Genomic DNA, 56,538 nt, shown 5'->3' with positions numbered 1-56,538 from the left:
GCGACTACGCCTCCGTCGTCGACAACGAGGGCGGCGGCCGCCTCGTGGCCCGGCAGCTCGCGGCCCTCGGACACCGTCGCATCGCCGGCGTCTTCGGCGCCGCCAACACCACCACGGGCCGCGAACGGGAACTCGGCTTCCGCCTGGCCCTCGCCGACGAGGGCATCGGCCTGCCCGAGGACCGGGTCGTCCGGGGCCCGTTCGAGTACGACACCGGATACCGGGCCCTGCCCCGGCTGCTGGAGGCGGCCGAGCGGCCCACCGCCGTGTTCTGCGGCAACGACGTGGTCGCGGTCGGTGTCCTCAACGCCGCCCGCGCCGCCGGCCTGCGCGTTCCCGAGGACCTCACCGTCGTCGGCTTCGACGACCTGCCCATGGCCTCCTGGGAGGTGCTCCGCCTCACCACGGTCCGCCACGACCTGCCGGAGCTGGCCCGTCAGGCGGCGCGCCTGCTGGTGCGCCGCATCGCCGGCGAGGCGGACGCGGCCGGCGAACGCCTGGTCCTGCCGACCGAGTTCGTGCCGCGGGGGACGCACGGGCCGCCGGCGTGAGCCCTCAGCGCCGTACGGTGTCGGCCGGGGCGGGCGTCCCGGCCGCGGCGGGGAGCCCCGCCGGCGGCCGGGTACCGGACCGCCGCTGCCGGACCACCCCGACCCCGACGAGCACGGCGGCGAGTCCGAGCGACAGCCACAGTTCGAGCCGGTGCCCGGGCAGGACCGCCATGAGGACCAGGACGCCCGCGATGAAGGCGATCGTCGCCAGGGTCAGGTAGGGGAACCCCCACATCCGCACCTCGGACGGCCGGGGCTGCCCGCGCCGGGTCGCGTACTGGGTGAGCGCGATGACCAGGTACATCATCAGGGCGATCGCCCCGCTGGACGCGATGAGGTAGGTGAACACCTTCGGCAACAGGTAGTTGGCGATCACGGCGGCGACTCCGATGACCGTGGAGGCGAGGACCGCCGTCCGTGGCACGCCCGACGCGGACGTGACGGCGAAGGCCGCCGGGGCGTCGCCGCGCCGGGCCAGTGAGAAGGCCATGCGGGAGGCGGTGTAGATCGCCGAGTTCAGGCAGCTGCTGACGGCGACGACGAGGACGACGTCCATGATGCGTCCGGCGCCGGGGATGTTCATGCGGTCGAGCACCGCCTGGTAGGAGCCGTCGGCGAGCGCGTCGGAGTTCCACGGCACGAGGGCGACGACGAAGAAGATCGAACCGATGTAGAAGAGACCGAGCCGCCAGACGACGGCGCGCACGGCCTTCTTGATGTTCTTCCTCGGCTCCTCGGACTCCGCGGCGGCGATGGTGACGATCTCGCTCCCCTGGAAACTGAACATCGCCGTGAGCAGCCCGGCGAGCACGGCCATGCCGCCCTTCGGCGCGAACCCGCCCTCGCTCCACAGATGGCTGACGCCGTGGGCGTCGGACCCCGGCAGCAGCCCGAGCACGGCGAGCACACCGAGGACGAGGAACGCCACGATCGCGACGACCTTGAGCAGCGCGAACCAGTACTCGAACTCGCCGTAGTTGCGCACGGCGAGGAGGTTGCTGCCGGCCAGCACGGCGATCAGCACCAGGGCCGGTATCCAGCTGGGCAGCGCGAAGAGGCCGCCGAGGACCTCACCGGCGGCGATCGCCTCGATGGGGATGACGAGGATGTAGAACCACCAGTACAGCCAGCCGATGGAGAACCCCGCCCAGCGGCCCAGGGCACGGTCGGCGTACGTGGAGAACGAGCCGGTGTCGGGGTGCGCGACCGCCATCTCCCCGAGCATCTGCATGACCAGGACGACGAGGGCGGCCGCCAGGAGGAAGGAGATCAGCACGGCGGGTCCGGCCGCCGCGACGGCGGTGGAGGAACCGACGAACAGTCCGGCCCCGATCACGCCGCCGATGGAGATCATGGTGATCTGGCGGCCCTTGAGCCCCTGGGTGAGGGCGGTGCCGTGAGCGCCCGACGGGGGCGCGGGTGAAGAACGCTGGTGCATGGAAGACCTCGGGGGAGAGGGGAGGGGAGCGGAAGCCGGCCGGAGGAGGGGCGGACCGTGCCGTCCGCGACACCCGGAGGAGGGGGAGCCCGGAGGAGGGGTGCGCCCGCCGTCCGCGACGCCCGGCGGAGGGGTGCGCCCGCGGGAGGAGTGGCGGGCCCGCCGTCCACGGCGCCCGCAGGAATGGCGGGTCAGCCCTCCACGGCACCCGGAGCGCCCGCGCCGTGTGCCGTGGACGCTCCGGGTGACCTGCCGTCCTGCCCGCCCGCCCGCTCGGCCGGTGCCGTGACGGCGGTGGGTCAGAGCCGCTCGCGCAGCGGCGCGGGGACGGAGTCGAACGCCGGGGACGTACGGCCGACCCGGTCGATGCGCACCGTGGCGGTGGCCCCGTGGGCGGCCAGGCCCTCGAAGGCGGAGATGCGCTCCACGGCGGGCGCCAGCGCGGCCGTGCCCTCCACGGTCGCCCGCTGGTAGGTGAGCGGCTTGAGGAAGCGCGAGACCGACAGACCCGCGTTGTACCGGGCGGTCTTGCCGGTCGGCAGCACGTGGTTCGTGCCGGCGATCCCCTTGTCGGAGTACGCCACGGTGGACCACGGACCGATGAACAGCGAACCGTAGTTGGTGAGGTTGCGCAGGTAGAAGTCGTCGTCCTCGGTGTGCACCTCCAGGTGCTCGGGGCCCAGGACGTCGGCGACGGCGACCGCGTCGTCCCGGTCCCGGACGACGATCACGGAGCCGAAGTCACGCCAGGCGGGCCCCGCGATGTCCCGCGTCGTCAGCGTCTCCAGCTGGCTCTCGATCTCGGCGGCGACCGCGCGGCCCATCGCCTCGGACGTGGTGATGAGCGCGGCGGGCGAATTGGGGCCGTGCTCGGCCTGGCCGAGCAGGTCGGCCGCCACCCACACGGGGTCGGCGCTGTCGTCGGCGATCACCGCCACCTCCGACGGGCCCGCGAGCAGGTCGATGCCGACCCGCCCGAACAACTGCCGCTTGGCTTCCGTGACGAAGGCGTTGCCTGCGCCGACCAGCATGTCCACCGGTGCCTCACCGAGCAGACCGAAGGCCATCGCGCCCAGCGCCTGGACACCGCCGACGGCGAACACCCGGTCGGCCCGGGACAGGTGGGCGCCGTACAGGACGGCGGGATGGGCGCCGTGCTCGCCGGACGGCGGCGTGCACGCCACGACCGTCGGCACACCGGCCGTCTTCGCGACGTTGACGGTCATGAAGGCGCTGGCCAGCAGCGGGAAGCGGCCCGCCGGCAGGTACGCGCCGACACGGGAGACGGGGACGTAGCGCTGGCCGCAGTTCACCCCGGGGGCCAGCTCGATCTCGAAGTCGGTCAGGTGCTCGCGTTGCGCGGCGGCGAACCGGTGCGTGCGCTCGTACCCCATCTCCAGCGCGGTACGGACGTCCGGAGGCAGCGCGTCCCCGGACTTCTTCAGCTCGGCCTCGCCGATCTCCAGGTCGCCGGACCAGCCGTCGAGTTCCTGGGCGTAGGCGCGGACCGCGTCCATGCCCTTGCGCTCGATCTCCCGCAGCATCTGCGAGACCCGCTCGACGACCTTGGGGTCGCGCTGGGCGGGGGGACCGTCGACGGCGGGCTTCTTCAGCCACTGGAGAGGGGGGAGGGCCTGTGCTTCTTCGTGCGTGATCTGCATGCCGGGAACGCTAAGCGCGCCGCAGCCACAGGACTAGAGGGGCAAGTCCAGGGCGAACCACAGGGTTTCCCTGTGCCTGTTGCGCCTGTCCCCTCCCGCCTCTCCACCTGTCTTCTGGTGCCGGTCACACCGACAGGTTCTGGCGCAGCTCCCGCAAGGTGTCCTCGGCCAGCCGCGCCAGCTCCCGGGTGGCACGCGACAGGGGCCGGCCCCGGCGGCGGACCAGCGCGATCGTGTCGTACAACGGCTCGGCGAACGACGCGGTGTGCAGCCCCGGCGGGAACGACGGGCCGCTGACGACCGCGCGGCTGGCGATCGTGTCCCCGACGCCGACGGCGGCCAGCTTCACGGCCGCCTCGACGTGCTCCAGTTCGATGAGCGGATCGATCCGTACGCCGGCCAGCTGGGCGCGCTCCGCGAGCTGGCGCCGCGTCGGGTCCTGCCAGCCGTAGTGGGCGTCGTACAGCACCAGGGGGGCGCGCGAGAACGCCTCGATGGTCACCGGTGTGCGCGTGCGCTCCGGGTCGGCGCTGACGTAGAACACCTCGTCGCGCAGCAGCGGCGTGACCGCGAGTCCCTCGTCGTCGACCGGGAGGACGACGAGCCCGGCCTCGATGCGTCCGGCGGCCACGGCGGCGGCGGTCTCCGCGGAGTTCTGTCCGACGAGCCGGACCCGGACCTCGGGGTAACGGGCGTGGAACATCTGCACGAGGTCGGCCAGCAGGTAGTAGTCGGCGTTCCGGAGCACTCCGAACGTCGCGGTACCGCCGCCCAGGGAGCCCAGCGAGTGCACGGCGCGGATCCCGCTGTCCGCGGCCTCCAGCGCCTCCTGCGCGTACGGCAGCAGCTCCTGGCCGGCGGTCGTGAGGGTGAGGGTGCGGCTGCCCCGGACGAACAGCTCCGTGTCCAGCTCCGCCTCCAGGCGGCGCACCAGCTCGGAGGCCGAGGCCTGGGCGATGTCCATGGCCTTGGCCGCGGCGGTGAACGACCCCAGCCGCTCGGCCTCGACGAACGCCCTGAGCTGGTTGAGGGTCATGCCGACCGCCCTTCCCGGAAGGAGACGGACGGAACGGAGCAGGGCCGGGTGACGGGCATGCCGGAACCCTAATAGGGCGACGGCTCTCCGGGGAACGCGGGCCACAGGTTTCTCCTGTGGATGCCACAGGAGAGGCCGGGCTTGTCCCGCGCGTGGCCGGATGATTCGCTGCTGCGCACCCCCCTTGGTCCGTACGCCACCGAACGCGGAAGGTGCCCTTCCCTATGCCCGCCCCCCTCCCGCTCGGCCTGGTGCAGACGGCGGCCTTCCACCACGCCGACGACGGACTCGACCTGTTCGCCGGGCAGATGCGCCGCCTCGCCCGTGCCCACCCCGCCGTGCGGTTGTTCGTGTTCCCCGAACTGCATCTGTGCGGGCACCGGCCGGACGAGGATCCCGAGCGGGTCATGCGCGCCGCGGCACAGGAGCTGGACGGCCCCAGAGGCACGATGCTGGCCGGTCTGGCCCGCGAACTCGGGCTGTGGCTCGTCCCCGGAAGCGTCTACGAACGCGGCGACGACGGGCGGATCTACAACACGGCGCCGGTGTACGCGCCCGACGGACGGCGGGTCGGTGAGTACCGCAAGATCTTCCCGTGGCGCCCCTACGAGACCACGGCGGCCGGCGACCGCTTCGTCGTCCTCGACCTGGAGGGCCACGGACGCGTGGGGCTGTCGATCTGCTACGACGCCTGGTTCCCGGAGACCACCCGGCACCTGGCGTGGCAGGGCGCCGACCTCGTGCTGAACCTCGTACGCACCCCCACCGTCGATCGTGCCCAGGAACTCGTCCTCGCCCGGGCGAACGCGATCGTCAACCAGGTCTTCATGGCCAGCGTGAACGCCGCGCCGCCGGACGGGACGGGCCGCAGTGTCGTGGTGGACCCCGAAGGCCGGATCCGCGCAGCGTCGGGCTCGGAACCGGAGATCGTCGTGACGGACGTCCTCGACCTCGCCGAGACCCGCCGGGTCCGCGCACACGGCACGGCGGGGCTCACCCGTGTCTGGGATCCCTTCGCGGACGATCGGCGGCCCCTTGAGCTGCCCCTGTACGAGGGCCGGATCGACCCGGCGCGGTGGCGTCGCGGACTGGGACGCCGGTGACCGGCCGCCGGGGCCGCCACCCGGCACGACAGACCCACCGGCGAGGAACCCGCCCCTGGGGGCGGGGACAGCGTGATGTCCGGCGGGAGAAGGCCGGACCGGCGGGGTGGCGGCCGGCGGGTCCGGCCGACTGCGACGCGCGCCGCAGCGGGGATGCGGCCGTGGGCTCAGGCGACGGCGGTGACCAGCACGAGATGGCCCTGCTCCTGGTGGGGTTGCGGGCAGATCCTCGGAGGAAGTGAACGGCAGAATCCCAAGTCCCCTTGGTACGGTGCGTCGATGTCCGCGATCAAGAAGTTCCAGGTCACCTTTGACTGTGCGGAACCTGAGCGTCTCGCTCGTTTCTGGTGCGAGGTGTTGGGGTATGTCGTACCGCCGCCACCGGAGGATTTTGCCACTTGGGATGATTACAGGCGCTCGCAGCCGCCTGAGCAGCGGGATTCTTGGTTCGCCTGCATTGATCCCTCAGGTGTGGGCCCGCGGCTGTACTTCCAGCGCGTCCCCGAGGGGAAGGCCGCCAAGAACCGGGTGCATCTTGATGTGCGCGTCGGCACCGGGCTGGTGGGAAAAGAGCGGCTCGCCGCACTTGAGGCCGAATGCGCACGGTTGGTCCCGCTCGGCGCGGTACACGTGCGAACGCTGTATGACGGCAATGATTCGTGCATTCCGATGCTGGACATCGAGGGCAACGAGTTCTGTATCGACTGAGCGTATGGAGCGGGAGTCATCCCGTGAGGGCGAGGTTGTGCGGCCGGGCGATGCCGAGCATGGCGGCCTTCCCGACGGCGGCCTCGGCGCCGGACTCAGCCCAGGCCCGGCAGTCGTTGCGGTTGCCCGGCAGCGGCCGGCCGACCACCACGACCGGGCGGGTATCGGCGTCGATGACCACCTGGTGGTTGGTCGAGTGCCGGTAGTTCTTCACCCGAACACCCGACTCCGGCCACATCCTCGTTCGGTCCACCGCACCCGACGCCGAGTCCGCCACCGCCTTCCACGAGGCAGCCCGCGCCCACGCCTGGACCCACCCCCCCGGAGCAGCCTGAAGGACCCGGCCAGCAGCGCGGGATGAGACCGGGACTCGGGCCTTGGGACGAGCTTGTCGACGACGTGCCGGGCGGCGAAGCTCTGTCCATTTCCACGCCGCGGCCGGCCTTCGATGCGTATCCGCGGTTCCTACAGGGCACAGGTGGCGGAGATGAGGTAGTCGACGACGTCGTGTGCGCTGGAGCGTGGGCGGTGGGCGGCGCGTTGGCGGTCTGCGCCGGTTCCTACGGTGCGCAGGCGCTGCCAGTGCTCGAGTACCAGATCGAGGTCGCCGCTGTGCCGCAAAGCCGGTGTGATGGCGTGCAGCAGGTGCTCGACCAGCGTGGTCTGGGCTACCAGGCGGCCGGTGAGTGGGTCGATGCCATGGCCGGCCAGCCCGTCGCGGGCTGCGCGCCAGCAGGCTGCGCGCAGGATCTCCGGTGCCGGGCGTGGGGCCGGTTCCTTCGCGTGCACGGCGCTGAGAGCGGTGGCGGTCAGGGCGCGGACGGCGGCGGCGTGCATCAGGGTGTCGTCGGGGCTCAGGGCGGCGTCGGCGACGCGGATCTCGATGGTGGGCAGGTGGTGGGAGGGGCGGATGTCCCAGTACAGGCCGCCGCGGTCGATGAGCGTCTCGGTTTCGATGAGGGTGTCGACGAGGTCGTCGAAGTGGGCGGGGGATTCGAAGTAGGGGGGCGGGCCGGCGACGGGCCAGCGCCCCCAGGTGGTGGTGCGCCAACTCGCGTAGCCGGTGTCCCGGCCGTCCCAGAACGGGGAGTTCGCGCTCAGGGCGGTCAGGGCCGGCAGCCAGGGGCGCAGGTGGTTGCTGACGTACACGGCATCGCGGGGGTCGGGCAGGCCGACGTGGATGTGGCAGGCGCACACGGTCTGCTCGTCGTCCAGAGCGCGGAAGTGGGCCGCGCTGTGGGCGTAGCGGGCGCCCGGGGTGAGCGGGACAGGGACCGTCAGGCCGAGTACAGGGGTGCCGGTGGAGGCGATGCGCAGTCCGAGGCGGGCGGCGGCGCGGGCGGCCGCCGCTCTCGTGGAACGGATCTGGCCGGCCGCTTCCTTCAGGCAGGTGTGCGGGTCGGTGCGCAGTTCGACCTGGTAGCGGGTCAGCTCGGTGCCTGCCCTGTCACCGAGTTCGCCAGCTGCCTCGACCACCAGCTGGGGCCCCTGGGGACTGAGTGCGCGTGTGGCCGGATCGATCAGGAGGAGCTCTTCTTCGATGCCCACGGTCAGCGGGACCTGAGTGTGGCCTGATCCCAGGGGGCGGACTGGCGTGAGGGCATCTGTCGGGGCTGGCTCGCCGTGGGGTTCACTGCTCATAGTGATGACACTGTGTCAGACAGTGCTCGGCTGAGGTGGGCAAACGGTGTTCGTCGACGGTTGAGGAGCCCGGCGTGCGCGAAGAGACCGACGTGCTGGTGGTCGGAGGCGGTCCGGCGGGCGCGACCGCCGCGGCCCTCCTGGCCCGCCAGGACCACCAGGTGCGGGTGCTGGAACGGGAACGGTTCCCGCGCTACCACATCGGAGAGTCGCTGCTGCCGTCCCTGCTGCCCGTGCTGGACGTGCTCGGCGCGCGTGAGGCAGTCGAGGCGCACGGTTTCGTCCGCAAGACGGGGGCGTTCTACGGCTGGGGCGGTCAGGAGTGGTCGCTGGGCTTCGATGAACCGGACAGGCCGGCGGCCTACAGCTTCCAGGTCATCCGTTCCCAGTTCGACCAGCTGCTGCTGGAGCACGCGCGCACCCAGGGGGCCGACGTGCGGGAAGAGGCCCGCGCGGGGCGGGTCACCTTCGAAGACGGCAGCGGCAACGGCCAGGGCCGGCGAGCCGTGGAAGCGACCTGGACCGGCCAGAACGGCACTGAAGGGGCGCATCCGCTTCGGCTGGCCAACGCCGGTCCCGTCGCCGACTGGTCCGGCTACCACCGTGACCGCATCGACCAGGCGGGAGATCTCGGCATAATGGGTGAGCCCGACTGCTGGTACCGGGCGGTGCGCCCGTGAACGTCTCGGACGCCGCGACGAACGGCCCCGGCCACCTCCGGGTCGACGCTTCCGCGGTCCACGGCCGAGGCGTCTTCACCACTCGAGCCATCACAACAGGCGAGACCATCGAGTCCTGCCCCGTCATCCTGGTACCCGCCTCACAGCGCCACCTGGTCGACGACACGTCCCTGTACGACTACTACTTCAACTGGCCCGGCGGCCAAGCCGCCATCGCCATGGGCTACGGCAGCCTCTACAACCACTCGCCTCACCCCAACGCGGTACCGCAAGAACACCGACGCCCTCACCGTGGACATCCACGCTGTGCGCGCCATCGCGCCGGGAGAGGAGATCACCGTCGACTACACCTGCGACGGCACCAACCCCCTCTGGTTCGACCCGGCCCCCTGACTCGGCAACCCCACACGACACCGACCGCATCGTGCGGCGTCGGCACCGCCGCCCAGCGGGCGGACAGCTTGATGGGGACTGCGGCCTGTCTGACTCCTGTCTCTGTGTTGAGCTGGGTGGTGGAAGTTCGCGTTGAACGTGGCGGAGAACCACTCGAGGCCGTCTCAGGACTCCGCCGCCCGTCCGTAGCGCGGTGCGCTCTCGTCGTCGAGCGCCGTCAGGAAGCCGCCCAGCGTGTCGGTGACCTCGTCCAGGCTGCGGGCGCTGAAGAGCACTGGCTGGTACCCGGAGATGTCGTAGTCGGTGGCCAGCATCGCGCGGATGTCCAGCGGTCGGACCCGAGCCTGCCGCAGGCGGCAGATCTCCGCGGATGAGGAGAGCAGGGCCGCCCCGTATGCCTTGGGTGTCCCGCCTTCGTCGAGAATTCCGTACTCCAGGGTGAACCAGTACACGTCGCTGATCATCTGGAGGACGTCCTCGCTTTCGACGCGCTTCGCCGCGTCCCCGATCAGCCGGTAGATGTCGGCGAAGGCCGGCGAGGCCAGGTGGATCCCGTGACCGAAGACGTCGTGGATGATGTCCGGTTCGGGGGTGAACATCGGTACGTCAGGGTGGCGGACGAATTGCACGGCGTGGAAGTAGCCGTCGGCCATGGACCCCAGGAACCTCTTGTTGGCGACCACACCGCCCGCGAGGGTGAAGTCGAAGCCCGTCAACCTCCGCAGGTGCAGCCCGACCTCGGCATGCTGCGGGATGTGGTCCGCGGGAACGGGCGCCTGTTCACGGGCGTCGAGGGCGGCACGGCAGGCATGTTCACGGTGGGTGTCCCACAGCCGCTGGTGGACGGTCCGCCAGGTCCGCTGCTCGGCCTCGGTGTAGTCCACTGGTGGTGAGGGGTCACCGACCCGGTGCCCGCGGGCCAGCGAGGCGATGGCCCGACGCCGTCCCAGGTAGCGGGGGTCACTGAGGCCAGGGTGCCTGGCAGCCGCGTCGAGCCGGCCGTCGGCCGCGATCGGAGTACGCACGTGCATGTCTTCCACGAACTGATTGTTTCGGTCGGCGCGCAGCCGGAGCACCCGGACACGTCTGCCCCAGCGGTGCGATATCCGCGTCCCCCTCACATACCGGTGGTTGTCCACGTCGACGGCCTGGGCCTACGACACGGGCCGGCCGCCACCTGGACCGTGCGGCGGCCGGGCCTGCCCGCGAATTCTGGGGACGGCGACTGCGCGGACGGGCAGGGGTGTGGGTGTGCACCACGACGGCGGCACCGGCTTCCAGCCGGACGCCCGGCCGGAAGTCGCTCAACCCTTCCCCTTCGGCGGCACCGAAGGACAACATCCGGGCCATCATCGGCGCGGTGAGGGAAGGCATCGGGCACGGTTGGCTGACGCCCCGCATCTCCCAGCCCTTCCCGGCCGACGCCGCCGAGGCACACCGCCTGCTGGACGACCGCAAGACCATCGGCAAGGTCCTGCTCGCCACCGGCGACTGATCCACACCCCCACCCCCTCACGCACCACCTGAAAAGACGGAGTACCACTCATGCGCGCGACCCTCATGTACGGCGCCGGTGACGTCCGCGTCGAGAACGTCCCCGACCCCGTCATCAAGCACCCCACCGACGCCCTGGTCCGCATCACCGCCTCCTGCGTCTGCGGCAGCGACCTGTGGCCCTACGCCACGATTCACGCACCCCACCGCCCGACGTTCCAGACACGTCGGGTGGTGGGTGCAGGCATATCTCCCCGAGAGGGAAGCGGAGGGCCGTGGACGCCCGGTACACGCGGGAGGCCGCGTTGTCCGGCCGGTGGCCGCTCGTCGTCAGACGACCGGACAGGCTTGCGGACCGGAGGCGGTCAGTGAGGCGAGGTCGCAGTAGGCCGCCCTCGGGTAGTGGTCGCCCATCACCTCGGCGGTGCCGGCCGGGCCGCTGCCGACGGGAACGTGCTGGATCGCCTCGGCGAAGTCCGGGTCGGCCAGCATGTTGCGGAGGATCAGCAGGTGCTTGTCGTCCGGTGTCGCCGCGGACAGCGGCAGGAAGGTGACGCCCGGAACGCTCTCGACGGTCGTCCGCTGCTCCTCCCTGCCGACGACGTACGTGTACGTGCCGTCTGCGGCGAGACGGGTGTCGGAGTCCGTGCGGCAGCCCGTGTCCACCGTGCCGTCGGGCATGGGGTTGGCGACGACCTCGCCGGGACCCCACCACAGGTTGTCGCACATCGACCAGTACCGAACCTGGGCGTTCGGGTCGGGCCAGGGCCGTGCCCGGTCGCCGGAGGTCCCCGTGGGAGCCTTGCCGCGTACGACCAGGACCTGTCCCGCAGGCGGGGCGTCGAAGCCGGTGGCCACGTACGCGTTGTCGGGATTCGGGTACAGCCCGGAGCCGCCCAGCCGGGCGAAGGCCGGGCGGGCCGGTTCGCCGGCGGTGGGGGAGGGCGGCACCGCCCCGGGGCCGGTCCCGGCAGCATCCCGCGCGGTGTCCGGAACGGACGTCGAAGGGCCGGCGGTCAGGGCGTCGTCGCAGGTCGCGACAGGTACCCGGTGGCCGTCATGGAGAAAGGTGACCTTCGGCAGCCGGATCTCGCCGTGCGGCAGGTAGACGCGGTAGATCACCGTCCCCTCGGCGCCCTCCGGTGTTCCGGCGGGGGAGAGCGGCAGGGTGTTGCGACGGCCGGCGGCACGGTCGGTGACCGACACCGTGAACTTGCCCCCGGGACGGCTGTGCTCCCGGTACGGGTTGTGACTGCCCCGGTCGGGAACGATCCGGTGGTCGGTCAGGACGGAGGGGGAGCCGTCGGGCCCGGTGAAGCTGTCGCGGGAGGCGTCGTAGGAGGCGAACGAGGCGTAGCGGGCGTCGGGGTAACGGCCGTCGATCTCGATGGTGAGACCCTCCCGCACCGTGTAGCGCAGCAGCCAGTACTGGGAGTTGGTGTCCGGGTACGCCACGTTGGACGAGCGGTAGCCCAGCGGATGCCAGGCGCAGTCGGGGACGGCGGGTGCCGACGGCGTGTCGCGTCCCGGACCGATGGTCGGCGCCGCGGTGGCGGGCGCGGACGTGGACAGGGCGAGAGCGACGGCGAAGAGGACGGGCTTCCAGTGCGTCATGGGGAGGTCCTTTCAGGAGAGTCGCCGGTCGCGGGCGCACTCAGCCACGCCCCGGCGGCGGTGAGGAGATGGCGGGCCCCGGCGGCCACGGCGTGGGGTGCGGAGGGCGCGTAGCGCGGGGAGTGGTTCATGACCGTGCCCGGCGGGAGCGCTCCGCGTTCCAGGGCGGCAACGGCCTCGGCGTCGAAGTCGGCGGGGTCGGCGCCGCCGAAGTGGTAGAGGACCGAAGGGCAGCCGGCGGCCGTCCCGAAGCGGCCGAAGTCCTCGCTGGCCGAGAGCGGGGCGGGCAGGACGTGTCCCAGCGTGCCCGCGGACTCCAGTGCCTTCAGGACGCGCTCGGTGGCGTCCGCGTCGTTGACCGTCAGGGGGAAGGAATCGTATGTCTCGATGTCCGGCGGCGCGGGGGCGTCCTGTGCCCGCGCCTCCGCGCGCACGACGCGTCCCAGGCCGGCGAGCGCCTCCTCGCGGGTCTGCTCGTCGAAGGTCCTGAGGCTGCAGAGCAGTTCCGCCGTGTGCGGGATGACGTTCGGGACGGTACCGGCGTGTACGGCGCCGACCGTCAGGAGGGGCGACGGAGCCAGCGGCGCGAACCGCGCGGAGAGGGTCTGCAGCCGCATGATCACGGCGGCCGCCATCACCACGGGATCGACGGCGAGGTGGGGCGTGGAGGCGTGGGCGCCCGCACCGTGCAGGGTCACGCGGACGCTGTCCGCCGCGGCCATGAGGGTGCCCGGCCGGGTGATCACCAGCCCCGCGGGCAGCGGGCCCACATGCTGGCCGAGGACCACCTCGGGGCGGGGGAACCGGTCGAGGACACCGTCGTCGAGCATCGCCTGTGCCCCGCGGCCCACCTCCTCCGCGGGCTGGAAGACGGCCACCACGGTCCCTCGCCAGGTCCCGGGATGCGCGGCCAGCTGCGCGCAGGCGCCGAGCAGGGCCGCCACGTGGACGTCGTGACCGCAGGCGTGCATGACGCCGGCCTCGCAGGAGGCGTAGGGCAGACCGGTCGCCTCGCGCACGGGCAGGGCGTCCATGTCCGCCCTGAGCCACACCACCGGCCCGGCGCCGTTGCGCAGCACGGCCACCACGCCGGTGCCGCCCACCTGTCCGGTCACGTCCCAGCCCGCGAGACCGGACAGTTCGTGCACGACGGCGGCCGCGGTGCGGTGTTCCTCGAAGGCGAGTTCGGGATGGGCGTGCAGCTCGCGGTAGACGTCCTCCCAGTGCGGGAGGTGGGCCGCCAGGCCGGTGGTGAGGCCGGTGTCAGGCGGAGGGGGAGGCTGTGGACGCATCGCTGTCGTCCTCCTTCGTACGGATGTCGCCGACGACGGCGCGAAGACGCGCCAGGAAATGGTGGGAGGTCTGGGGGAGGCAGAGCACGGCGGTGATCGCCAGGACGGGACCGAGGGCCAGCGACCAGAAGGCGACGCGGTAGGACCAGACGTCGACCACGTGGCCGAACAGGGTGGGCACCACGATCCCGGAGAGCTGCCCGCCGAAGAGGATGACGCCCGACGCGGCGCCCGCCAGGCCCGGGGGAAGACTGCGCAGGGGCACCGAGAAGCAGGGCATGTAGCACAGGCCGATCACCGCGCTGATGAGGGTGCCCACCACCACGAACCCGCCCAGTGACGTGGTGAGCGGGAGGACGACCAGCAGAGCGGCGGCGGCGGACATGGCCGGGACGACGATGCGACGGGGCCGGCCCTCGAACCGGTCGGACAGCCGTCCGCCGACGACGGCGGCGACCGCCGCGCAGAGCGTCGGCGCCAGGGACACGAGCCCGGCATCGCTCACCCGCAGGCCACGTTCCTCGATCAGGTAGGAGGCGCTCCAGCTGTTGAGGCCCCAGACCACGGTGTCGTACGCGAAGAACATGACGGCGAAGCCCCAGATGACCGGGGACCGCAGCAGGGCGGTGGCGCCCTTGCCGCCACGCCGCAGGACGGGACCGGTCCGTTCCGCCGGTAGCGGGGCGGGCATCCAGCGCCGGATCGCGACCATCACTGCGAGTCCCAGTACGGAGACGGCGACGAACATCACGCGCCAGTCCCAGTGCGCCAGCAGCAGTCCGCCGAGCACGGCGGCCAGCAGACCACCGACCGCGTTGGAACTCTGCACCCAGCCGTTGGCCGTGAGCCGCTGCTCGGGAACGCTGCGGCGGCTGAGCGCCTCCAGGGCGGCCGCCGGGAACAGCCCCTGGGCCACTCCGAACAGGCAGCGGAAGACGAGCAGAGCGGCGAAGGACCAGGCGAGGGCGGTGAGCCCGGTGAACAACGACCACAGGGCGAGGGCCGCGCACATCACCCGGACCCCGCCGAAACGGCCCGCGATCAGACCGGCGGGAATCTGCGTCAGCGCGTACGTGACGAAGAACGCGGAAAGGATCATGCCCCGCTCGCCGTGCGACAGGCCGAAGGCGACACCGATCGACGGCAGGGCCAGGTTGATGACCTGTCGGTCTATGTAGTCCACGGCCCAGGCGACGAAGAGCAGGACTGCGGTGGTACGGGTGGTTCGGTGCACGGGTGTCCTCCCGCTGGCGAGCCGACGCTTGGCGCACACCCTGCACCGTCCGCCGTTCAGCGCCTCCACAACGCAGGAATCCGGCATCCGACACCGTGTGCTGCCGGAAAGCCGCCACACTGCTCTCCGGCGCTGTCAGGATGAGGGCGTGCAGCCCACCGACACCGCCCTCCCGCCGGCCGCCACGCCCGCCTCCACCGGCCTCGCCCACGACATCACCGAACTGAGCGAGACGGACCTGGCGCTGGTCGAGGCCCTCCAGTTGGATCCGCGGGCACCCTGGTCCCGGATAGCCGCGGTCATCGGCATCGACGCCACCACCGCGGCCCGCCGATGGCGTCGCCTCTCCGACGGCGGTGCGGCCTGGATCACGGCCTATCCCGCGCGGCACACCTCGGTGGTCGCTTATGTGGACGTCGCCTGCGAGGCGGCGGCGTCGGAGTCCCTGACCGCGCGACTGCGCTCCTGGGGGCCGGTGTTCAGCCTGGAGCGCACCACGGGGGAGTACCAGTTGTTCCTGGGAGTCGCCGGCCGCGACCTGCGCTCCCTCGACCACTTCGTGAGCCGCAGGCTGGGCGGCCTGAGCGCGGTGCGTGCGGTACGGCTGAGTATCTGCACAGCGGTCCACCGGGAGGGCAGCGGATGGCTGGTGCACACGCTCAACGAGCGGCAGCGCGCGGATCTGCGCGGTGACGGTCACGGCCGCCCGAGGCCGGGCACGGGTCCTCACGAGAGCGATCGCAGGCTCCTGGTCGCCCTCGGCGCCGACGCCCGTCGCGGCCACGCGGAACTGGCACGTGAGTGCGGACTCAGCGAGACGACGGTCCGCCGGCGGCTGCGGCGGATGATCACGGGCGGCGAGGTCTACTTCCGGTGCGACCTGACCCAGAGGCTGGCGGGCTGGCCCGTCATCGCGACCTTCCGGATCGCGGCGCCCGGTCCCGGTGCGGACGCCGTCGCCAAGGCGTTGGCCGGGCTGCCGGAGACCCGGCTGTGCGCGTCCGTCACGGGCCGCGACAACCTGCTGCTGTCGGTGTGGCTGCGGTCACCCGGTGACTGCGCGGCCCTGGAGGAGCGCATCCTGCGCCGCCACCCGGAACTGCGCATCAGCGAGCGCGGCATCACCTTGCACACCGCCAAACGCATGGGACGGCTGCTTGACGGCGAAGGACGGGGCGGCGCCCACGTGCCGATCACGGCGGCGGCCTGTCCGCCCGCGGCCGACCGCGGGGCCGAGGAGGCCTGAACAGGCCCCGCCGCCCCCCCGGCCCACGCCGCGAGGTACCCCCCCGTCCACCGCGAGAACGGTGCCGGTGACGCATGCCGCGTCGACTCCCGCCGGGAACGCGACGGCGCCGGCCACGTCGCCCGGTTCATCCGCTGACGCGAACGGTGCGCCCGCAACCGGTACCTCCGGCCGCGGGCGCACCGCGTGGGTGCGAGGCGGTCAGCCCGCGGCCGGCCGACCTGATGTCCTCCACCGTCCGGTGGTGCGGGATGGGATCCACGGCACCCGGTCCCGTCGTTGTCAGGGCCGCGGCCACCACGGCGTACTCGGCCGCCGCCACCGGCGTGTCGCCTGATGGCAGGCGGGCCCCGAACGCGCCGTCGAAGGTGTCGCCGGCGCCCGTGGCGTCCACCGCCCGCACCGGGTGCGCGGGGATGTGGGTGAGACGGCCCGCGTCCGACAGGAGTACACCGCTGTCGGCCATCTTCAGGGCGACAGTCCGCAGCCCGCGCCGGGCGAAGTGCTCCACCACCCCCTCGGCGCGGGTCTCGCCCGTGACGAGCCGCCCCTCCTCCACGCTCGGCAGGACGATGTCGGCCAGTGACGCACTGTGGCGGATCACTGCCCGCGCCCGCTCCAACGGGTCGGTCCGGTTCAGCGGGCGGCCCCCGACTTGGGCACTGATGGACAGGTCGTCACCGAAGAGGCGCGCGGTTGATCCGAGCCATCCACCGGCGCGCGGCGCCCGCGTGGTGGCCGTCGATCGGAAGGGGCCGTGCCTCCACGCTCCCCGCCGGAGACCTCCCGGCGCACCCAGGGCAGGCCAGTCACCGGTCAGCCGGGTCGCCACGTGACCTGGGTAGGATGCGGCAGTTCGCGCTCCGGTCGCCGCATCGGCAGGATAGGGGCATGACCGAGATCCGCACGCCCCGTCTCCTTCTGCGCCGCTGGCTGGAGGACGACCTTGTCCCCCTGTCCGAGATCCATGCCGATCCGGCGGTGATGCGGAACATCGGTGACGGCAGACCGCGCTCGACGGGGCAGACCGCCGGGGACATCGAGGCGTGGGAGGAGGAGTGGGACGACGAAGGATTCGGTGTGTTCGCGGTCGAGCTCCTGGGATCTGGCGAACTGGCGGGTGCCGTGGGCCTGTCCGTGGCTGCCGAGCCGGACGAGGTAGCCGGTCAGGTTGCTGTCAGCTGGCGGCTCGGGCGGGTGTTCTGGGGGCAGGGATACGCCTCCGAAGCGGCGCACGCCGCTTTGGAGTTCGCCTTGCAGGACCGCGGTCTCGAGCGGGTGGTCGCCGTCTTGCGCACGGGTGACAGTGCTTCCGCGGCCGTGGCCGACAAACTCGGCATGCGGGCGGAAGGTTCCGTACAGCACCCGGTCCACGGCTACGACGTGAAGGTTTTCGGGATCGACCTGACGCAGTACCAGGAATAGGGGGCGGAGCCTGGCGGCGCCCCCTATTCCAGCCCTCCGTCAGTCCTTGCCGATGACGACCACCTCGTCGTCCGCCGTCCACCGGCGCCGCTCGCGTTTGGGCGGATTGATCCGCACGCCGTAGCGAGGGCTCGCCGACGAGTCCTGGTGGCTGCGGTAACCGATGGCGCACTCGCCGCGACGACGTGCCGCGGCCACGACCGTGGCGAAGAACGTCTCACTTCCCGGCAGCACGTAGTCAGTCGCCGGCCGCAGGCGGACCCCGGCGCCTTCGGCGGAGAACAGTTCCTCGAACACCGCCGCCAGGTGCCGGTTCTGAGAGATCTGGGACATGAGCAGGCCGATGAGCTTGCCGCTGATGATGACGTCGGCTCCGGGGCTGATGGGGGCCAGTGCCCGGTTGCGATCGTCGATCAGCTCGGTGACGACCGGCAGTTCGCGCCCGGTGGCCTCTTCCAGTTGGCGCAGCAGCAGAAGGGTGACGAGCGTGCGGTTGTCGGGATCGTCCGGCGGTTGTCCGGGAACGGGGTCCCGCCCCAGCACGATCACGCTGTCGTAGGAGTGGACGTCCAGGCGTCGCAGGGTCTCGGGACGGGTGATGTCCCCTTGGTGCAGTGCCAGGCTCAGGCCACTCCCGCTGTCCGCGTTTGCCTCGCTCACCTGGCGGATCGTCGCTTCGCCCCGTTCCGCCACCACGTCGACGACTGAACCGGGCCGGGCGCTTCGGTGCAACTGGTCGAGCATGAGTGGCGCTCGGCGGTTCCAGCCCAGTAGGAGGATCCGCTCCGCCGGCGCGGGCGTCGAGGGGCGGGATGCCATCGCGGCCTTCTCGGCCGACCCCGCACAGTCGTCGAGCCAGGCCGTGTCGTCGTCGCGGGTGATGACGACGAGCTGGTCGTCGGGGGCGATCGGAGTCTCCGGCGGCGGGTTGAGCAGAGGAGTGCCACCTCGCATCAGCCCGACGACGCTCGACGTCGAGTAGGACAGGAGGACGTCGCCGAACGGGCGGCCGGTCAGAGCCGGCTCGCTGATCAGATAGAACTCGTCTCCGGCGAAGTCGAGGAGTTCCTGGTGGACGAGGGAGGTCCCGGGGCGGCGGGCAGCCTGGACGATCAGTCGCGCGGTGACGGTGTCGCTCTCCAGGACGACGCCTCCGGGCCCGGCGGCGAGACAGGCGGCCAGGCGGTACTGGTCGTCCCGGACGGCGGCGACGACGGGCGGACGCGGCTCCGCCCCGGCCAGCGCGGCCCGCAGCGCCAGCAGCGTCTTCACCACCTCCGCGTCGGCGTCGGGCACGTCAGGGGGCAGGACCAGCACGACACCGGCCGTGACCGGGCTGGTCAACGGCAACACGGCCGGATCGGTGGTGGGGCCGCTGCGGCAGATCAACCGCGTACGGCCGAAGGAGCCCACCTTCGTACCCAGTGCCTCCTCCATGACCGTCTTGTCCCGGTCGGCCAGCACCACCACCGCCGCGCCGCGCTGGTTGACGTTGGCGGCCACCAGCTCGCTCACCACCGTGAAGACCTGCTCCGACCATCCCAGGACCACGGCGTGCCCCTGTTCGAGCACGGTGGAACGGCCCCGCCGCAACGAGGTGAGCCGCTCCGTGAGCGCCGTCGTGATGAGACCGACGAGCGTGGAGACGTACAGCAGAGTGACCAGCGCGAGCAGCACCGACATCATCGCCCGCAGCGGCGTACCCGTCGCACCGCCCAGCCGCAGCGTCTCCCCGGTGAGACGCCACACCTCCGCCAGCCGCTCCGCCAGGGACGGCGGGGCACCTGGGTCGGTCCACACCATCACCGCACTGGCCGGCACGACGACGGCCAGGCACAGCAGCGCCATCCAGCCGACGAGAGCGGCGGCGCCGCGAGCCAGGGTGCTGTCGAACCAGTAACGGGCTCTGTCACCGAACGGAGTCCGCCGCTGCGCCACCCTTCCCCCTTTCGTCTCCCCGTGCTCCCAGGAGGCCGCGCCGGCACCGCATGGGCGGTGCACCGTGCGGGCCTGCCGGAGCGCGTGGGCGTGGACACGCATGTCGCAGTCTGGGGTGATCGCCCCGGGCGGCAGACGGAGTTCGATCAGCGTTCATCCCTTCGGGTGCCCGACTCGTTCACGGTGGCAGACCTGCGAAGACGTCAGGCTCACCACCGTCTTGGCTCCTTCGAGTCAACGTCGGAGCGAAGGGCGCCCGCGTCCGGCACGGCAACCGCCAAGACGACCTTCCCGTGGCAGGCCTACGTCCACTCCCGTGGCGCTGACCCGGAGCATGCCTTCCGCTGGACCTACCACTTCGCCTGGGGACTGGACGACATCGCCACCGTCTTCGCCCGGATGTGGGAACAGATCGACGGCCCCCACAGCGTCGGCTGCCTGTGGAACGACGACCTCCAAGGCAGCCTGCTCCGTCACCGCGAGTACGGCTTCTCGCCGGTGACATCCGCGCGCGGACACACCCTGACCGACCTCGGCCCCTACACCGAACCCGCTGTCGACTTCGTGGCGCAGGTCGGCCGGATGCGGGAACACGGCGTCGACATCGTCACCAGCGCCGCCACCGCCATCGACCTTGCCCTCTTTCACCAGCAGGCCCGTCAGGCCGGAGTACGGCCCCGGCTGATCACCTGCTCGCGGTGGCTGACCCACCCCCACACCCATACCACCACGGCCCCGGGCGTCCACGACGAACTCGCCGACGCCCGCGTCGCCACCCTTGTGTACTGGAGCCCGAACCACCCCTACCACTCCGGCCTCGACGGCACCACCTGCGCCGAACTCACCCACGCCTATCAGCGCGACACCGGTGAAACCTGGCTGCAGCCCCTGGGACCGGCCTACGCCCTCGTGGTAATCGCCCACCACGCCCTCACCATCGCCGACGACCCCACCGACCACGCCCCCATCGCCCATGCCCTCGCCCGCACGACCCTGTCCACCATTACCGGCACCCTCGACTGGAAGCGGGCCCCACCCCCGCCCCACCCCCAACATCGCGCTCCTCGGCCTGGTCGGCGGACACCCTGGCCCGAACGACCTCGGCAACCACCGGCCGACCCCGACCCCGTGGTGGAGGTGTGGTGAGGGGGCCGGTGCCTCACGTGACAAGGAGCGGGGAAGAGCATCGGCAGACCGCACGGTCGCGTGCTCTCCCGTGACCAATGAGCCGCCCGGTAGGACCGTCCGCGGTGGCGGACCCGTAGGCTGCTCCGGTCCGGCGAAACGCCCGCTGAAAGGAAGCAGCTCACCGTGTTCCAGCAGACCCCCGTCTACGACCGCCTCGTCGCCGAACGCGGTGACATCCCCGTCCAGGTCCGCGGCGAAGCCGACCGGATACACCGCGATCTGGCACGGGTACTGCACCAGGCAGCCGTCAACCCGCCGAGTGCGCCGCAGAGCGTGTTCGAGCCGAAGACGCCGCCCAGCGCCCCGTAGGCATGGCCTGTCGGCCGGCCCTGTTCTGGCAGACGGCGGACATGCACGCTGGACTTCCGCACCGGCGCGCTCAGGGCGCCTGAGCGCCCTCTCACCGACCGCAGAGGCGACACGACCGCCAGCGGCTGCGGGCGGCGCCATCGCCCCCGCGCCTGGTCGCCGGGCACGTTCGCCTGGCGGCCGGGACGGACCGCCGCATGGCCGCTGCCCCGGGCCCGAGCCACGAGCCCGGGCCTGAGCGATCTGCCAAGGCGTCGGGGCGACCACACTCGTTCTGGCGCACCACCGACATCGCCCCGCTGCCGGTCGCCCGGTTCCGATTTCCATACAGGGGCGGTACGGTACGGGGCAGCGTCGCGTACCGGTGGCAGACCGTGTCAGGTATGGAGGCGCCGAATCGAAGGAGGTCGACGATGTACTCGTCGTACCCTTCGCTCTCGCGTGACTGAGCGCGAGACGACCAGGCTCATCGCCTGGAGCCATGAACTCCGTCGGGTGCACCACCGACTGCGAGAAGCGTTGTCCGTGACCCGGGCCTCCTTGGCCGACGGCACTCCCGGTCAGGCGGCCACGCGAGAGCTGCTGTTGTACTGCCACGGTTTCTGCGCGGCTCTTGACGGACACCATCAGGGCGAAGACCGAACCCTGTTCCCGGCCATTGCGGCCGCGCACCCCGAGCTGCGCCCGGTACTGCGCAGCCTGGAGCAGGACCACTCGATGATCGCCCACCTGCTCGGTGGTCTCCGTGCCGCGGTCGACCGGGTCGCGCCGCCCGAGGAACTCGACCAGCACCTCGAAGGCATCGCAGCGATCATGGAGAGTCACTTCCGCTACGAGGAACGGCAGCTGCTCACGGTGCTCGAAACCCTTGAACTGACAGCCGTGCCCGGGGAGGTGTTGGGCCCGATATGACCCTGGACCGGACCATCCGACGCCCGCCCCGGCACACGTCATCGAAGCCGACCGGCCTCACCGTGCGCGTGACCGACTCCGTATCGTCCCCCCGCCGCCCACGTGTCCGACCGGTCGGCGACCGGCCTGCGCGGATCTTCGGCACGGGCGGCTGCCGGTCCGGCGTCGGAGACTTGCTGCCGGACCGGAGGCCCGGTCGCCGTCCGGGCCGGACAGTCGTGGAAAGGACCGGGCGGCGGCCAGGAAGCCCAGCGTCGTCAGCACGAACGGCCAGGTGAAGGCGTGCCCGCCGGACGGCGAGAGCAGCGCGGCGACGGTGGGGGTCAGAGCCGTCGCGGTCGCAGCGCCGAGCAGGGCGTAGAACAGCGTGGCCGGCGCCGCCGGAAGGAACACGCCGCACAGGGCGAGTGCGACCAGCACCGCGTTGTAGCCCATGGTGCCGTCGGCGATCCGCTCGGCCGGCGCACCGAGCGCCCAGGCGGTCATGGTGCCCGTAACGCTGCCCGCGCAGGCGACCAGCCCGGCCGTCCGGCTCGCGAGGAAGAGGCCCGAGAGGACCAGCGCCCCCACGTGCCACAGTTCCAGGAAGAAGACCTGGGACACGTTGTGGAAGAACGCCGGCGCCAGCTCGTCCAGGTGCGGGGCGGTCCGCCCGGAGGGCGACCCGGGCAGCGCGGCGAGGCTGTCGCCGAACGGCCAGATCCGCCGGAAGGCGGGCGCGGCCACGGTCATCGCGACCGCCAGGAAGCAGAACGGTAGGGTCAGCGGCGGCAGTTTCCAGACGCTCAGCAGACGGGCCGCCGCCGCAGTGCCGATGGTGACCACGATGCAGCCCGCGGCGGCGAGCAGCGCCGTGGCGGGCCGGTCCCGGCCGAGGTAGACGGCGAAGCAGAGAGCGAGCAACGCTGAGTTGAAGCCGTCGAGCCCCGCCTCGGGCCGGTCGCGTGACCCACCGAGCAGGCGGGCGGTCCAGGTGCCCAGGGCCGCGCCCCCCACCGCATACGCGGCGAACCGCCAGTCGGCCGAGCACAGGGCCGCGGCGAAGACGGCTCCCGTCCACGCGTTCGCCTGGAACACCACCTGACCCAAGCCGCTCAGCACCTGCGCGCAAAAGCCCGGCGCGTGTGCGTAACGCCCCCACCACCGGGCTCGTACCGACCGTCGCACGTCCCGCCCCCTGATCCTTCTGCGATGCGATATTGAGGTTCCGCAATACGGTATCGGGTGGACGGGGTGAAAAGCGGTTCGAGGCTCCGACGCGGACCCCGCCCGCCATGCCTTCGACGGCGCGCCCGTGGCACTGGCCACCCTGGTCGGCGCGGCAGGTGCTTCCTCGAAGCGTCCTGCCCGGAGGCGTACAAGTCTTTCGCCCAGACACTGGCGGAGGAGGTGAAGGACACCGGAGTGACCGTGACCGCCTTCATGCCGGGGCCGACGGATACGGCCTTCTTCGAGCGGGCGGGCATGGCGGACGATACCCGGATGGGCACGATTCAGAAGTACGATCCGGCGCAGGTGGCCGAGCAGGCGTTCGAAGCGGTCATGGCGAGTGAGGAGAAGGCCGTGACCGGGTCCTTGATGACCAAGGCACAAGGGCTGGCGGGGAAGGTGCTGCCCGACGGGGTCAAGGCGGCGGCCCACCGGCGGCTGGCGGAACCGGGAACCGGGCAAGATCTGGCGGCCACGTGGACCTGTCCCAGCTGGAGGCGATGGCCGCCACGATGGGTCCGCGCGGTGTAGCCGCCGTCCACGTGCACCACCGCACCGGTCGTGAAGGACGAACCGGCATCGGTTGACCCACGGCACGTCCATTCTCGTCGGTGGCAGGGTTACGCCGTGGTCGGACGGTCGCGCTGCCTCTCGCACAGCTCCCAGATGGCGTTGCGGGTGGTGTCGTCCAGGACGGCATCGGGCCACGGGGCCGGCTTGGCCTTGCTGTTGAAGTAGGCGCCGTTCGTTGTGCGCTCCTCGGGGCTGGAGGCGAGGTACACGCTGGAGCGCGTGGCCCTCAGCAGCGCCCGGTGGCCGTAGGCGACGGGCATCGCCAGCCGCAACAGCGGGACGATCGGGCGGGCCAGGGGCGGATAGGTGGCGACGGTGAGGTTCTTGTTCATCGAGGTGTAGGCGTGTCCGGGGTAGGCGACGTTGAGGGTCACCGGTGTGGCCGCAAGTTCCTGGGCGAAGCGGTAGCTCATCGCCATCTGCGCCAGTTTGGTCTGGTTGTAGACCGACAGCCCGACATAGGACTTCTCGCCCTGCAGGTTGTTGAGGTCGATCTGCCCCCGGGGGATGCCGCCGGTGATGTTGATGACCCGGGCCTGCCCGGACGCGGTCAGGGCAGGCATCAGCCAGTGGGTGAGGCAGAACGGCGCGACTACGTTGACCGCGAACGCGGTCTCGATGCCGTCCTCGGTCATCTCGCGGTGGGATCGGGTCGCTCCGGCGTTGTTGATCAGCACGTCCACGCCACCGGCCCGGCCGCCGGCCTCCTGGGCGAGGCGACGGACGTCGCGCAGCCGGGACATGTCGGCCGTGATCGCCGTGACGTCGTCATTCCCGCTGGTGTGACGAAGATCCGCCACGGCAGCGTCGGCGCGGCGCTTATCCCGTCCGACGAGGATCACGCTCGCGCCGAGCGCGGCCAACTGTCGCGCGGTCTCCTTGCCGATGCCACCCGTGCTGCCGGTCACCAGGACGATCTTGCCTTCCACTGCCACCACCCCATTCGTAATCTGTCACTTGGTGACATGATAGTCATCGAGTGATGCAAAGTAGACTGGGTGTATGAAAGAAGGACTGCGCGAACGCACCCGCCGAGCAGTGCGGGCGGAGCTCGCCAAGGTGGCCATCGACCTGTTCGCCCGCCAGGGCTTCGACGAGACGACCGTCGAGGACATCGCCCGAGCAGCCGGCATGACCAAGCGCAGCTTCTTCCGTTACTTCCCGACCAAGGAAGACGTCGTCTTCGACGGCATCGACCTCACCGGGGAGAGCGTCGTCGCCGACATCGCGGCGCGACCAGCAGACGAAGGGCCCTGGGAGTGCCTGCACCAGGTCCTGCAGACTTGGCAGGAAGAGATCCACGCCAGTGAACAGGCCCTCGCAACCATCCGCCTGATCGAGGCAACACCCGCACTGGCCGGGCGACTCCACCAACGCAGAACCGAATGGCGCAGGCGAGTCAGCGACGCGCTCCAAGACCGGCCAGGCACCGACCTCGACCCGTACACCGCGGACCTGCTCACCAACGCCGCCACGGCCGTACTCGACGCCGTGTCCAGCCAGTGGGCCCGATCAGACGGAAACGCGGACCGCCCAGCCCTGCTGGACCAGGGGTTCAATCAGGTCCACGTTGATCCCAGCCCGCGGCAGGTGTGACCCGCCCCGTCATCAACGTCCCGCCCCGCAACGACTAGATGTACCGGGTCGGCGGTCTGTCGGGCCTCGTCCGGTACTCGGTCGCTCCACATCTCCACCGGCTCGTCATCCTCCGTGTGACGGCGCCTCCTGCGCGCCGTAGCGGCTCGCCCGCCGGTGATGCAGGTTGGCGCGCCGGGCGGCGCCGTCGTAGTGCGCCAGCACCTTGGGGTCCATGACCCGCCGCCACAGTGGTGTCACCCAGGCCAGGACGATCATGGAGGCGTAGCCGGACGGCAGCTGGGGTGCCTCGTCGAAGTGGCGCAGGGTCTGGTAGCGGCGCAGCGGGTTCGCGTGATGGTCGGAGTGGCGCTGCAGCTGGTACAGGAAGATGTTGCTGGTGGTGTTGTTGCTGTTCCAGCTGTGGCGCGGAGCGACCCGCTCGTAGCGCCCGTCAGGACGCCGCTCGCGCAACAGGCCGTAGTGCTCGAGGTAGTTCACCGTCTCCAGGAGCAGGATGCCGCACGCCGCCTGGACGGCCAGATAGGGGAGGACCACCGGACCGAAAGCGGCGGTGAGCGTGGCGAACACCAGCACGGTCAGTCCCCATGCCATCAGTACGTCGTTGCGGAGCGACCATGTGCGCTTCTTGCGCCGGTTGAGGCGACGGGCCTCCAGGTGCCAGGCCGACCGCACACTGCCCACGACCGTGCGCGGCAGGAACGCCCACAGGCTCTCGCCGAGCCGTGAGCTGGCGGGGTCCTCGCGTGTCGCGACACGGATGTGGTGGCCGTGGTTGTGCTCGACGTAGAAGTGACCGTACGCGGACTGGGCGAGCGCGAGCCGGGCCAGCCGGCGCTCCACCGTCTCCCGCTTGTGCCCGAGTTCGTGGGCCGTGTTGATGGCGACACCGGCGACGACGCCCACCGTGGCGGCCAGGCCCAGCGCGTCCGGCACGCTCATGCCGTCGGACCACAGCAGGCACGCGTACACCAGCCCGGCGTACTGGAGCGGCAGGTACAGGTATGTGCACCAGCGGTAGTACCGGTCCTCCTCCAGCAGCGGTATCGCCTCCTCCGGGGGGTTCTCCTGATCCGGGCCGATGAGTGCGTCGAGCAGCGGGATGAGCACGAAGGCGAAGAAGGGGCCCCACCACCACAGCACCTGCCAGCCGCTGCCGGCGACCAGGCCGGCGGCCTGGAAGGGCAGCGTGGGGACGGCAAGGCCGAGCAGCCACGCGTACCGCTTGCGGTCGCGCCAGGGTGTGCCGGCGGGGGATGCAGGGGGCGTCGTCGACGGTGCTGTCATCGGGCTGTGCTCCTTGCGGGCGTCCGACTCTAACCCGGCAGAGGGTGGCACCGGCCCCGAGCGCTGACAATCGGGGACGCGTTGTCAATGTTCTGACGGCTCGTCACGTCACGTCGAAGATCCGTTCGGGCACCCCGTCGGTGGTGGGCACACCCTGGCGCGAGCTGACCTTCGTCGAACTGGAGACGGACGACGGCCTGTGCGGCGTCGGCGAGGTCCGCATGGTCAACAAGACGGACACCCTCCTCGCCTGTCTGCGGGAGCTGGGCGAGCGGTACGTCCTCGGCAGCGACCCGTTCGACACCGAACTGCTGGCCCAGCGCTTCCAGTGGCAGGAGTACGGGCGGGTCGGCGAGGTCGCTCAGTCCGCGCTCGCCGCCTTCGACACCGCCTGCTGGGACCTCAAGGGCAAGGCCCTCGGCGTACCGGTGTGGCGGCTGCTGGGAGGCGCGCTGCGCCGGCGGGTCCCGGCCTACGCCAACGGCTGGTACCGCACCGAGCGCGACCCCTCGGCCGTCGCCGAACTGGCCGCCGGGGTCGTGGCGCGCGGCTACCGGGCCCTGAAGACCAACCCGTTCGGGGCCGCCGTGGCCGAACTGACCAGCGCCGAACTGCGCGTGGCCGTGGCGATCGTCGCGGCCGTGCGGGAGCGGGTCGGCGACGACGCGCAGCTCATGGTGGAGAGGCACGGCCGGTTCGTGCCGTCCGCGGCGGTGCGGATCGCGCACGCCCTCGAGGAGTACGCCCCGGAGTGGCTGGAGGAGCCGACCCCGCCCTACCACGCGGGTTCCCTGCGGCAGGTGCGGGCCCACACCGCGCTGCCCCTGGCCACGGGGGAGCGGGCGCACACCTTCGCCGACCTGCGGGAGATCGTCGAGGAAGGCCTCGCGGACGTCGTCCAGGCGGACCTCACCCACTTCGGCGGCATCACCGGGCTGCACAAACTCGCCGGCTGGACCGCCCCCTACGACAGGCTGCTCGCCCCGCACAACGTGTGCGGCCCCGTCGCACTGGACCGCGAGGCGCGCAGCTACACGCCGGACGCCTGGATCGACCGGCTGGCGCAGCGGTGCGCCCGGTACCCGGTGGTCTCCCTGGAGGACCCCCTGGCCGAGGACGACTGGAGCGGCTGGCGTGCCGCGTACGAACGGCTGGAACGAGGTCGGCAGTTGCTCGGCAACGACCTATTCGTCACCGACCCCGACCGGCTCGCCCGGGGGATTGCCGAGCGGTGTGCGAACGCGGTCCTCGTCAAGCCCAACCAGACCGGCACCGTGAGCGGGACCGCGCGCGTCGTGGAACAGGCCCGCGCCGCGAAGTTGGCCACCGTGGTGTCGGCCCGCAGCGGTGAGAGTGAGGACCACTGGATCGCCGACCTGGCCGTGGGCTGGGGCGGGGACCAGATCAAGATCGGCTCGACGACGCGCTCGGAACGCACGGCCAAGTGGAACCGTCTGCTGGAGATCGAGTCCGATCCGCATGTGGCGTCGAGCTATGCGGGCGCAGCCGGTCTGCCGGGAGGACGGGCGAGGTGAGTCGTCGGTCCTGGCTCCGCCCGGGACAGCGGCCGGCGATCCGCCGCGGGACCGCCCGCTCTGCGCGGCCCATCGGCGAGCGACTGTCGTCCCGTCCGACGCCGAAGTGCGAGCAGACCATGCCCAGCTTCTCCGGATGCGCGACGCGGTCGGTGTCCATGTCCCCGCGGGCGCGGACCCTTTCTCTCACCCAGCAGGGCGCGTCGCCATCCGCGTCCAGGTACAGGCACTCATATTCGGTGTCGTCACCGAGCTTGGCCTACTTGAAGGTGGGGATCCGGTCGCAGCGCATTTCCTTCGCGGCCTTGTGGTGCTGCTCCCAGAACCGGCCGTACCGCCTTGGTCAGCAGCACGCCCGAGTCAGGAGGATAGACGTCGCACCGGATGAACTGCGTAGGCCCGGAGTCGGAGATGTCGGAGACCCACACGTCCCACGTCAGCTCCGCACCCTGGTAGGTGACGGTGCAGAGCGTTTTGTGCCCAGCCTTCGGCGTGACCTGACCACCCTCACATCCCGCAGTGACTTCGGAGTGGATTCTTGTCATGACGAGTGCGCCTTCTCCTGTATCTCGCCCAGCACCCTCTCGGTGAGCGAGGCGTCACCGGACGCCGGCGGCAGTCGAGATCCGACCAGACGGCTTCTCAGGGCGTTTCCGACCGTAGCCACGGCCGTATCCGCCAGTAGTCACCAGCTGTCACGGGAGTGTTCGGCGCCAAGACAGATCACTCCGTAGCGATTCGACATTGTGTACGAACTCGGGGGCCACATGCGCCACTTCGCTCGAGAGGCCGCCTCGCACCTGGCCGTCACCTGCTTGATGGTGGGGGGAATGGTAGTCGGGACCGCTAGGGCCTGTCTGACAATTCCAGTCTGATCAGCGAGATTCGGCTGAGCTGGCAATCTGGAGGTGCGCCGATCGGCTGGGGGACTGGGCAGTGGCTACGAACGGCGGGCCAGTAGATGGGCGTCGAGGAAGCCCCGATCAGAGGCTGGATCGTGGAGCAGCCGGGCGAAGGGATCGAGCCCAGCATCGCCCAGCAGTTCGGCGAGGCGATCCACCGGCCAGCTGTAGGCGGGCGCCACCTTGTGGTCGAACCGGACCGGTTCTTGTCCGTCGGTCCCGAAGAAGGAGACCAGGAGCAGACCGTCCGGCGCCAGGACGCGCACCTGTTCGGTGAGCAGTTCCGGAAGTTCTCCAGGAGGGGTGTGGATCATTGAGTAGTGGGCCAGTACGCCGCCGAGCGCGGCGTCCTCGATCGGCAGGGATTCCATCCGCGCCTCTTGGAAGCGCAGCGCCGGATGGGCCTGCCGGGCGTGGTCGACCATGCCGGAGGCAAGGTCGAGTCCGAACGCGTCCAGGCCGAGTTCGTGCAGCATGGCTGTCAGATGTCCGGGCCCGCACCCGACGTCCGCTGCCCGCAGGTTGCCCGTCGCGCGCACCAGTTCGGCGAAGGTGCCGATCATGGCCCGGGAGAAAGGCTGTGTCTCCAGCCGGTTTGCGAACAGCGATGCGTACAGCTCGACGACACCGTCGTAGGCCGTCCTGGTCTCGTCCTGATGATTCGCCACGGGCAGGACTCTATAGCCGGTCTGATAATTGATCTTGTGATAGGTCGAGGTGAGTTGACGGATGCGGCCTGGAGGCGGATGGAGCCCCTTTTGCCTCAGGTGGACGGACGGGGCCGTCCGTGGCGTGATCACCGGCAGGTGGTCAACGGGGTGCTGTGGCGGCTGCGGACCGGGGCTCCGTGGCGGGATCTTCCCGGCCGGTTCGGGCCGTGGCAGACAGTCTACGAGCGGTTCGCCCGCTGGGAGGCGGACGGCATCTGGGCACGGTTGCTGGAGCATGTTCAGGTCCGCGATGACGCGGTGGGCCGGGTGGAATGGACCGTCTCCGTCGACTCCACCATCAACCGAGCCCACCAGCACGCAGTCGGCGCCCGCAAAAAGGGGATGCGAACGGGGACGAACTGGAAGTTCCGGGCCGCTCGCAGGCGCGCCAGGCCCTCGGCCGCTCCCGAGGCGGACTGACCACCAAAGTCCATCTCGCCGTCGATGGCCGGGGCCTGCCCCTGTCGATTGTGCTCACGCCCGGCAACGTCAACGACGCTACGGCGTTCGGCCAGGTCCTCGACGGCATCCGCACCCCGCGCCTCGGCACGGGCCGCCCGCGCACGACACCGGACCGTGTGCTGGGTGACAAGGCGTATTCCAGCAGGTCCATCCGTCATCTGCTGAGACGCCGGGGCATCGCTGCCACGATCCCCGAGCGCCGCGACCAGGCGGCGAACCGCCGCCGACGCGGAGCCCTCGGCGGTCGGCCGCCGGCCTTCGACAAGGTCACCTACCGCGACCGCAACGTCGTCGAACGATGCTTCGCCCGCCTCAAGCAGTTCCGCGCGATCGCGACCCGGTTCGACAAGCTCGGCGACCGCTACCGTGCCGGAGTTGTCCTGGCTTCCTTGATCCTCTGGCTCCGCGAGTCCACGGCTGATCATTTGTCAGACAGGCCCTAGCGCACACGCCACACCAGACGCGCAAACCGCAAGCATCAGCGTCGAGTCGAAGGCCAAGTGCCAGAAGGCCAGCACTCAGGTCAAGCCTTACGGCCGCACGTGGTACAAGAAGTGCTACACCTACCGAAACGGGAAGGTCTGGAAGGTCAATGCCTCGATCAGGACCACGGACACCAGGATGGATGGCAAGTGCGCGGTCGGCAGTGCCGCGGAGTCGTCCGGCACGCTTCCGTACGTCAAGGCAAAGGCGTGCGGCTACAAGAAATCGACCAAGATCAAGTCGACTCCCTGGGTGCGTGTTGCCAAGGATCTGAACATCTACACCAAGGTGTCCTGGTCCTGACCCCTCGCTCGTCTGGCTGGGACACCACCCGGTGAAAACGCCCTGATCCCGGCAGAGCAACTGGGGTCAGGGCGTTCCCGATGGTAGCCATCAGTAGCCACCTGGGCGGCAAAGCGCAATCGACCGTAGTCACCCGCTGCCACGGGGGCGTTCGGCACCGAGCTGGGCCTCGCGCCGGTATTCGGCACAGTCCGGCAGGCCCTCCACCCGGCGCGGCCTGTGACTTTCCGGAAGAGTACGTCCTTGGTGGCGTGCGAGCCGTAGCCCGGCATGAGCCAGGTGAATGTCGCCTCACCGTCGTACGGCGCGCCGCCGGACCACTCGTAAAGCGGCTCAGCCGTGGTACAGCGCATCCGCACGGCAGCTCTCGTATCAGCTTCCGGAACATCAACAGCAGCCGCGCCAGGTCGTGCTGATCGACCCGGACCGTCTTCGTCTCCGATTCGTAGCCGTACGTCGGATCGTGAGCGGACTTCTTCGGCATCGATCCTCGCTCGCGTTGCTACGGCGGTCAGCGCCGCGCCACAGGGCGTACGGCGCGGCCTGATGCTCAACGAGCCGGGCCTGCCCGAGCCACGCTGGCCCCTGCCGTGCGCCGGCCGACCCGCGTGGGCTTCGCGTCTCAGGCTGGCGGCGGCGTCGCGCCGGGCAGCTCCCCAGGAGAGGGCCCGCCACTGCTCGATGGTCCACACCGCGATGCTGGTTCCGCCGAAGAGCCGGCCAGGGCCTCCATACTGCGGATGCTGGACCGCGTACGGGTCGTACCCCTGAGACTGGGCTACTCGGTGGTGATGTAACCAAGGGCGCGGTGGGCGAGGGTTCTGAGGGTGATACGCAGCTGTTCCTCCTCGGTTTCGCTGTGGTCACGGGTGAAGAGCAGATAGCAGGTTCGCTCTCCCATCCAGGCGAGGGCTTCTAGCTGGGCGCGATCCTGCTCGGGATCGCCCTTGACCAGTCCGCGCGCGCGGTCGTGCGCGACTGCCCGGCAGGCCAGGTCGATGCCGTGTCCCATGAGAGAGACCCACACCTGCCGGTACTCGGCACGGGCGGACAGTTCGACACCAACGCGGAAGATGTGACCGTGTCGGCGCCAGTTGTCGAATTGGACATCGATGGCTCGTTGCAACCCGGTGCTGTCCCGGGCTTCGGCGGAGGCCTCAATACCGGTGTAGATGTATTGGGTGGCACGCTCGATCACGGTGTGCACCAAGTCCTCTTTGGAGGCGAAGTAGAAGTACGCAGCGGATCGGGTGATACCCGCCTTCTTCGCGACAGCCTCCATCGTCAGCTCGGCATATGTGGATCGCCGCAGCATCTCCTCCGCCGCGTCCAACAGTGTCTGCTCCCGCAGATCACCTTTGCTGATCTTGGGGCGGCGCCGGCCCGCAGACACCGAACGCCCATCGGCCTGACTGTTCATGCCAGCAGAGACTACGTCCCCGTGGCGACCGCATGAGAGCCAGTCAGTACGCGACCTCCCTGCTCACGACCCTTACGGATCATTTCGGGAGGAGTTTGGTTCGGGGTGTGGGCAGTTGGGCTGGTGGGCGGCACAGTTCTGAGGGTGTCGGATGATCTTGTGCCTGATTCGAGCGTCGGGGGAGCGTCGGGAGAGCGAGGCGGGTGGAGGGGGACGTCGGCGGTGATCTGTTTTCCTTCACCGGCCTGCTCGACGATCAAACGGCTGCTGAGGGCCGTGACGACCTCCAGACCGCATCCGTCGACGCGGTGGGGGCCGGCCCGGGCTGGGGCATGGCGGAGGAGGCCTCCGAGACGGTGATCCGCACGATCCGGATCTTGAGTAACCTCAGCCCGTTGACGGCTCGCCACCTGCTTCCAGCCGGACGGCGTCCAGCTCGGCGGTCCGAGGGGTCGGCCGGTCTCCAGTGGGGCCACGACGAGTAGGGCCAGCCAGTGATCATCCGGTGCTGGGGCGCGGAGACGGGCCGTACGCGCCCGCGAGCCTCGGAATTCCGTGCGGGCCGCGTCCGCCCCGGAGCGGAGGCGGTCGTTGTTCACCCCTGCCGGCCGGGTGGCCGAACAATGTCCTCCCTCGCTGAACTGGTCCTGGTCGCAGCAACTCAGGCCGTGAAGGCCGGGTCAGGCACGGAGAGGGGGCGGGGTATGGCCGCGTGGAGGGGTGTCACCAGCGTGGTGGCCGGCATGGTGGCCGCCGGCTTGGTGTGGGGCGTCGTCGGTTGCGGGGGAGGGACGGACGAGAGTGGGGGCGGCGGGGCACAGGGCCGGAAAGCCCCCGCCACGGCGTCGTCGCGGGCGCCCTCCGGCGAGCTGGTGCGGTGGGCCGGCGGTGTATGCGCGTCCGCTGCCGAGGTCGAGGAGCTGCGGACGCAGAGCGCCGAGGAGCTGAAGAAGATCCGGGAGCCGGGGGAGTCCGCCCTGTCCTCCCAGGCGCAGGCGATCGGCTACCTCGCCAGGACGCCGTCACGGGTGCGGTCGGTGGAGAGCGACCTCACCGGGCTCGGCCCATCGGGCGTGCCCGCGGCCGACCGGATGCTCGACGCCTGGCGGAAGAAGGTGAAGGGCGTCGTCTCCGAACTCGACGGCGTGTCACCGGCGGTGGACCTGGAACAGGCACCGGGCAGTGCCGCGGAAGTCGACGCACTCGTGCAGGGCTCGCTCGCACCGCCCGATCCTGATCTGCCCGCCCTGGCGAAGAAGGACGCCCGGCTGGCGGCCGCGTACAAGCGGGCCGAGCAGTGCGCGCCGGGCTGGCGGCCCGGCCGCGAGGGGACCTCCACGGCCTCGCCCGAGTCCGGTACCACCACCGGGCCGCTCCCGGAAGCGGCGAACGGCAAGGACTACGCGGCCTGTTCGGACGGCTCCTGCGAGGTCCTCGTGGCCTCCACCGCGGACTTCACGGCCAACGGCGTCGACCTGCACATCTCCGTCGCCGACGACTACGTCACCTTCCGCACGCCCGGCACCCTGATGCAGCTCGGCGGCGTGGGCGGCGAGGCCGGGTTCGGCGACACGCTGAAGGCGGTCGTCGTCGGACACGACGAGGACGGTGCCGTACTGAAGTTCAGCAAACCTTAGGAGAGCCGCCGTTCCGCGGGCGCCGTGCCGTCAGTGGCGGTTGAGGCGGGCCGTGAGCAGGCAGGACTCGTTGCCCTCCAGGCGGAACCGGCTTCGACGTGGGGGACTTCGGCGGGGGCGCCGGGCTCGGGTCGCCGCGGTGGAGGCATGGCGGGACCATACCGGGCGAGACGCGCAGCTCGGAGTTCTCCGGGACGAGCGGCATCCCCGCGCACCGGCCGCCGGTGGGATTCAGCGGTGCCGCTCGCGCACCTCCCGGCGTGCGTCTAACCGCGCCCCTCGCACACGTTCCGGTACGGCAGCCGGGGCAGGGCCTCCTGCCAGTCGGCGCGGGTGAGGGCACCGGCCGTGCGGTTGCAGACATAGCTCGCCGCCCGGTCGGTGTCCAGCGTCCACACCCGGGCCGTCAGGTCGTAGCCCGCTGAGGCGAGGGTGTCACCGCGGGGGCTGAAGGAGACCGTGGTGACGGTGTCGAGGTGGCCGGTGAGTTCCCCGCCCCAGGGCTGGGCGCCGGCCGGGTCGGTCACGTCCCAGAGGCGCACCGTCCGGTCGCTGCTGCCGGTGGCGAGGGTCTTGCCTTCCGGGGCGAAGGCGAGGGCCCGGACCGCGGCGCGGTGCCCGGTCAGCTCCTGGCCCAGTGGCTCGGCGCGGCCCGACCGGTCGGTTCGCCACAGCCGCACCGTGCGGTCGTCGCCGCCCGTCGCGAGCGTCCTGCCGTCCGGGGCGAACGCCACTGCCTCGACGGCCCCTTCATGGCCATCGAGCACTGCGCCTGGGTGGACACGCAGTGCCCCGTTCAGTGTCCACAGCCGCACCGTTGCGTCCTCCGCGCCCGTGGCCAGCAGGCGCCCGTCCCGGGAGAAGGCCAGCGTGCCGACCGTGTCCTCGTGGCCGCGCAGGGGCGCGCCGAGTGGTCGTACGGCGTCGCGTCGGCGGACGTCCCAGATCCGCACCGTGTCGTCCTCGCCGCCGGTGGCCAGGGCTCGGCCGTCCGGGGTGAAGGCGACGGCGTGCACGGCGTCGTCATGTGCCTCCAAGGGTTCGCCCAAGGGCTCGGGACGGTCCGGTTCGGCGACGTCCCACAGACGGACGGTGCCGTCCCCGCTGCCGCTGACGACCGTACGGCCGTCCGGGGCGAACGCCACGGTCAGCACCCGGTCGTCGTGGGCGAGCGGCCGCGGCAGCCGGCGTGGCCGGTCCGGGTGGTGCACGTCCCACAGGCGGACGAGCCCGTCGTCGGTGCTGGCGGCGGCGAGCAGGCGGCCGTCGGGGCTGTAGGCGACGTCGGTCACGGGGTTGGTGAAGTCGGTGAGGACGGTCGGCGGGCGGTGCCAGAGCAGGACGCCGCCGTCGGCGCCGGTGCTGGCGAGGGTCCGGCCGTCGCGGCTGAAGGCCACCTCCCAGACGGCCTCGGTGTGGCCGGTCAGCGGTTCCCCGAGCTGCTGCGGGTAGGCGGGATTGGCCACGTTCCACAGGATCGGCGCGTCGTCCTCGCCCGCGCTCGCCAGGACTGTGCCGTCGGGGCTGAACGCGACGGACATGACGGGCGCGGTGTGCGCGGTGAGCGGTTCGCCGAGCGCCTCGGGGTGGCCGGCGTCCGAGACGTCCCACAGGCGGACGCGTTCGTCGAAGCCGGCGGTGGCGAGGGTGCGGCCGTCGGGCGAGAAGGCCAGCGACCAGGCGGGGTCGGTATGGGCGCGCAGGGGCTTGCCGCGGGGGCGGATGCCTTGGTCACCGTAGGACCACATCCGTACCGTGCCGTCGTAGCCGGCCGTGGCGAGGGTGCCGCCGCCGGGCGCGAACGCGACGGCGCGGACGCTGCGGTCGTCCGAGTCGTCGGCGGTGGCCGGCTCGCCGAGCGGTGCGGGCCGGGCCGGGTCGGTCACGTCCCACAGGCGTACGGTGCCGTCGTCGCCGGCCGTGGCGAGGGCCCGGCCGTCGGGGGCGAACGCGGCGGAGACGACGTTCTCTTCGCCGTGGCCGGTCAGCGGTCGCCCCATGGCGCGGGGCCGCTCCCGGTCACGCACGTCCCAGAGCCGGACGGCACCGCCGTCGCCGGCGGCCGCGAGCAGGCCGCGACGGGCCGCGGCGAAGGCGACGGCGCCGACGCGTGCCGCGCCGAGCCGCAGCGGCGGGCCCAGCGCCTTCCCGTCGGCGTCCCACAGCCTGACCAGCCCGTCGTGGCCACCGCTGGCGAGGGTGCGGCCGTCCGGCGCGTACGCGACCGAACTGCCCACGCCGTCGTGTCCGGGCAGCCGGGTGGCCAGGACCCGGCCCGCGTCCGAGGCCAGCCGGGTCCGCAGACCGGCGGTGGAGCGCATGTCGTAGGCGGCGACGTCGAGCCGGGCGGCCAGCCCGGCATGCGTCTCGCGGGCCCGGTCGGCCTCGGCGGTGAGCTGTCCGAAGACCGCGTCGTCCCTCTGGGCCTGCGCTGTGGCGCGCGCCTGGAGGGCGACGACGGCGGTGCCGGTGGCGAGCAGGGCGAGCGCGGCGAGTACCGCCACGACCGTGCGCCGCAGCAGCAGGGCGCGGCGTCGGCGCCTCAGGGAGGCGGTGAGGAACCGCCGTTCCAGAGACGTGAGTTCGTCGTCGGCCGAGCCGCGGGAAGGGGGTGGTGGAGAGGGCTGCGGGGAGGGCTGGGACGAGGCCGGTGGGGAGGGCCTCGGCGAGGTGGGTGGTTCGGTCGGCCGGGCGGGCCGCGGCGCGGGGGGCGGGAAGGCGTCCCGCGCGGCCGCGAGGCGGGAGCCCGCGTAGAGCGCGGCGTTCTCGTGCCCGAGTTCCTGCCAGGTGCGCGCCGCCTCCGACAGGGCTCGGTGCACGCGCAGCCGGTCGCGTTCGGCGTCGATCCAGGCGCGCAGTCGTGGCCAGGCGGTGATGAGAGCCTCGTGGGCGAGGTCGGCGGTGCCGTCGTCGAAGGTGAGAAGCCGGGCCCGGGCCAGCCGTTCCAGGACCAGCCGGGTGTCCTCGGGGTCGCCGAGGTCCAGCTCCGCGTGGGCGGTGGGACGGCGGGTGTCGGCGGCCCCGTCGCCCGGGGTGACGAGACGCAGCAGGATGCGCCGGGCCAGCTCAGCCTGGTCCGGCGTGAGTTCGCCGTACACCTGCTCGGCGGTCCGGACGACGGCGCCGTGCAGTCCGCCGGCCGCCTCGTAGGCCGTCTCGGTCAGGGCGCGACCGGTGCGGTGACGCCAGGTCTCCAGCAGGGCGTGCGACATCAAGGGCAGTCCGCCCGGGGCGTCCTCGACCTCGTCGAGGAGCCGTTCGGTCAGGGCGCGTTCGACGATCAGGCCGGCCACGGCTGCGGGCCGGACGATGGCATCGCGCAGCTCGGCGCGGCTCATCGGCCCGGCGAGGAGGGTGGCGTCCTGCAACGCGGCGGTGAGTGCGGGGTGTTCGGCGCAGCGACCGAGGAAGTCGGCCCGTACCGCGAGGACGACACGCAGCCGGCTGCCGGCGTCGGTGGCGGCGACCAGGCGGTCGATGAAGGCGTCCCGGTCGGCCGGGTCGGCACCGAGGGTGTACAGCTCCTCGAACTGGTCGACGATGAGCCAGGTGTCGGCGTCCGTGCCGGGCACCGGATCGAGCCGCTCGGCGTGCGTACGGAGCGGGTCGGGGCCTGGGGTGAGGATGCGTACGGCGGCGGGAGGCGGCTCGTCACCGGGTTCGCCCAGGCGGGGGATCAGACCGGCGCGCAGCAGGGAGGACTTGCCGCTGCCTGAGGGGCCGAAGACCGCGGTGAAGCGGTGCTTGCGGTTCAGCTCGGTGAGCCGCTCCACGAGCCGGCCGCGGCCGAAGAACAGCTCGGCGTCGCCCGGCTCGAACCGGGTCAGGCCACGGTAGGGGGGCCGGATGCTGCGGTCGGCGGCGGACTCGGCGGCCAGTTCCCGCGACGCCTCGTGCCAGCGCCGCTCCCACTCGTCGAGGTCACCGCCGCAGGCCTCGACGTAGGCGAGCGTCACCGCGCGGGTGGGTAACTGCCTGCCGGCCGCCGCCTGGGACAGGGTGGTCACGCCGTAGCGCGCCCGCCGAGCCATGTCCCGGTAGGTGGGTCTGCCCGCCGACTCGCGCAGCGCGCGCAGCCCCGCGGCGAACCGCTGCACCGGCCCGGCCGCCGGGTCGAGCTCGCCCTCGGCACGACCCGGCCCTGACTGCCCCGGCATCTGGCCCCCTTCCCCGCGTCCCCGTCGGATCGACCCTCTGACGTATTGCCCTGCGGCACACAGCAGTTCACCCGATCCTCACGGATCCTCCCGCCGCACGGGCCGGAACCCGCCCTCCTGCGGGGCCCTGGGCCGTCGAGCGCCCCGCGTGCCGGTCGCCCGACCTGGTTGTTCGGTGCCGGGAGGGGGCCTGCCGAACAACCCCGCGCGGCTGTCGACTGAGGACTGGGCCGCACCTGCCCGAAGGACATGGCGGCCCCGGCGACGAAGACGTCGGACGTGGACGTGGACATGGGACGACGAAGGATGAGGTGACGGTGATGCAGGCAGCGCGGGACGCGCAGGGCCCGGGGGACTCCCGGAGGGGGAAGATGCCCGGGGCGCTGATCTTCGTCCTGGTGGTGGCAGCCGGCCACGCGGTCGGGTGCGTCTTCGGCGGCTGGGCGGTCATCGCGGAGAACCGGAACAAGCAGGACCACGGGCAGGACCTGATCATGTCGTGGGGCCTGGCCTGGTTCGTGGCGTTGCTCTGCTGGGGGCTGGCGGCGATGCTGATCGCCTCTGCCGTCCTGGCGCACCGGCGGCACACCTGGGTCCGTGTGGTGCTGATCGTCTGCCTGGGCTTGGTGACACTTTCGATGCTCTTGGCGCTCCTCGGGTCACTCGCGGGCGGTGCGCCGAATCTCGCCGCGCTCCTGATCGCGGTGCTCGACGGCGCGGCGCTGTGGACCGTAAGCGGCGGCAGCGGCCGTTCCTACTTCGCGGCCCACCCGACCGCCACCGGGGCGAGGGAGGTCGACGCGCCATGACGGAACACACCGATCCGGCGTACTCGGCGTACGCGCGCCGACCGTCCCCGGCTGCGGCCGCGCCGGACCCGACGGCGGTGGCTCTCGGCAACGCCACGCTGCTCGGCATCGGCTACCTGCTGCTGCGCCGATGGCGTGCGGCGGCGGTCGCCGTGCTCGGCTCGGTCATGCTGCTGACCGCCGTGGCGAGATCCGCCGAGACCTGGGCCGAGGTGCTGCTGCTCCTGTGGTGGGCCGGTGGCATCGCACACGGCCGCCACCTCGCCCGGCGGTGGCCCGAGCACGCGGTACGCAGCGGTCAGCGCGCAGCGACCCTGGCCGGGGCGCTCGCGGTCCTGCTGGCAGCGGTGCTGCTGCGCGTGGACGCCCACGGCATCGAGAACCGTGTCGCGACGGCCCGTCAGGCCGGAGACTGCGAAGCCGCCGCAGCGGCACAGGGCGAGGTGGGGCGGGGGCACCGGCTGGCGGGCGCCCCGGTGGTGAAGCCCGGGGACGCGGTCGTGCGGGCGTGCCGGCGACTGGATGGCGCCGCGTCCGCCCTGGCCCGGGCGGCGCGCACGGGAAGCACGAAGGAACTGGGCCGCGGCTTCGGCACGCTCGCCGCCGTGCTGGACGAACCCGGCAACGAGCAGACCGTCGGGACCGTCCTGGACGGCTTCCTCGAGGCGCTGCCGACCGACGACTCCTGCGACACGGCCGCCCTCACCGCCTGGCTGCGCGAGCGCACACGCGGCCACGACGTCCTGGACCGCTCCGCCTCCACGGCGGCCCGCACGGAACCCGCCGCCCTGATGGGCTGCGGCGACCGGCTGATGACGCGGGACGCCTGGCACGAGGCGCGAGAGCAGTACCGAAGGCTTCTCGCCGAGTACCCGGCCGACAGCCGGGCCGGCCGGGCCCGCGGCGGGGTGCGCAAGGCCACCGTCGCCATCGAACTGGACCAGGTGCGGGAGCTGGTGAAGGCCGCGTCGGACGCCTCGTCCGGCTACTGCGACAAGCCCGCGAAGTACAGCGCGGCCCCGCCCTTCCGCAAGGGTTCCGCCCGCGCCCTGTTCCTCGGCGACGCGGAGTACACCGACAGGCTCCCCGGCTCGTGGCGCACGACCGACCCGGCGAAGGCAGCGCTGGTGGTCTGCGCCGACGAAGCGGAGAACGGCAGCGCCGTGCAGACCTGTTCCTACGAGAACAAGAAGTCCCGGTATCTCCCGCACCGGGTCACCTTCTACAAGGCCAGGATCCCCCTCAAGGTCTACGAACTGCGCACCGGCAAACGCCTCTCCGCCCGCTCGGTCCAGATCGGGGGCACCAGCTGCCCGGCCGTCCTGCACTACAAGTACTACATGTACGACTTGGGCCCGGGTAACCAGTTCGTCTCCCCCTCGAAGTCGGACATCCGTAAGGCGTTCGACTCGGTGCTCGGCAGGTGACCAGACATGCGGGGCTGTGGTGCCGCCGCTGCTGCCCGCCTCGTACGGTGCCCACGGGATCGCCCTGCTCGTGCAGGGCGCGACGACTATGGGCGTTGCCGGGTCGGACGGGCGCAAGCGGCGAGGTGGGCCGGCACCCCAAGGGTTGGCACCCGCAAGATCGGCCGCAAGGACACCTCGAACCCCGACGTCAGGACCTTGGTCCGGCAAATGATCGCCGACCACATGTGCATGAGCGCGCAGCTCAAGAGCATCGCGCCCGAAAGGGGGTACAGGTACCGAACGACAGTAGCGACACCACCCTGCTTCGGCGGCGCGAGCCAGCGCCACACCGTCCGCTCCGACACCTCAAGGCCCTCCGTGACCGTACGCACGTGCACCGCGGTCAACGCCTCGTCCTCACGCAGTCTGAAACAGTCGTTCGGCGGCCGCCCGACGCTTCTCCGCCGGTGGCACCCTCCCCCTGAACCGAAGTGTCAGAGGTGGCAGGACCACCGTGCCCGAATATGCGCCTGCGACCACACATCCGAGTGGACTGTGCCCGAACTGGTGGTGCGCGGGCGCTGGACATGATCCACGGGTGCTCTGGCCAGGGATGATGGAGGAGCCTGTGACCATGCCGCGCAACGACTACGACCAGCCTAATGCTGCGGGAATGGCTAATCGAAACCCGGACAGGACGGTGCCGTGAAACCATGCGGGTGTGAGCAGGCTGACGGAATGGTGGGCGCGGCGGCGGACAGCCCGACAGCCCGGTTTGGTGACAGCGACGTCGATGGACGAAGTGCTGGTCATGTCTGCCGAGGGGGGCAACACCTCGGCGATGTGCCGGCTGGGAGACCAGCTCATGCGGCAGGGAAGGGCGGCGGAGGCCAAGCACTGGTTTCGGAAGGCAGCCGATTCCGGGAGCACCGACGGGATGAACAACCTGGGATACCTGCTAGTCCAGGAGGGACAATTGTCGCAGGCGGAGAGCTGGCTGGCCAAGGCTGCTGAGCGCGGCCATCCCGAAGCGATCGACAATCTGGCCTACGTGCGATCGCGGCGCCCTGGGACCTCGTAATTGTGCCGGCCCGGGCATGCACCACCGCTCGGGCCGGGTTGGAGCAAATCCCAAGACGATGAGGGACAACTTCCCCGGCCCCGAGAGAATTCAGGGATGGCGGGTCGCCGCCCACTGGGCACCGGGCCCACCCGCACCACCTCCGAGCCGGACACCGGGCTGCTGCCCGTGCCCCGCGCGCAGCTCGCCGCCGAACGCTTCCCCGCCACTCCGGCCACCACCGAACCGAAGCCGCCCCCGGCCGTCCGATGCCCCATGCTGTGGGGCCAGCCCCACAGCACCCGAACAGCAATCGCACTATCCGCATCGTAAACAGGGGTTCACCGTCAAGTTCGGAGCATTGTTCGGCCCGGCCTCGCCCGGTGTGGCGGCGGCTGTGACGCGGTATCGGTCCCGATCCAGTTTTGATCAGATGAGATGCACAAGTCGTCGTTGGAAACGAGGACTGTCAGTAATGACACGCGATGCAGGACTGACGGTGGACCAGATAGTCAAGGTTCTCTACCGGATGCGCCGTAGGGAGACTGGGGAGTTTGTATACCTCGGCGACGGAATTCTAGAGTGTGCGTTCTGCAATGCTCGACTGACGGGAGTCGCTCCCAAGGGCTGGTATACCGATCCCCGCAGGGCCTCCTACTTCTGCACCAGTTGTCAGGAGGTCGGCGCGCTGGTAACCGTAGTGCACCGGGAGGTTCAGTATCTGACCCGACAGCGACTTTCGGATCCGTCGGTCATCGCAAGCTGGCGCCCTTGGGGGTGGGTATAAAGAGGCCAAGTATCGGTTGGCAGCCGTGCTAGGTGTAAGTTCTGGGGGTATCATCCGTGTTTGATGAGTGCTGGTACTGCGGACGCGAGCAGGCGCAGAGAATGTACATGCACCGAATTGAAGTTTCAGCGGGCGGATGGACTCATGAATATGTTTTCGGAAGTACCTCGATTACGTATTTCCAGGTAGTGAGTGTGCCCAGGTGTCGAACATGTTGGCGGCTCATGACCAGGCTTGTTTTCGTCATCCAAATCTCACTTTTCCTGAGAGTGGTGACCGGGATTGCGGCAGTCTGTGGTGTAATCCTGGCTATTTTCAATACGGCGATACCCGGTATTGAGTGGCGGATTGGACTTATCTTAACCCTGATCGCCGTCCATTATGGCGCTACATTCCTCCATGTCAGGGTGAAGGAAAGGCTGCTGCGAATAAGGGCAAAGAAGACTTTCAGGAGTGCGCGCGTGTACCCGCCTCTAGTGAAAGCGCTCGAGCATGGGGTGCTCCGCAAGAAGAGGGATATCATCTTCTGACGTGAGTGTGCAGAGGGCGGCGCCAGATGCTTCAAGGCTTGGCGGAGGCAGCGATGAGGAACAAGTAGCTGTGCTGATGTCCCCGGTGCACAGCCCGGCATTTGAAGAGACGCCCGGCCGCGATGGGCCCGGACGGGAAAAGCACAGCCCTGGGCGACCCGGCCGACGTGGCCCGGGGGCATTGTCACTGAAGGTGGTCCGTGACGAACTCTCCCGAATCGTGGCGGCCCGACGAGCGCGCGATCCCCACCCGCACTACCTCGACGGACGCGAACTGCTCGGCCCGGACGAGGTGGACGACCTTGCCGACGGCCTGCACCCCACCGCCGCCGCCTACCGCCGGATGGGTGAACGCTTCGCCGCGCACGCCTTCGCCGACAGCGGCCCGTTCCGGTGAGAGGTCGTTTTCGTCCGATGTTCCGTCCCGGAATCTGTCGTTGGTCTGCGGTGTCGGGTCGCGCCAGGAGATGATGTTCTCGCCGGTGAGTCGGTGGGCCATGAGGTCGGTCATGGCGATGTGGATCACGGCTTCGGAGCGGGTGGGCAGGGTTTCGTAGTCGCGGGCCAGGCGGCGGTGCAGCATGACCCAGCCATAGGTCCGTTCGACGACCCACCGCTTCGGGATCGGGGTGAAACCTCTGGTCCCGGGCTTGCGCGCGGTGATTTCCATGTCGATGCCGAGAACGGCGGCATGTTCTACGCCGGCGGCAGCCTCACCCACTGAAGTCGGACCGATTGTCACCGAAGTTGGGTCGCTGCCTGGCGGCTCCTTCTGAGGCCGAGGGGCATGGGCGAGCAACCGGGGCATGGGTGACGGCACTGTAGACGTGGCCTCTGCGACGTCGGTGACTGCCGCCCCGCATCCCGGGGTCAAGGTCGAAGGTGCTTGAGGGTGAACTCAGGCAGGGCATAGGAGCCGGCCTGGGGCGCGCCTGGGTCGGCCGGGTGGTCCGGCATGGGGATGTCAGCTACATGGAGCTGGGCATCGTCGACTGGTGTGTAGGCCAGTTCTGCCGGGTCGGGGAGTTCCCAGAAGCGGCGGGCATTGTTGGAGACGGCGTACGTGGTGACAAAGCGGGTGGAGGCCGGTGCGGCGAGGGCGGCCCGGATGAAACCGATGGCGTCGCGCGGGCTCAGCCAGGTCACCAGGTGCCGGGGCTCGGTGGGCAGGTGCTCGAAGCTGCCGATGCGCAGGCAGACGACGGACAGAGCGAATTTGTCGGCATACAGCTGCCCGAGCGCCTCGACGGCGGCTTTGCTCACCCCGTAGAGGCCGTCAGGGCGTACCGGATCCTGCGGACCGGTCAGATGCTCAGTCGGGTAGAAGCCGATCACACGATTGCTGCTGGCCAGCACCACCCGCTCGATGCCTGTGCGCCGGGCAGCCTCCAGGACGTGGTGCGTGCCGAGTACGTTGGCTTCGAGGAGATCGGGGAGAGGTGCCTCGTCGGGCACGCCACCCAAGTGCAGCACCCGGTCGGCTCCCGCCAGGGCCGACTCCACAGCGGCGGCGTCCCGCAGGTCCACGGTGTGGACGTCCTCGTTCTCGGCCTCTCGGCGCAGCGGCACATGGTCGAGGAGGATCAACCGGTCCGCCTCGCCTCGCAGCGCCTCCCGCGCCACACAACCGATGGTGCCCGCCGCCCGGGTTATCGCCACCGTTCCCAGCCTTACTGCGTCTCCCTTGGCTTGGACCATCCGCGCATCTTCGCGTCTGTTGATCCACTCATCAAGGTGCTGAGGAGCTGGTAGAGCAGCGGTCCAACTTCGTAAGCAAACCGTTGGCTTTGTTCATGAGAACCCGAGAACCGACAGCACATGTACACGAGTTGGGCAGCACTCGGAGCTCTGCAGAAATCGAACAGATCATCACTTCAGCCAACACGGGCCCCTGCCGAAAGTTCAGCAGGGGCCCACGGTGTAGAGAGGTGCGGAGGGCCGGTACCTGTCCTCGATGAGCGGCATGCCGGCCGACCTCAGTTACCGCACGCTGCCGGTCTGACGGCCCGGCCTCACTTCAGGTGCCGGGCAAGAAATCGGCCCGCTTCGTCGCCTGCGGACTGCGGGACGCCGGTGTGCCCGCCCATGTTGGCGTGCAGGGTCTTCTCCTTGGAGCCGAAGGCGTCGAACAGGTCTAGGGCCGCCTGCCGGTCGTTCCCTTCGTCGTCCCACTGCAGCAGGACGTGCAGCGGAATGGTGACCTGGCGGGCCTCCTCGAACGTGGCCCGGGGGACGAAACTCCCGGCGAACAGAACGGCGGCCGAGATTCGCGGCTCGACCACCGCTAGCCGGGTCCCGATGGAGATCACTCCCCCCGAGTACCCGACCGGGCCGCCGATCTCGGGCAGCGACAGGAGGGCGTCCAGGGCGGCCTGCCATTCCGGGACTGCCTTGTCGACCAGCGGGAGGATGAGGGCGTCGATGATCTCGTCGCTGACCGGCTTGCTTGCCTCCATCGCCCGGCGCAGGTCGGCGCGGGCCTGTTCGGCGGCGGGCCAACGGGGCCGGTCGCCGCTTCCGGGATGCTCGATGGTGGCAGTGGCGAAGCCGGCCGCTGAGCAGGCCCGGGCTCGGGCCGCCAGTCGGGGGTACATCTTGTGCAGTCCGAGCGGGGGGTGGCCGAGCAGGATCAGCGGCGCTGGTGCGGATGCGGGCGTCCACAGGATGCCGGGGATCTGACCGAGGGTGAATTCGCGTTCGAGGACGCCGTCGTCGAGGCGCTTTTCGGTAGTGAAGTGAAGGGCCATGATGGTGCCTTTCGGGAGTGCGCTTGAACGGCGCTCCCGGACGACCTATCGCCCGACCGTGACCCCGGAGGGGAGCACCCATGTCGATACTGCGTTCACGGGTACCACCTCCTCGATCTCTCGCACGGCCGCCGGAAACGTAGCAGTGGTCGCCCTTGTCTGCCAACGGGTTTTTGCGGAGTCTCCGTGGCGCCGCCGCAGAGCCGCTACTCGGGAAGTGGGTGCACTAGCGCTGTCGTTTCTCATGAACATCGAACACGATGCACCGCCGACGCCTCCCGAACTCGTGTACATGTGCTGTCGGTTCTCGGGTTCTGGTCCAACTTCTGTGGAGCCCTCACACTCTGTAACCTGTCGGGACGGGATGGCCCTTCGTAACTCGCTGACAGACCTGTTTGGGATCATGCCCGCATGGACTTCGACCTCGCCCCACAAAACGGCGTTGGCCCGTTGCGGATCGGTATGACTCGACATACGGCCAACACCGCGTTGGACTCGCTCCGCGATCCTTCTGCGATCTCGGAGTCCGACCGGCCGGGACAACACGTGTTCCGTCCCAGCGGGCTGATGATCAGCATCCACTGCATGCGCGACATGCTCGAAGCTATCGAGCTGGGAAGGCCCTCGTCCCAGACGGATCGAGTGTTGTTTCAGGGTGTGGACGTGTTCGCGCTTCCGGCTCGCGAGGTTGTCCGGCGCGTCGGTGAACTCACCTCGATCGAGGAAGATCCTGACGACGATGTTTCCTCATGACACCCCACCAAAGGCGCGCCAAGACAGGTTAGAAGAGGTCGAACTGAGCCGATCCAGTTGCCAGGCGGCTTCGCACGGCGGTGGCGTCCCTCTCCGGGAGGGCGCGTCCCATCGCGACGGTGCCATCGGGTGAACCGAGTCGCGGCATTCGCTTCGCGCACCGCATGAGCAAACACCCAGCGCATGCTCAAGACGCGTTCGGGGGGCCGCGCAGAATGTCCGCGGTGATGTCCGCGAGTGTCTTCCCGGTGCGGAAGGCATTGGCCCGCATGACGGCCAGCGCGTCCTCGTGGCTCAGCCGTCGGCGCGCGGCCAAGGCCACGACGGCACGCGCGGTGTCGAACCAGTGGGCACGCACGACCGGCTCCGGTTCCCAGGCAGGCGGCTGAGAACCGGTGATGATCACTTCGCGTACCGGGAGGAGCGCGGCTGCCACCGCATCGGCCACCTCGGAGGCCATCTCCAGACTCTCACCGTGCAGGGCGTGGGCCCGACGCCCCAGCAGGTCGATCGATCCCAGTACGTAGTCGCCGAAGAAGAGGGGGAGTGCGTACACCGATCTCACGTGCGGCAGTTTCTCCCGCATGGCCGCCCCGAACAGCGGCCACGGTGTGAGTTCGCCCGCAAGGTCGTCCACGGCCACAAGCTCACCCGTGTGCGCGGCACTGATGCAGGGGCCCTCCAGCACCGTGAACTGGATCTCCTCCAGGCACAGCGCGGCATCGTCCGACGCGGCGAGCAGTTGGCGGGAAGGCGTGTCGGTCAACAGCGACACGGTCGCACCATCCACCCCCAGCGCGTCGCGGACGGCCGCACACAGCCGGCGGGGGACCTCTTCGACGGCACCGCCCTTCGCGGCGGACGCGACGAGCCGCGCCGCGAGGCCGTCGTCTGCGGTCACTGCGCAGCCCACCGCACCGGCGGGGGAGCGGTGTGGCCGTGCTCAGGAACACGGTGACGGTACGCACGGCGCCGGAGACGGGAGGTGGCAGGAGGCTGACGTAGTGCCATGCGGGGCGGAATACCCGGTTGGTTCGCGTCCACACGAAAGTCTGGTGCACAGCCTGGAATCGCCGGCTTCGTATCCCGGCACGAGCTACGCACTTGCGGCGGGCCGAGGGACTACCTGGTCTGCGTGGTCGCCGCCGTCGACGCGTCCGCTTCCTGCCCGGCTTCCGAGGCCGGTGCCGTCTCCTCCCGCCGCTGGCAGAGCAGTTGCACACTGCCGAGCACCCGGTCCAGGTCTTGCAGATGCATCGGCATGGCGCCCGGAGCCCGGGGAACACGCATCGGTGTATCACTCATGTGAGTAGGGCGAAAAGGGAGAATCGCGATGCTCATGGCACACCCGGCGGTGCTGAAGGACCTCATCGAGCAGTACGAGACGCTGCAGACCCTGCATGCCGAAAGGGGAACTGAGGAAACGCGTCGCCGGATGGAGGACGTCGCCTACACGCTGTGCGTCTCGACCGGCACCCGCGACATCGACTCGGCATTCCTGGCCGCCCGGCGCCGACTGGCCGGCGCCGTGCCCGCGCAGGATGACGCCCTTCTCGCCACCTGACCCCACCCCCGCGCGACCAAGCTCATGAAGACCGCTATGCCGACCCTCACCAGCCTCGACGACCTGGTCCGCCTCCTTGGTCGCCGCCAGGGCCTGTACGTCCGCTGGTCCTGCGGACCGGAATATGACCTGGTGACCGGCTGCAGCTCAGATGATCTGACCGGCGTCGGAATGCCGGGCCTTTCGGCCAGCCCGCTGGATGTCGAGGACTGGTGGGGGACCCGGTCCGTGCGTGTCTGGGTGGCTCGACGGCTGTATGACTACTGCCACCTGCCCCGCGTCAAGGACCCCGGTACCCGGCCGTGGGTCCTGCACGGTGCCGAGCAGGCCCGCGGATCATCACCGAGCAGCCGGGGACGTGGGGCCCGCTGGACCGCAGCAGGGCATCTTGAAGGCGTTGTTGCGGGCTACAGGAACGTTGCCGCAGCCAGCCCGCAGCCCGAACGAGACCGGCGCCGACGAGCGCCCCGACAAACGTCGGGGCAAGCGCAACGCGCGCCGGACCCTGTGCTGGAACGCCCCCGTCGCCTGGCGGCTGACGTTCTCGCCGCGGATGCCTCGCTGAACGTTTCACAAGGGGCCCATGCGCCACCCGTAACTGACAAGCCTCTCGATGAACACAGGCGAAGCGAGGAGGAGCGATGTCGAACCCGCAACAGCCCGAGCTGCGGCGCAGTGACAAGGGAGCAGGCACTCCGCAGGACAGCCAGTCCCGCAAGGCGGCGCAGCCCGGCCACGAGGGCGGTGGCCGCGCTCATGGCACGGACCGCGGAAACAAGGGCGGAGGAGAAGGCGGCGGTACGCCTCCGGAGCAGCAGCCGGACCACCCGGCCTGAGCCCGCGTCGCAACAGTAACGAGCAAGGAGAAGCTGTGACCGTTCCCGAGGAGAACCGTCCGAAGACGACGTCCACCGACGACGTCATCGAGGCACCTGAGGAGAAGACGACCGCCGAGCAGGCGGACGGTGCCACCGGGCGCACCATGCGGGAGGCGATGGAGGAAGCCGGGCTCTGCCCGGACGACGTACGCGAGAAGAACTGACTCCGTCGGCAGACGGGCCGGTCCCGGCGGATACGCGCACGCCGTCCGGCCGGGGCCGGCTGCCGACAGAGCGGTGATCCGGGGCCGAAGGCTGCGATAAAAGGGCGCCTGCGGCTGTAGGCGAGAAGACCGTGCTGCCTCCCGTGGCTGTGCCGAAGTGACGCGAGGACGAGACTCTCGCCGCATGAACGCAGAGCGGCGGGAGACCCGCGGCTGGCTCCCATCCCTCTCCTGCCTTCCTGTCATACTGCCGCTCCGTCTCACTTGCCCCGGGTGAGTGGCGGCGTGGAGGGCGCGCGCTGCCTCTCGCCCCGGTTCAGGTTGCGCGTTCGACGGCGGGCGTGCCCTGGGACATTAGGGTGAGCGGACGGCTCAATGGGACACCTAGGCGGGTGGTGGCGCAATGCAGTGGCAGAGGTTCGCTGAGCAGATGGCTGTCCTGGCACGGGATCTGCTGGAGAAGAAGTCGGTCCAGGAGACACTGGACGCGATTTCGGTGGCAGCGGTGGATCTGGTCGAGGGCTGCGACGCGGCTGGGATCCTGGCGGTGCGCAAGGGCCGGGCGATCACGCTGTCCTCGTGCGGGGAGATGGTCGAAGCCTCTGACCGTATCCAGGGCGAGCTCGGTGAGGGGCCGTGCTACGACCTCGCCCGCCGGGAAAGCGGTGATCGCACCTACCGGATCACCGATTTGACCCAGCCCCAGCCGGGCTGCCCCGCCTACGCGGACGCGGCCCGCGAGCTCGGCATCGGCAGCATGACCGGCATCCTCCTCTACACCGACAAGGAAGACTTCGGCGCCCTCAACCTCTACGCCCGCCGCCCCGGCACCTTCACCGAAGACATCGAGACCGCCGGCTGGATGCTCGCCTCCCACGCCGCCGTCGCCCTGGCCAGCGCCCGCACCATCGACCAGCTCGAACACGCCATGGAAACCCGCCACGCCATCGGCGAAGCCATGGGCATCCTCATGGAACGCCACCGCATGAGCGAAGACGACGCCTTCAACGTGCTGCGCCGCCTCTCCCAGCACCACAACATCAAACTCCGAGAGGTGGCGCACAAGCTCCGCTCCGAGCATGACCGACCCTGACCAGCATTGACGCTGACCGGGGACAGTCGTGTCCTGCGGATGTCCTGTCCGCTCCGTACGTGTGGACGAAGCCGCGGCCGTACGGCCTACCTCAGAGTGCCGTCGGGCGCTCCGTCGATGTAGTACTGGCCGGGACCGTCGGGGGGAACGGGCCTGATGGAGGGGAATGTCGGCGGTGATCTGTTTTCCTTCACCGGCGTGCTCGACGATCAAACGGCTGCTGAGGGCTGCGACGATCTCCAGACCGTGTCCGCCGACGCGGCGGGGGTCGGCCGACCGGGGCTGGGGCATGGCGGCCTGCCACCCCGGTGCCCGGGCGAAGGCTTCCATAACGCCGAGCGGAGCGGGTAGACGGTGCTCAGCCCGCGCGGCTACCGGCAGTCCCACGGGGACCGGTGACCGCCAGGTGTCTGTGGTCCGGAACGTGTGCCGCGGGCGTCGGCCTGCTCCCATTGCCGGCCCTCGGCCGGTAGCCGGGGGACGGTCACGCCCGGCCCCGGTGACGAGCCGGGCATCGCGCACGAGCAGAGCCCAGCGCCATGCCCGGTTCGCCGCCGAGCGTCCAGACCACCGGTCCCCCTGCCCGTGCGTGGTGGGTGCCGCATCCGGCACCCCCGAACTCCCCGGCGTTCGCCTACGCATGTCCCGAGACGAGCACACCGACCGGGGGCGAGCCGCTGCACCGACACCTCGCCTCGGAGCCAGCGCTGTCGGCCGATCCGTCAAGGGCCGACCACCACACTCCCCCCGGTCAGGCCGACCCAGAACCGCGGCCTCAAGAAACGTCCGCCCCGGCGGACACCATGTGTGCCGTGCCGCAGGCGCGCTCTGCTCGGTGACCGCCTCCTACGCCAGCCGCTGCCGCCGCTACCCGGTTACAGGCGCAGCATGCGCTCCGTGATCTCCCGGTACTGCCGCAGCGCGTGCCGGAACTCCTCCGCCTGCTCCTCGGAGTCCTGATCCCGCCACTCCGCACGCAGGACACGGCGCCGTTCGGCGAGCGCCTTCGCGAGTTCCGCGGTGGCCTCATCAAAGGCACTCTCGGCCGCCTCCAGCGCCTCACGCGGAGTGTCGGCGAAGTCGAGGAGGGCCTGCCGCAGGCGCTGGGAAACCCTTTCCCGCTCGTCGGCGGGCAGCAGCGGCTCCGGCCCACGGGCCGGGCGTGCGGTCGATCCGACACCCTTGCCCGGAGGCTGCTGGGCTCGTGCCTGGTCATACATCATTCGTGGCCCACATCCCTGTTGCGTCGGCAGGGTGCCACCTGGACCCTCACCCGGAACAAGCCGACCCGCAGGGCCTGACCCGAAACGAGCGGGCCGCTGACACCCCTGGCCCGTCTGGCCAGCCTCCACCCTCCCGCCAGTCAACGCCCGGCGACCTTCCCTGTCAACGAACCCCGGGAACGGAGAGTTGCAGTCCCGTCGAGGCTGCTCGGCTACCGCCTCCTGCAGGCGCGATCATGGTGCGCGAGGTGTCGCCATCAGCTCTCAGGGCACGGTCTGCGCGTAATCCCGTCCGGGGAGGGAGCCAGGTCACACCGGACCGCAGCCGACTCCCCACCCAGCAAGCCCGGTCGATGACACGTCCGCTCAAGAAGACACGCCACCACGGACCGCACCGGACGAAGCGCTACCAGCGACGCGACGAACGGCACGAAGGCGTCAAAGAACGTCAAAGAAGTTGGCTGCACGACCGCTCCCACGCTTCCCGTGAGAACACACGGTGGGCGGGCTGATCCGGGCGGTCGGCTCCGTCGGCGGGTGTGACCTCCCGCCGAGGGGCACCGGTTGCGAGAGGTCTTGTGGCTTCCTCGGCATCAGGGCTGTACCGGTGACGTGGACTGTCATGCGGGCCGGAGGAGCGCTGCCGCTTGCTCGCGTGCGTCGGCCAGCCAGGTAGCGCGTTCGTCGGGGAGCGAGCCGGTGACGGCGCGGAAGACGACCCTGCGTACGTCGGAGACTCCCACGTACGGCAGCACGCATGCGTTCGGGTGCACGAACACCGTGGCGTCCAAAACAGACGACGTCGGCCCCGTCGGATGGGAGCCAGACACTGGAGCGCCGCAAGGCGCCTACTCACCGTTATCCGTATCCCCTTCGCCGACGAGGCCGGTGCGGTGACCTCGAACAGCCGACCAGGATCGGCAGGTGCAAGGGCCCAACCTCAGGTGCCGCTCGGCTGGATCATTCTCCGGCCCGCGGTGCTTCCGCCGTCCACGGTGACCGACGCACCCGTCATGTAGGGGAAGTCGTCGGACGCGAACCCGAGCACTGCGCGCGATCTCCTCGGCGTCGGCCATCCGATCGAGTCCATCGATGTTGAGCGGCCCCCATGCCTGCTTGTACTTGGGCCATTCCGCATCCGCAATTCCCGGTGGGCGGACGAAGGGGGGTGCCGGTGGTGCCGGGCAGCAGGGCGTTGATCCTGATTCCCGTGGGTCCGAGTACGAGACGCTCTCCCCCGTGGCAAGGGGCCAGGCAGAACGAGGCACAGCTGGACCGGGCCACAACACGCACTCAGCAACGTGGTCACCCCTCACTGCCCGTCAGGGGTCGGAATCAGGGGTGCTTCAGGGGCGGCCCGGTGGTCTGCCCGGGTCGCTCGACCTGAGAATACAGACCATGATCACATCAGAACGCCGCGCCTTCAGCCACTTACTCGCCCCGACGGTCTGGACCGCCGTCGCTCTGGCCGTGGGCGCAGCCTTGTGGTCCCCCTCGGACACGGATCCCGGCCTCAATCCGTTCTCCCTGACCGTCAGCGACTTCGCTGCCCTCGACCGCGGAGGTCCGATCGAAACCACCATGGCCCTGCTGGGTGCGGTTTCGTTGGTACTCCTGGCGGTGGCGAGGGGGCGATGCGTGCCCGTGCGCGGTCTTCCCTCAGCCCTGCTGACCGTCTGGGGCCTGGGACTCGTGGTCGCGGCTGTGGTGCCGACCGACCCGCTGACCACACAGCTGAGCGGGTCCGCGTACGTGCACCGCTATGCCTCCATCGCGGCGTTCGCCGCACTCCCGGCCGCCGGGCTCCTTCTCGCGCGGCGGCTTTCCGCCGAACCGCATGCGGTGCGAACAGTTCGATGGCTGCGCGTCCTTTCGTGCATCGCCCTGATCGGGGCCTCGCTGATGGCCTACTCGGCGGGCCCCGGTGGCCGGGAGCTGATCGGCTTGGTCGAACGCCTGCTGCTCGCCAGTGAGGTGACCATGCTCGGCGTACTCGGCCGGTTCGTACAAGAGTCGGCCGGCCCGGCAAGCAGCATGCTGTCATCGGCGATGCATTCCCCGCGCAGGGTCACCGCCAGCGCGACGTCCAGCAGGATCTTCCCCGGATCGTGGACGGCCCCGCGGCTTCCGCCACGGCGTCAGGGATGCGACTGTCGCGGTGACCGAACCGGCCGTGCGGACGGCGACGACCAGCAGCACGCTCCCGGCCTGCGAGACTGATGCCCTTGCAGCAGCCGGCTCCTCCTGGGCGCCTGGCCTGGCTATGCCCACGGCGCCCGCCCTCCTCGGTGAACCGTCACGCGGACGCCGCGTTCTTCTCGCGCTCACCGGCGGGGCGGTGCACGGCCCCGCACCACGCGAAGTACCCACGCGGCAGAGAGCGGCGTTCGAAGCCTGAGCCCGTCGGCCCAGGAGCTTGGACAGTCCCCCTTCAGCCCTTCGACAGCCTCACGCGCACGTCAGGCGGGTCATACGGGAGGGGGTGTGCGTAGCGTGATCATGGCGACGCCGTTGTCGTTGTCGCTGGGGCGGACCTGGTCCAGCAGCAAGTCGCAGAAAGAGTCGAGGGGGCGATGGGCGAGGGAGGCCGCGTGCCGGCGCAACCGGTCAAGCAGCGTGATCGATGGAGTGGTGCGGGGATTCGACCAGTCGGTCGGTGCAGAGCAGGAGCGTGGCCCGTGGCGGCGGCACGGTGGTAGCGGGTCTGACCGTCGTGGGTGATGAGCAGGGTGGCGGGTGGCCGGCGTTCGTCCAGCGTAGGCGCCACAGTGTGTCGTCGCCGAGTGTGCGTCTGCCCTGTGTCGCCCGGCTGCTCACCCGGATGCGGTGATCGGCGGGCTCGCGTCCGGTGGGAGGGGTAGGCGTACGGGCAGCAGACGTGTCCGTGTCAGGAAGGTAGACCCATGAGCACACCGTCCTACCCGTCCGCGGCCTCTGAAGCGCGGCCCGACCCGCGTAGGTCGATGGTGGTGTGCGGGGTGATCGGGGTCGCGGTGATGGCCGCGGTCGACGAGATCGTCTTCCACCAGATCCTGAGCTGGCACCACTTCTACGACCGTTCCACCCTCAGCGTGGGGCTGCTGTCGGACGGGCTGCTGCATACCGCCGAGCTGCTGGCCCTGGTCGCCGGATTCGTCCTCTTCGCCGATCTGCGCCGCCGCCGTACCCTGGCCCCGCCCTACGGCTGGGCCGGGTTCTTCCTGGGCCTGGGGGTCTTTCAGCTGTTCGACGGCATCGTGGACCACAAGCTGCTGCGCCTGCACCAGATCCGCTACGGCGTAAACGTCACCCCCTATGACTGGGCGTGGAATCTCGTTGGCCTGGTGCTGCTGCTGATCGGCGCAGGTCTGGTTGTCCGTGCGGCCCGCCGCAGCCGAGCCTCGGCGGCGTCGTGATCTACGCGCACGTCCACTCCGGCCCGGACACGGGTGCTGGCCTGGCCGGGCTGGTCACCGCGGCGGCCGCGCTGCTGGCAGCCGTCGTCTATGGGGCGGCCGCATCCCGCCTGCGGCGCCGCGGGGATACCTGGCCGCGGTGGCGCGACGCGTCGTTCACCGCCGGAAGCGCGGGGCTGGCCTGGGCGGCGGCGGGCTCAATGCCGGGCGGTGCGTTCACCGCTCACATGGCCCAGCACCTGGTCGTGGGTATGGCAGCGCCGCTGTTGTTCGTCCTCGCCCGCCCCCTGACCCTGACCCTGCGCGCGCTGGCCCCCGGAGGCGCGCGCCGGGGGCTCCTGGCACTGGCCCACTCCCGCCCGGTGGGCTGGCTCACCTTCCCCCCTTTGGGGGCCCTGCTCGACGTCGGAGGGCTGTGGCTGCTGTACCGGAGTGGCCTGTTCGCCGCCATGCATCACCATCCGTGGCTGCACGCGATGGTGCACCTGCACGTTCTGGCCGCCGGGCTGCTGTTCACCTTCGCCGTCTGCCAGCTCGATGCGGTACGCCGCCGCTGGAGCCTGACCGTGCGCGGGATGACCCTGCTGGCGGCCGGGGCCGCGCACGCCGTGCTCGCCAAGTCCCTGTACGCCGCCGCACCGCCCGGCACCACCTTCGCGGCCGCCGACCTGCACACCGGCGCCCAGCTCATGTACTACGGCGGCGATCTCGTCGAAGCGGGGATCGCCGTTGTGCTGGCCATCTCCTGGTACCGGGTCACCGGCCGAGCCTTGGCCGTGCGCGGCCGGGTGCAGGCCCGGCGGTCGTGGGCGCCCGGGACGCCGGCCGGACGCTGACGGGGACCCCGGGGCGGTCGGCACCGTACGTCGCCGCGATGGATCGGTGGAGTTCCCCGCCGGGCAGGCGAGGACAGTTCGCGTGATCCTGGCACTACGGGCTGAGGAACAGCGCTGGTCGAGATGAAGCACCGGCTCATGCCCCGTGCCGAGCCCCGTGGGCACGCGGGGAGAGGGCGAGAAGAACGAGCTGTGTTGAACGCACGGAAGCGGGTCCTGCCGCCCAATCAGCATGCGGGCGGCAGGACCCGCTTCCGTGCGTTTGGGGAGAGCTGGGCTTCAGGTCGGCAGTTCTCGTAGGGGGCGTCGTCATATGGGAGCCGCCGTGGCTGCCTCCGCCCACCAGTCGCATCGTCGACGTCGACGACCGCTCCAGCCCTTCGCGGCCGTGAACTTGGAGCGCTCGGTTACTGAGGAACGGCTGCAACAAGAGGTGCAGAAGCACCGGCGGTGTTTTCCGCGGAGAACGAACTGGTCGCCTCGCGCGGCTCCGGGGCGGGCTCCCCTCCACCGAGGCAGTGTTGTCATCCGCGGAAAGCAAACCAGGGACGGCCCGCCTGCGTCCGGTGTCACGGCGATGTCCCGCTGCTGTCCCTCGGGCTGGCGCTGCTTGTTACCCGCAGCTCAGCCAGTTCGCCCCAAGCCTTACCCAACATGTGCTTGGCCAGGCTGGCTGCGTCGATGTCGAAGAGGGGGGTGCCCCAGCTGCTGAGCGATGGACTCCCCGGGGTCCTGCTTCAGATTCCGTTCGGCCGCGTAGTGAGCCGGGGGTGGGGCAGGCGCCGCTTGGGCGGCCATTCAGGATCGGTCCCGGCGACTGGTTCAGAAGGGGCACGGTACCGGCCGGCTGGGCGTGGGGCGTGGCGCATCCCCGTCGGTCAGCGAAGCATGGGCACTGTCCTGCCGACTCGGTGGATGTGATATCGGCGACTTTGGGGTACTCCACCGCTCGGCCCTGTCAACGAGGAGAGTGCCCGATGACGTTCAATCCGTTGGAGCAGCGGGGTATCCCGCTGGACCGCCAGCTGCGCAGCTGGCGCGAGCTGAACGTGGATCCGATCGACCCGGACCACTGCGACCCGTACACCCGGTGCCGGATCATCACGATGAACGGGATCGAGGTGGAGGCGATCCTGTTCAGCCACCAGCTCGC

At 70.5% G+C, this 56,538-nt stretch carries 52 protein-coding genes and 6 pseudogenes (2 of these 58 running past the window's edge); 34 read left to right on the top strand and 24 right to left on the bottom strand.

The genetic code is table 11. The features are described 5' to 3' along the window. Positions 1–551, top strand: partial view of a LacI family DNA-binding transcriptional regulator gene (locus ACFIF2_RS27245; protein ID WP_395575872.1) — the 3' portion only. Its footprint begins 451 nt before the window's first position; 551 of the gene's 1,002 nt are visible here — the last part of the coding sequence; the start codon falls outside the window, past its left edge; its stop codon occupies positions 549–551. A gap of 4 nt (positions 552–555) precedes the next feature. Here the strand turns inward: ACFIF2_RS27245 and ACFIF2_RS27240 are convergent, their stop codons facing one another. From ACFIF2_RS27240 to ACFIF2_RS27230, 3 genes are all read right to left on the bottom strand, one after another. Then, on the bottom strand, positions 556–1,989 hold the full coding sequence (locus ACFIF2_RS27240) for an amino acid permease (RefSeq protein WP_395575871.1): 1,434 nt from the start codon (positions 1,987–1,989) through the stop codon (positions 556–558). Positions 1,990–2,288: 299 nt separating this feature from the next. Next, positions 2,289–3,650 carry a histidinol dehydrogenase gene (hisD, locus tag ACFIF2_RS27235; RefSeq protein ID WP_395575870.1) on the bottom strand — a complete coding sequence of 454 codons (1,362 nt, stop codon included), beginning with the start codon at positions 3,648–3,650 and terminating at the stop codon, positions 2,289–2,291. A 124-nt stretch (positions 3,651–3,774) separates the two neighbouring features. Continuing rightward, positions 3,775–4,686 carry a LysR family transcriptional regulator gene (locus ACFIF2_RS27230; RefSeq protein WP_395575869.1) on the bottom strand — a complete coding sequence of 304 codons (912 nt, stop codon included), beginning with the start codon at positions 4,684–4,686 and terminating at the stop codon, positions 3,775–3,777. Between the two features lie 224 nt (positions 4,687–4,910). On the opposite strand from ACFIF2_RS27230, the gene ACFIF2_RS27225 reads away from it, so the two are divergent. After that, on the top strand, positions 4,911–5,789 hold the full coding sequence (locus tag ACFIF2_RS27225; RefSeq protein ID WP_395575868.1) for a carbon-nitrogen hydrolase family protein: 879 nt from the start codon (positions 4,911–4,913) through the stop codon (positions 5,787–5,789). A gap of 279 nt (positions 5,790–6,068) precedes the next feature. Continuing rightward, positions 6,069–6,497: a VOC family protein gene (locus ACFIF2_RS27220; RefSeq protein ID WP_395575867.1), complete on the top strand. Its 429-nt coding sequence runs from the start codon at positions 6,069–6,071 to the stop codon at positions 6,495–6,497. A gap of 37 nt (positions 6,498–6,534) precedes the next feature. Here the strand turns inward: ACFIF2_RS27220 and ACFIF2_RS27215 are convergent. Together ACFIF2_RS27215 and ACFIF2_RS27210 are read right to left on the bottom strand one after the other, a co-directional pair. After that, a pseudogene (locus ACFIF2_RS27215) lies at positions 6,535–6,714 on the bottom strand (IS5/IS1182 family transposase); the annotation flags it as partial. A 248-nt stretch (positions 6,715–6,962) separates the two neighbouring features. Next, the gene (locus ACFIF2_RS27210; protein ID WP_395575866.1) at positions 6,963–8,045 is read right to left on the bottom strand and encodes a glutamate--cysteine ligase; all 1,083 of its coding nucleotides are present in this window, start codon (positions 8,043–8,045) and stop codon (positions 6,963–6,965) included. A gap of 167 nt (positions 8,046–8,212) precedes the next feature. On the opposite strand from ACFIF2_RS27210, the gene ACFIF2_RS27205 reads away from it, so the two are divergent. Both ACFIF2_RS27205 and ACFIF2_RS27200 read left to right on the top strand, forming a co-directional pair. After that, a complete protein-coding gene (locus ACFIF2_RS27205) occupies positions 8,213–8,818 on the top strand; it encodes an NAD(P)/FAD-dependent oxidoreductase (RefSeq protein WP_395575865.1) in 606 nt (201 codons plus the stop codon). Further along, positions 8,815–9,081 (top strand): annotated as a pseudogene (locus ACFIF2_RS27200) (SET domain-containing protein-lysine N-methyltransferase); the annotation flags it as partial. The gene ACFIF2_RS27205 and the pseudogene ACFIF2_RS27200, both read left to right, overlap by 4 nt. Before the next feature lie 294 nt (positions 9,082–9,375). Here ACFIF2_RS27200 and ACFIF2_RS27195 read toward each other — a convergent pair. Continuing rightward, positions 9,376–10,242, bottom strand: coding sequence for a phenylalanine 4-monooxygenase (locus ACFIF2_RS27195; protein WP_395575882.1), 867 nt, complete (start codon positions 10,240–10,242; stop codon positions 9,376–9,378). 329 nt (positions 10,243–10,571) lie between these two features. Between ACFIF2_RS27195 and ACFIF2_RS27190 the strand changes: the two genes are divergently transcribed. Together ACFIF2_RS27190 and ACFIF2_RS27185 are read left to right on the top strand one after the other, a co-directional pair. Beyond that, complete coding sequence (locus ACFIF2_RS27190; protein WP_395575864.1) at positions 10,572–10,706, top strand: hypothetical protein; 135 nt, start codon at positions 10,572–10,574, stop codon at positions 10,704–10,706. Between the two features lie 50 nt (positions 10,707–10,756). After that, positions 10,757–10,906: pseudogene (locus ACFIF2_RS27185) on the top strand (IMP dehydrogenase); the annotation flags it as partial. A gap of 129 nt (positions 10,907–11,035) precedes the next feature. Here ACFIF2_RS27185 and ACFIF2_RS27180 read toward each other — a convergent pair. The 3 genes from ACFIF2_RS27180 to ACFIF2_RS27170 are packed head-to-tail and all read right to left on the bottom strand — an operon-like array spanning position 11,036 to position 14,845. Next, positions 11,036–12,319 (bottom strand): hypothetical protein, encoded by a 1,284-nt coding sequence (locus ACFIF2_RS27180; RefSeq protein ID WP_395575863.1) that lies wholly within the window; start codon positions 12,317–12,319, stop codon positions 11,036–11,038. Beyond that, positions 12,316–13,611 (bottom strand): amidohydrolase, encoded by a 1,296-nt coding sequence (locus ACFIF2_RS27175; RefSeq protein ID WP_395575862.1) that lies wholly within the window; start codon positions 13,609–13,611, stop codon positions 12,316–12,318. Before ACFIF2_RS27175 ends, ACFIF2_RS27180 begins: the two co-directional genes overlap by 4 nt. Continuing rightward, positions 13,583–14,845, bottom strand: coding sequence for an MFS transporter (locus ACFIF2_RS27170; protein WP_395575861.1), 1,263 nt, complete (start codon positions 14,843–14,845; stop codon positions 13,583–13,585). Before ACFIF2_RS27170 ends, ACFIF2_RS27175 begins: the two co-directional genes overlap by 29 nt. Positions 14,846–14,993: 148 nt before the next feature. Between ACFIF2_RS27170 and ACFIF2_RS27165 the strand changes: the two genes are divergently transcribed. Beyond that, a complete protein-coding gene (locus tag ACFIF2_RS27165; protein WP_395575860.1) occupies positions 14,994–16,091 on the top strand; it encodes an Lrp/AsnC family transcriptional regulator in 1,098 nt (365 codons plus the stop codon). A 127-nt stretch (positions 16,092–16,218) separates the two neighbouring features. On the opposite strand, the gene ACFIF2_RS27160 is transcribed toward ACFIF2_RS27165, so the two are convergent. Continuing rightward, on the bottom strand, positions 16,219–16,923 hold the full coding sequence (locus tag ACFIF2_RS27160) for a carbohydrate kinase family protein (RefSeq protein WP_395575859.1): 705 nt from the start codon (positions 16,921–16,923) through the stop codon (positions 16,219–16,221). Between the two features lie 59 nt (positions 16,924–16,982). Here ACFIF2_RS27160 and ACFIF2_RS27155 point away from each other — a divergent pair, with 59 nt between their 5' ends. Further along, positions 16,983–17,516, top strand: coding sequence for a GNAT family N-acetyltransferase (locus ACFIF2_RS27155; RefSeq protein ID WP_395575858.1), 534 nt, complete (start codon positions 16,983–16,985; stop codon positions 17,514–17,516). Between the two features lie 39 nt (positions 17,517–17,555). Here the strand turns inward: ACFIF2_RS27155 and ACFIF2_RS27150 are convergent, their stop codons facing one another. After that, a complete protein-coding gene (locus ACFIF2_RS27150) occupies positions 17,556–19,454 on the bottom strand; it encodes an NAD-binding lipoprotein (RefSeq protein WP_395575857.1) in 1,899 nt (632 codons plus the stop codon). Positions 19,455–19,619: 165 nt separating this feature from the next. On the opposite strand from ACFIF2_RS27150, the gene ACFIF2_RS27145 reads away from it, so the two are divergent. The 3 genes from ACFIF2_RS27145 (at position 19,620) to ACFIF2_RS27135 (ending at position 21,863) form a co-directional block, all read left to right on the top strand. Beyond that, positions 19,620–20,600, top strand: a complete 981-nt coding sequence (locus ACFIF2_RS27145; RefSeq protein WP_395575856.1) for an ABC transporter substrate-binding protein — start codon at positions 19,620–19,622, stop codon at positions 20,598–20,600. Positions 20,601–20,765: 165 nt separating this feature from the next. Then, on the top strand, positions 20,766–20,951 hold the full coding sequence (locus tag ACFIF2_RS27140) for a hypothetical protein (RefSeq protein WP_395575855.1): 186 nt from the start codon (positions 20,766–20,768) through the stop codon (positions 20,949–20,951). Positions 20,952–21,392: 441 nt separating this feature from the next. Further along, positions 21,393–21,863, top strand: a complete 471-nt coding sequence (locus ACFIF2_RS27135; RefSeq protein ID WP_395575854.1) for a hemerythrin domain-containing protein — start codon at positions 21,393–21,395, stop codon at positions 21,861–21,863. 57 nt (positions 21,864–21,920) lie between these two features. On the opposite strand, the gene ACFIF2_RS27130 is transcribed toward ACFIF2_RS27135, so the two are convergent. Further along, positions 21,921–22,943, bottom strand: coding sequence for an urea transporter (locus ACFIF2_RS27130; protein ID WP_395575881.1), 1,023 nt, complete (start codon positions 22,941–22,943; stop codon positions 21,921–21,923). 279 nt (positions 22,944–23,222) lie between these two features. Here ACFIF2_RS27130 and ACFIF2_RS27125 point away from each other — a divergent pair. Then, positions 23,223–23,603 (top strand): annotated as a pseudogene (locus ACFIF2_RS27125) (hypothetical protein); the annotation flags it as partial. 89 nt (positions 23,604–23,692) lie between these two features. Here the strand turns inward: ACFIF2_RS27125 and ACFIF2_RS27120 are convergent. Continuing rightward, positions 23,693–24,580: an SDR family NAD(P)-dependent oxidoreductase gene (locus tag ACFIF2_RS27120; RefSeq protein WP_395575853.1), complete on the bottom strand. Its 888-nt coding sequence runs from the start codon at positions 24,578–24,580 to the stop codon at positions 23,693–23,695. Positions 24,581–24,647: 67 nt separating this feature from the next. Here ACFIF2_RS27120 and ACFIF2_RS27115 point away from each other — a divergent pair, with 67 nt between their 5' ends. Next, a complete protein-coding gene (locus ACFIF2_RS27115) occupies positions 24,648–25,241 on the top strand; it encodes a TetR family transcriptional regulator (protein WP_395575852.1) in 594 nt (197 codons plus the stop codon). A gap of 105 nt (positions 25,242–25,346) precedes the next feature. Here the strand turns inward: ACFIF2_RS27115 and ACFIF2_RS27110 are convergent, their stop codons facing one another. After that, positions 25,347–26,528, bottom strand: coding sequence for an alkane 1-monooxygenase (locus ACFIF2_RS27110; protein WP_395575851.1), 1,182 nt, complete (start codon positions 26,526–26,528; stop codon positions 25,347–25,349). A 143-nt stretch (positions 26,529–26,671) separates the two neighbouring features. Between ACFIF2_RS27110 and ACFIF2_RS27105 the strand changes: the two genes are divergently transcribed. Next, positions 26,672–28,063: an enolase C-terminal domain-like protein gene (locus ACFIF2_RS27105; protein WP_395575850.1), complete on the top strand. Its 1,392-nt coding sequence runs from the start codon at positions 26,672–26,674 to the stop codon at positions 28,061–28,063. A 940-nt stretch (positions 28,064–29,003) separates the two neighbouring features. Here the strand turns inward: ACFIF2_RS27105 and ACFIF2_RS27100 are convergent. Beyond that, positions 29,004–29,633 carry a class I SAM-dependent methyltransferase gene (locus ACFIF2_RS27100; RefSeq protein WP_097872253.1) on the bottom strand — a complete coding sequence of 210 codons (630 nt, stop codon included), beginning with the start codon at positions 29,631–29,633 and terminating at the stop codon, positions 29,004–29,006. A gap of 78 nt (positions 29,634–29,711) precedes the next feature. Between ACFIF2_RS27100 and ACFIF2_RS27095 the strand changes: the two genes are divergently transcribed. Both ACFIF2_RS27095 and ACFIF2_RS27090 read left to right on the top strand, forming a co-directional pair. Beyond that, positions 29,712–30,580, top strand: a protein-coding gene (locus tag ACFIF2_RS27095) for an IS5 family transposase (protein ID WP_395575849.1) whose coding sequence is annotated in 2 segments (ribosomal slippage) — positions 29,712–30,024 and positions 30,024–30,580 — 870 coding nt in all. Because the reading frame shifts where the segments join, the coding sequence is not laid out codon by codon here. A gap of 178 nt (positions 30,581–30,758) precedes the next feature. Further along, entirely contained in the window at positions 30,759–30,923 is a 165-nt protein-coding gene (locus ACFIF2_RS27090; protein WP_395575848.1) for a hypothetical protein, read from the top strand. Between the two features lie 778 nt (positions 30,924–31,701). Here the strand turns inward: ACFIF2_RS27090 and ACFIF2_RS27085 are convergent. Further along, positions 31,702–32,343 (bottom strand): TetR/AcrR family transcriptional regulator, encoded by a 642-nt coding sequence (locus tag ACFIF2_RS27085; protein WP_395575847.1) that lies wholly within the window; start codon positions 32,341–32,343, stop codon positions 31,702–31,704. 203 nt (positions 32,344–32,546) lie between these two features. Here ACFIF2_RS27085 and ACFIF2_RS27080 point away from each other — a divergent pair, with 203 nt between their 5' ends. Then, entirely contained in the window at positions 32,547–32,828 is a 282-nt protein-coding gene (locus tag ACFIF2_RS27080) for a hypothetical protein (RefSeq protein ID WP_395575846.1), read from the top strand. 219 nt (positions 32,829–33,047) lie between these two features. Then, a complete protein-coding gene (locus tag ACFIF2_RS27075; RefSeq protein WP_395575845.1) occupies positions 33,048–33,980 on the top strand; it encodes a hypothetical protein in 933 nt (310 codons plus the stop codon). Between the two features lie 266 nt (positions 33,981–34,246). Here the strand turns inward: ACFIF2_RS27075 and ACFIF2_RS27070 are convergent, their stop codons facing one another. Next, positions 34,247–38,137 (bottom strand): WD40 repeat domain-containing protein, encoded by a 3,891-nt coding sequence (locus tag ACFIF2_RS27070; protein WP_395575844.1) that lies wholly within the window; start codon positions 38,135–38,137, stop codon positions 34,247–34,249. 320 nt (positions 38,138–38,457) lie between these two features. On the opposite strand from ACFIF2_RS27070, the gene ACFIF2_RS27065 reads away from it, so the two are divergent. From ACFIF2_RS27065 to ACFIF2_RS27050, 4 genes are all read left to right on the top strand, one after another. Then, complete coding sequence (locus tag ACFIF2_RS27065; RefSeq protein WP_395575843.1) at positions 38,458–38,946, top strand: hypothetical protein; 489 nt, start codon at positions 38,458–38,460, stop codon at positions 38,944–38,946. Beyond that, positions 38,943–40,373: a hypothetical protein gene (locus ACFIF2_RS27060; RefSeq protein WP_395575842.1), complete on the top strand. Its 1,431-nt coding sequence runs from the start codon at positions 38,943–38,945 to the stop codon at positions 40,371–40,373. Before ACFIF2_RS27065 ends, ACFIF2_RS27060 begins: the two co-directional genes overlap by 4 nt. 703 nt (positions 40,374–41,076) lie before the next feature. Continuing rightward, the gene (locus ACFIF2_RS27055; protein WP_395575841.1) at positions 41,077–41,436 is read left to right on the top strand and encodes a tetratricopeptide repeat protein; all 360 of its coding nucleotides are present in this window, start codon (positions 41,077–41,079) and stop codon (positions 41,434–41,436) included. A 990-nt stretch (positions 41,437–42,426) separates the two neighbouring features. Continuing rightward, entirely contained in the window at positions 42,427–42,732 is a 306-nt protein-coding gene (locus tag ACFIF2_RS27050; RefSeq protein ID WP_395575840.1) for a hypothetical protein, read from the top strand. 439 nt (positions 42,733–43,171) lie between these two features. On the opposite strand, the pseudogene ACFIF2_RS27045 reads toward ACFIF2_RS27050, so the two are convergent. From ACFIF2_RS27045 to ACFIF2_RS27035, 3 genes and pseudogenes are all read right to left on the bottom strand, one after another. Then, positions 43,172–43,432 (bottom strand): annotated as a pseudogene (locus ACFIF2_RS27045) (transposase); the annotation flags it as partial. A gap of 170 nt (positions 43,433–43,602) precedes the next feature. Continuing rightward, positions 43,603–44,430: an NAD-dependent epimerase/dehydratase family protein gene (locus ACFIF2_RS27040; RefSeq protein ID WP_395575839.1), complete on the bottom strand. Its 828-nt coding sequence runs from the start codon at positions 44,428–44,430 to the stop codon at positions 43,603–43,605. A 314-nt stretch (positions 44,431–44,744) separates the two neighbouring features. Next, a complete protein-coding gene (locus ACFIF2_RS27035; RefSeq protein ID WP_395575838.1) occupies positions 44,745–45,479 on the bottom strand; it encodes an alpha/beta hydrolase in 735 nt (244 codons plus the stop codon). Positions 45,480–45,890: 411 nt separating this feature from the next. Here ACFIF2_RS27035 and ACFIF2_RS27030 point away from each other — a divergent pair, with 411 nt between their 5' ends. Then, positions 45,891–46,232: a hypothetical protein gene (locus ACFIF2_RS27030; RefSeq protein ID WP_395575837.1), complete on the top strand. Its 342-nt coding sequence runs from the start codon at positions 45,891–45,893 to the stop codon at positions 46,230–46,232. A gap of 187 nt (positions 46,233–46,419) precedes the next feature. On the opposite strand, the gene ACFIF2_RS27025 is transcribed toward ACFIF2_RS27030, so the two are convergent. After that, the gene (locus tag ACFIF2_RS27025; RefSeq protein WP_395575836.1) at positions 46,420–47,133 is read right to left on the bottom strand and encodes a GAF domain-containing protein; all 714 of its coding nucleotides are present in this window, start codon (positions 47,131–47,133) and stop codon (positions 46,420–46,422) included. A gap of 221 nt (positions 47,134–47,354) precedes the next feature. Further along, positions 47,355–47,489, bottom strand: a complete 135-nt coding sequence (locus ACFIF2_RS27020; protein ID WP_395575835.1) for a hypothetical protein — start codon at positions 47,487–47,489, stop codon at positions 47,355–47,357. Between the two features lie 76 nt (positions 47,490–47,565). On the opposite strand from ACFIF2_RS27020, the gene ACFIF2_RS27015 reads away from it, so the two are divergent. From ACFIF2_RS27015 to ACFIF2_RS26990, 6 genes and pseudogenes are all read left to right on the top strand, one after another. After that, positions 47,566–47,796 carry a DUF5133 domain-containing protein gene (locus tag ACFIF2_RS27015; protein WP_395575834.1) on the top strand — a complete coding sequence of 77 codons (231 nt, stop codon included), beginning with the start codon at positions 47,566–47,568 and terminating at the stop codon, positions 47,794–47,796. A gap of 36 nt (positions 47,797–47,832) precedes the next feature. Further along, positions 47,833–48,132 (top strand): annotated as a pseudogene (locus ACFIF2_RS27010) (DUF6098 family protein); the annotation flags it as partial. A gap of 82 nt (positions 48,133–48,214) precedes the next feature. Beyond that, positions 48,215–48,361, top strand: a complete 147-nt coding sequence (locus ACFIF2_RS27005; RefSeq protein ID WP_395575833.1) for a hypothetical protein — start codon at positions 48,215–48,217, stop codon at positions 48,359–48,361. 76 nt (positions 48,362–48,437) lie between these two features. Next, positions 48,438–48,632: a hypothetical protein gene (locus tag ACFIF2_RS27000; RefSeq protein WP_053125713.1), complete on the top strand. Its 195-nt coding sequence runs from the start codon at positions 48,438–48,440 to the stop codon at positions 48,630–48,632. Positions 48,633–48,667: 35 nt separating this feature from the next. Further along, entirely contained in the window at positions 48,668–48,838 is a 171-nt protein-coding gene (locus ACFIF2_RS26995) for a hypothetical protein (protein ID WP_395575832.1), read from the top strand. 403 nt (positions 48,839–49,241) lie between these two features. After that, positions 49,242–49,931: a GAF and ANTAR domain-containing protein gene (locus ACFIF2_RS26990; protein ID WP_395575831.1), complete on the top strand. Its 690-nt coding sequence runs from the start codon at positions 49,242–49,244 to the stop codon at positions 49,929–49,931. A gap of 875 nt (positions 49,932–50,806) precedes the next feature. On the opposite strand, the gene ACFIF2_RS26985 is transcribed toward ACFIF2_RS26990, so the two are convergent. Both ACFIF2_RS26985 and ACFIF2_RS26980 read right to left on the bottom strand, forming a co-directional pair. After that, on the bottom strand, positions 50,807–51,154 hold the full coding sequence (locus tag ACFIF2_RS26985; protein WP_395575830.1) for a hypothetical protein: 348 nt from the start codon (positions 51,152–51,154) through the stop codon (positions 50,807–50,809). Between the two features lie 620 nt (positions 51,155–51,774). Continuing rightward, complete coding sequence (locus ACFIF2_RS26980; RefSeq protein WP_395575829.1) at positions 51,775–51,927, bottom strand: hypothetical protein; 153 nt, start codon at positions 51,925–51,927, stop codon at positions 51,775–51,777. Positions 51,928–52,552: 625 nt separating this feature from the next. Between ACFIF2_RS26980 and ACFIF2_RS26975 the strand changes: the two genes are divergently transcribed. The 4 genes from ACFIF2_RS26975 to ACFIF2_RS26960 form a co-directional block, all read left to right on the top strand. Continuing rightward, complete coding sequence (locus ACFIF2_RS26975; protein ID WP_395575828.1) at positions 52,553–53,374, top strand: DUF998 domain-containing protein; 822 nt, start codon at positions 52,553–52,555, stop codon at positions 53,372–53,374. Positions 53,375–54,057: 683 nt separating this feature from the next. Next, positions 54,058–54,549 (top strand): DUF2243 domain-containing protein, encoded by a 492-nt coding sequence (locus ACFIF2_RS26970; protein WP_395575827.1) that lies wholly within the window; start codon positions 54,058–54,060, stop codon positions 54,547–54,549. Continuing rightward, complete coding sequence (locus tag ACFIF2_RS26965) at positions 54,546–55,385, top strand: cytochrome c oxidase assembly protein (protein ID WP_395575826.1); 840 nt, start codon at positions 54,546–54,548, stop codon at positions 55,383–55,385. The genes ACFIF2_RS26970 and ACFIF2_RS26965 overlap by 4 nt, the downstream gene beginning before the upstream one ends. Before the next feature lie 977 nt (positions 55,386–56,362). Further along, positions 56,363–56,538 carry the 5' portion of a hypothetical protein gene (locus tag ACFIF2_RS26960; RefSeq protein ID WP_395575825.1) on the top strand. 1,024 nt of this gene lie beyond the right edge of the window, so the window shows 176 of its 1,200 coding nt (coding positions 1–176); it begins with the start codon at positions 56,363–56,365; the stop codon falls past the right edge of the window.

Source organism: Streptomyces sp. BK79 (genome assembly GCF_044142145.1).
GTDB lineage: Bacteria > Actinomycetota > Actinomycetes > Streptomycetales > Streptomycetaceae > Streptomyces.
This window is presented reverse-complemented; position numbering and strand designations above follow the sequence as displayed.

Coding starts and splice junctions, on each gene's coding strand:
- ACFIF2_RS27195 (WP_395575882.1), bottom strand. CDS start 10,242: ATGCACGTGCGTACTCCGATCGCGGCCGACGGCCGGCTCGACGCGGCT.
- ACFIF2_RS27220 (WP_395575867.1), top strand. CDS start 6,069: ATGTCCGCGATCAAGAAGTTCCAGGTCACCTTTGACTGTGCGGAACCT.
- ACFIF2_RS27225 (WP_395575868.1), top strand. CDS start 4,911: ATGCCCGCCCCCCTCCCGCTCGGCCTGGTGCAGACGGCGGCCTTCCAC.
- ACFIF2_RS27155 (WP_395575858.1), top strand. CDS start 16,983: ATGACCGAGATCCGCACGCCCCGTCTCCTTCTGCGCCGCTGGCTGGAG.
- ACFIF2_RS27040 (WP_395575839.1), bottom strand. CDS start 44,430: ATGGTCCAAGCCAAGGGAGACGCAGTAAGGCTGGGAACGGTGGCGATA.
- ACFIF2_RS27030 (WP_395575837.1), top strand. CDS start 45,891: ATGGACTTCGACCTCGCCCCACAAAACGGCGTTGGCCCGTTGCGGATC.
- ACFIF2_RS27020 (WP_395575835.1), bottom strand. CDS start 47,489: ATGCATCTGCAAGACCTGGACCGGGTGCTCGGCAGTGTGCAACTGCTC.
- ACFIF2_RS26975 (WP_395575828.1), top strand. CDS start 52,553: ATGATCACATCAGAACGCCGCGCCTTCAGCCACTTACTCGCCCCGACG.
- ACFIF2_RS27035 (WP_395575838.1), bottom strand. CDS start 45,479: ATGGCCCTTCACTTCACTACCGAAAAGCGCCTCGACGACGGCGTCCTC.
- ACFIF2_RS27000 (WP_053125713.1), top strand. CDS start 48,438: ATGTCGAACCCGCAACAGCCCGAGCTGCGGCGCAGTGACAAGGGAGCA.
- ACFIF2_RS27015 (WP_395575834.1), top strand. CDS start 47,566: ATGCTCATGGCACACCCGGCGGTGCTGAAGGACCTCATCGAGCAGTAC.
- ACFIF2_RS27110 (WP_395575851.1), bottom strand. CDS start 26,528: ATGACAGCACCGTCGACGACGCCCCCTGCATCCCCCGCCGGCACACCC.
- ACFIF2_RS27175 (WP_395575862.1), bottom strand. CDS start 13,611: ATGCGTCCACAGCCTCCCCCTCCGCCTGACACCGGCCTCACCACCGGC.
- ACFIF2_RS26970 (WP_395575827.1), top strand. CDS start 54,058: ATGAGCACACCGTCCTACCCGTCCGCGGCCTCTGAAGCGCGGCCCGAC.
- ACFIF2_RS27240 (WP_395575871.1), bottom strand. CDS start 1,989: ATGCACCAGCGTTCTTCACCCGCGCCCCCGTCGGGCGCTCACGGCACC.
- ACFIF2_RS26985 (WP_395575830.1), bottom strand. CDS start 51,154: ATGATGTATGACCAGGCACGAGCCCAGCAGCCTCCGGGCAAGGGTGTC.
- ACFIF2_RS27070 (WP_395575844.1), bottom strand. CDS start 38,137: ATGCCGGGGCAGTCAGGGCCGGGTCGTGCCGAGGGCGAGCTCGACCCG.
- hisD (WP_395575870.1), bottom strand. CDS start 3,650: ATGCAGATCACGCACGAAGAAGCACAGGCCCTCCCCCCTCTCCAGTGG.
- ACFIF2_RS27075 (WP_395575845.1), top strand. CDS start 33,048: ATGGCCGCGTGGAGGGGTGTCACCAGCGTGGTGGCCGGCATGGTGGCC.
- ACFIF2_RS27230 (WP_395575869.1), bottom strand. CDS start 4,686: ATGACCCTCAACCAGCTCAGGGCGTTCGTCGAGGCCGAGCGGCTGGGG.
- ACFIF2_RS26990 (WP_395575831.1), top strand. CDS start 49,242: ATGCAGTGGCAGAGGTTCGCTGAGCAGATGGCTGTCCTGGCACGGGAT.
- ACFIF2_RS27090 (WP_395575848.1), top strand. CDS start 30,759: ATGGATGGCAAGTGCGCGGTCGGCAGTGCCGCGGAGTCGTCCGGCACG.
- ACFIF2_RS27065 (WP_395575843.1), top strand. CDS start 38,458: ATGCAGGCAGCGCGGGACGCGCAGGGCCCGGGGGACTCCCGGAGGGGG.
- ACFIF2_RS27060 (WP_395575842.1), top strand. CDS start 38,943: ATGACGGAACACACCGATCCGGCGTACTCGGCGTACGCGCGCCGACCG.
- ACFIF2_RS27050 (WP_395575840.1), top strand. CDS start 42,427: ATGACCAGGCTTGTTTTCGTCATCCAAATCTCACTTTTCCTGAGAGTG.
- ACFIF2_RS27180 (WP_395575863.1), bottom strand. CDS start 12,319: ATGACGCACTGGAAGCCCGTCCTCTTCGCCGTCGCTCTCGCCCTGTCC.
- ACFIF2_RS27115 (WP_395575852.1), top strand. CDS start 24,648: ATGAAAGAAGGACTGCGCGAACGCACCCGCCGAGCAGTGCGGGCGGAG.
- ACFIF2_RS27085 (WP_395575847.1), bottom strand. CDS start 32,343: ATGAACAGTCAGGCCGATGGGCGTTCGGTGTCTGCGGGCCGGCGCCGC.